This window comes from Neobacillus nitrireducens (assembly GCF_030915405.1).
GTDB lineage: Bacteria > Bacillota > Bacilli > Bacillales > Cytobacillaceae > Neobacillus.
The window spans coordinates 807,399-865,069 of the sequence record NZ_CP133262.1; the positions used below are offsets into that span (position 1 = coordinate 807,399).

Below are 57,671 nucleotides of genomic sequence, written 5' to 3' on the forward strand. Positions count from 1 at the left end.
AGTCCAACCATAGTATATCCAAGCGAAATCGATGTCTCGTTTCACAGCTGTAAAAAAGTCCGTATCCCCCATATTCACGATTTTCACCTTATTGGCATCAGCGTTTTCCTTTTTCATGAGCGAAGTGATGACAGATTTTTCGACTGGCGAGCCCCAACCACCGTATGTTTTTCCTTCAAAATCTTTCGGAGATTGAATCTGTTTACCAACAGGTGAAGCGAATCCGGATGTATTGTGCTGAATCACGGCAGCGATCGATACGAGCGGCACCCCTTGTATACGCGCCTGGGTAATCGCTTCTTGGTAGCCAACACCAAATTGCGCCTTGCCGGAAGCTACTAGTTGGTCAGCACCGGCCTCACCCGGCATGATAATATCCACATCCAAGCCCTCTTTTTTAAAGAATCCTTTTTCTTTGGCAACATATAATCCCGTATGATTGGTATTTGGCGTCCAATCCAATACAACCGAGACTTTTTTAAGCGGCTGGGTTTTTTCTTTTGCGTTTTCTGTTTCTTTTTTGCTGCTACATCCAGTGATTAGAAAAACTGATAGAACTAGTACTAGCCATTTCTTCATGTTGAATCCCCCTATGTAAAAATAAAATTTAAAGCGAAACAAATAAAATAGACTGGAACCTCAGTGTTGGTTAGAAGGCAAAAAACTTGCTTAAACAAAAATAAAGCACCCAGGTAAAGAAACCTGAGTGCATATCAGCAAACAATTAATTGTTTAAGAATATGTTCCCTCCGCCGGTATCAACCAGATCAGGTTCCAAGGGTCATCGTCTCACGGACTAAATCTCAACCGGCATCACCGGTTCCCCCACATTTCATCGTATTCCACTTAATATTATATCAGTCAAGGCGGTCAATGCCAACTTTTTTATGTATTTATGCTTGTTTTTCCGACTGTCGCCACACTTCCGCTACTGTCCTGTGCGATTTTCTCAATCGCTAGTATACATTCCGCGGCAGCTGTTAACGCATCTTTTCTCTCTTTCATTCCGATCGTACCTGCATGCCCTGCTTCACCCATGATGGTTACTTCGGCCCATTCTCCACCAGAGATCCCGGTCACGATTCCAAAAGCTAAACCTTCATTTTCCAACACTTTTCCCTGTTCAATATGTACTTCAAGATAAGCTTTCACGTCGTTTTTACCTAATTGAGCTTGTTCGATAAAGTCTGGATTAATCTGATTAAAATATTCTCCAGCTAGACTGGCTTGTTTCATGGCCTCCAGATAGGAGATACCATCTTTATCTGTTGCTGAAGCTAAATTTTCCTTTAATTTTCCCGAACCCTCTGTCTCAACTAAGGCCGTACTGCCTACAAAAGCATAGTCAAAGCGAGCCCCTTCCTCATCGGTTAAGGATACAACCTTGATCGTTCTTTCCGGTTGAATTCCCTTTTCTTTCAAGGTACGAAGCACCTCAACACCCATTAGCACTCCCATGGCGCCGTCGAAACGCCCGCCAGAATTTACTGTATCCAAGTGGGAACCAATAAGAATGGCTGGTAATTCAGGATTTTTACCGATGATTTGCCCAAAGATATTCCCCGCTGCGTCCATATAAGGGGATAAATCTGCTTGTTCTAAAAGTTTTAGAAACCATTTTCGTGCTTCGATATCCTTTTGATCGAAGGATGTTCGAGTGACCCCCGCATTGTCCTCTTCTCCTATTTTTCCAAGGTCCATTAAAAGGTTCCAAAGACGGTTTGCATCAATCGTTACATTTAAACTCTCCATGAAATTTTCTATCATTGGTTGAAATTCTCCCTTCAATTGAATGGCCAGAATAGAGAAAATCCTGCTGTTTCCTTCCGAATAAAAGCAGGATTCCTCATCTTTATGTTTTTATGGGCGGCGAAAATGTGATCATTCTGCCAAAGTTAACGGTTTATCTCTCCAATAATTTAAGCGCAGATACCACCATTAATTTAACTCCAATCTTAATGGCATCTTCATCCACCATAAATTTCGGGTGATGCCACCCATATTTAATCCCTTTTTCTTGATTCCCTGAACCAAGCCACACATAGCAGCCAGGTACTTCTTTTTGGTAAAAAGAAAAGTCCTCCCCACCCATGGTTGGTTCTGCCCGTACCGTATTTTCTTTTCCAACGATGGTCTCAGCTGCAGACTGAACAATTTCTGCTATCTTGGCATCATTATAGATAGCAGGCAGCAAATGTTCATACTGAATCTCTACTTCCCCACCAAGGGCTGCCACGGTATTTGTAACTAGTTGTGTAAATACTTCATCTATTTTCTTTCGCACTTGTTCGTTGGAAGTTCTGACCGTTCCTTTAAGAATTGCCTTATCCGGAATGACATTATTTGTCATGCCTGCTTGGAAGGAACCAATGGTGACAACTGCCGATTCTTTAGATGAAATCGTACGGCTGACCAATGTTTGCAGCTGACTCACAACGGCACTGCCAATGACGATCGGATCAATCGTTTTCTCTGGAAGCGCAGCATGTCCACCCTTCCCTTTAATGGTTAGGGTAAAGTCATCCACACTAGCCATTAAAAATCCTTCCTTCACACCAATCTGACCAACTGGAAGGTCAGGAACATTATGTAGACCGATAATGGAACTTACCCCTTCTAATAATCCTTGCTGAATCATCGATTCTGCGCCGCCTTCAAATTCTTCAGCTGGCTGGAATAAGATTCGAACATTCCCAGGGACAAGATCTTTCATTTCTTCTAAAATCATCGCTGCCCCAAGTGCAATGGTTGTATGAACATCATGACCGCACATATGACTGACCCCATCAATTTTCGAACGAAATGGAACATCTGCTTCTTCTTGAATCGGGAGAGCATCAATATCCGCTCGTATGGCAACAGTTGGTCCCTGTTTGATTCCCTTTACTTCTGCAGCGGTCCCAGTCGCTAAGCTAAGTGGTATTTGTTGAATCCCAAATTCATGTAACCATCCGTTTATTTTTTCGGTTGTTTTAAATTCTTGATTACTAATTTCAGGATACATATGAAGATTTCTTCTTATTTCCACTAATTTAGGAAACCATTTTTCTACTTTATCCTCTATCATTAAGATTATTTCTGACATTGATTCTTTCATCATAGGGGCTCCTCCTATCATCTAATATGCCCTAAAAATTCTTTCGTCCGGTTATGCTTTGGATTGACAAAAATCTCGTCTGGAATCCCTTGATCAATAATATTTCCGCCATCCATAAAGATCACCCGGTCTGCTACTTCTTTTGCAAAACCCATTTCATGGGTAACAACGACCATGGTCATCCCTTCTTTTGCCAGCTGTTTCATAACCGAAAGCACTTCCCCGACAAGTTCTGGATCCAGTGCAGAAGTAGGTTCATCGAATAGCATGACCATTGGTTCCATCGCTAATGCCCGTGCAATCGCTACACGCTGCTTTTGGCCTCCAGATAAACGGTTTGGATATTCGTCCGCTTTTGCTTCAAGCCCCACTTTTTTAAGGAGCTCGATTCCTTTTATCTTTGCTTCCGCTTTGGACATTTTTTTCAATAAAACAGGAGCTTCTATAATGTTTTCCATAACAGTCCTATGTGGAAAAAGATTAAACTGCTGAAAAACCATTCCAATTTCTTGACGAAGTTTATTCAGCGCAGGCTCTTTGTTTTCTACCATTTTCCCATTAATTGAAATACTCCCGCCATCCATAGATTCTAAATGATTCATACAACGAAGGAAGGTACTTTTCCCTGAACCGCTTGGTCCAATGATAACCACCACTTCACCTTGCGAGACCTGTAAATCGATACCTTTTAAAACTTCTAAATCACCAAAGGTTTTCATCACATTTTTGCATGTTATCATTCATAAGCACCTACCTTTTTCTCCACTTTTCCAACGATAAATGTCATGATTGTAGTTAGCACTAAATAAATTAAACCAACTAGGAAAAAGATTTCCATATAACGGTACGTACTACTTATGATTTGCTGACCCGTTCTAAGTAAATCGTATAAAGCGATCGTTGATACGAGAGAGGATTCTTTAATTAAGGCAATAAATTCATTTCCTAGCGGAGGCAGCATACGGCGAAACGCTTGTGGGATAATCACCCGTCTCATCGATTGCCCATAACTTAAACCAAGAGACCTTGCGGCTTCCATTTGTCCCTTATCCATCGACTGAATGGCGCCCCTGGCAATTTCCGCAATATAGGCAGCTGCATTAAGGGACAATGCGATGCAGGCGGAAACAAAAGGCGGCATCGTTAATACAGGAAAGACGGAAGGGATTGCGAAATGAATGGTGAATAATTGCACTAAAAGAGGTGTTCCTCGGATCACCCAAATATAAAACCTGCTAATCTGTGAAAATAGTTTAGTGTTAGAAACACGGCCGAGGCCGATTAGTAATCCTATCATACTTCCTGCTGCTATCCCAATTACAGCTATTTCAATAGTGATCAAAGCCCCCTGTAATAAGTAGGGAAGATAAGTTATTGCAAATGAAAAAAAGTCCTTCATTTCTCTCTCTCCTTTAAAAAAAACCTAATAGTAAAAAATAAGACGGATAAATCCGTGTTCCGATTTATCCGTAACCTTGTTATTCTTTAGATTTGTCTGTTCCGAACCATTTCTTACTCACTTCGGCGTAGGTTCCGTTATCCTTCACCGTTGCGATTGCTTTTTGTAATGCCGCTTCAAGCTCGTGATCACCTTTACGTATAGCAATTCCTACTGGAAGACTTTGGAATGTTCCGCCTACCACATCGAAAGCATCAGGTTTAGTCGTTTTGTAGTAACGGCCAACGGCTTCTGCGACAATAACTCCCTGTAAACGGCCAAGACCTAAGTCATTAAATACATCTGTATAACCAATGTAAGTCTTTAATTCTTTAACTCCCTTAATCTCTTTCGCTGCACTTTCACTAGTTGAACCTAATTGAACACCGACAATTTTCCCAGAAAGATCTTCTTTCGATTGAATCTTTTGAGGATTTCCTGATTTTACTGCAACCACTTGTCCTAATTTCATATACTCTACAAAATCAACTATTTTCTTTCTTTCGTCTGTAATATTCATGGATGACATAATCATGTCATATCGTTTAGCGTCTAGCCCTGGTAAAATTCCATCCCATGCCGTTGGGATAAATTCTACTTTCACTCCAAGTTCTTTTGATAGGACGTTTGCTAGATCGATGTCAAATCCTACTAACTTGTTTTGTTCATTACGGTATTCCATTGGTGGGAATGTATCATCTACGGCAATTTTAAGAACGCCTTGCTTTTTTATATTTTCAAAGGTATTACCCTCCGTTACTTTTTTACTTTGCTCACTCTTTGATTGCTCAGGTAGGTGAGGCTGAGTACCACAGGCAGTTGCCATAAGAGCTACGGCTAAAATGATAAATATTTGGATGACTTTCTTCATGATATGATTCCTCCATTTTACGCTTTATTACTCTACTATTTTATCGAGGTAAAGTGTATTATTATGTAACTCATTGTAATTTTATACACTAACAAATACAATACCTTCTAGAAATGTTCAACTAGTAAAACTTTTCAAATTATTATGAATTTAGTATGTACTTTCATTTTGAAAATGTTTATCGAATACCAATAAGTTTTCACCTTCTAAATTAATATATAAGTTTTCTATAGAATAGGTGTTCTAATTCGTTGCAAAAAAAGTCCATAGTTATTTTTCCAATACAGATCTTTGAGTGGGTTATCCTTCACTTTCGTATGATAGAATGATGGTAAAAAAGTTAGGTAGGTGAGTTAAGGTGATAAATTCCCCTTATTTAAGAAGTGTAGTTTTAAAGCGAGAGGATGTACCTGGATTTACTAAGTATCCATTTAATCTTCCTAGTATAAGGAATCTAAATCAGCTTCCCTTTCATCCCAAGGTTACCTACCTGATTGGTGAAAACGGAATGGGGAAATCTACCTTATTGGAGGCGATCGCCGTTTCATTAGGATTTAATCCAGAGGGTGGATCCTTTAATTTTAACTTTTCCACGTTTGATTCCCACTCAGAATTAACAAACTATCTCCAATTGATCAAAGGGATTGATAAGCCAAGAGACGGTTTCTTCTTACGTGCGGAAAGTTTTTATAATGTAGCTTCGAATATTGAGGAATTGGATCAGGGCGGTGGTGGGCCGAAGATTATCAACTCTTTTGGCGGACAATCCCTTCATGAACAATCGCATGGTGAGGCCTTTTTCTCCACCTTTGTTCATCGTTTTGGAGGGAATGGAATTTATATCCTTGATGAACCTGAAGCGGCTCTTTCTCCCCTACGGCAGATGTCTATGGTTACGAGAATCCATGACCTAGTGAATCAACACTCCCAACTCATTATCGCAACCCATTCACCCATCATTATGTCGTATCCAAACTCACTTATATATGAATTGAGCGACGATGGAATAGAAGAGAAGAAACTGGAAGAAACCAACCATTTTCAGATCATGAAACAGTTTTTAAATGATCCTAAAAGGATGCTTCATCATCTTCTGGAATTATAAATATGTTCTAACAGGGAAAAAACAAAAGGAAGCACGCTTCCCCTGTGCTTCCTTTTGACGACGGTTGAATTTTAACGAAAACTAAATTCATTTAAAAGCTCCAATGTTTATTTTTCTCTATAGGAAAAATGATACATTTATCCTTAATCTAAACTAATTTATGGGTGTGAACAAAGGATGAAACTTCCTAATGGAGTTACTGGTTTTTACGTGACATCGAACCGATGGTGTACTTACCTTAACTGGTGTTTAAATGCATTACTGGCGAAGAAGTAAGCGATGACCATGATGCCGACGCACCAGGCAAGCGCAATCCAGATATCATTGCCAACAGACCCTTCATATAAGAGGGCACGTATCGCATTCACGATTGAAGTCACAGGCTGGTTCTCAGCAAACGCACGGACAATTTTGGGCATGGTTTCGGTAGGGACAAAAGCAGAACTGATAAACGGCAGGAAAATCAGCGGGTACGAGTAGGCTGTCGCACCCTCCATAGACCCCGCTGTCAATCCGGGAATTACCGCAAGCCATGTCAGTGCCAGCGTAAACAGTCCAAGTATTCCCCCTACCGCGAGCCAATCCAGGATATCAGCGCTTGATCGGAAGCCCATCAAAAATGCGACAATGATAACAACCACGATAGTTAGCGCATTCGAAACAAGTCAGGTCAACACGTGAGCCCATAATAGCGATGAGCGCTTGATGGGCATGGTAATGAAACGCGCCATCAGCCCGCTCTTTACATCCGTAAACAGCCGTACGGAGGTGTAAGCGACGCCGGAGAGAACAGCCATCAGCAAGATTCCCGGTAATAGATAATTGACGTAGTTTTCAGTACCTGTTTCTATGGCGCCGCCAAATACGTAGACAAACAGTAGCAGCATCATAATTGGCGTAATCGCCACCGTGATAATCGTATCAGGGCTGCGCATGATGTTGCGCAGTAAACGCCCTAGTAATACACCTGTTTTGCTTTTCATTTATATCTCCTCCTTTTTGCCGATGATTGCGAGGAAAATTTCCTCCAATGTCGGCTGTTTCTCGATGTACTCCACTTTCGCTGGCGGAAACATCTCTTTCAGTTCGGTAAGGGTACCAGTCGTGATGATTTTTCCGCCATGCAGGATGGCGATACGGTCCGCCAGTTGTTCGGCTTCCTCCAAATATTGGGTCGTCAGCAAGATGGTCGTTCCGCCGCCGGCAAGCTCCTTGACGGTATTCCAGACTTCAAACCGTGCTTCGGGGTCAAGCCCTGTCGTCAGTTCGTCGAGAAAAATGACTGCTGGTGTCCCGATAAGGCTCATGGCGATGTCAAGCCGGCGTTTCATCCCGCCAGAAAATTGGTCCGCCCGGCGGTTTCCCGCATCGGTCAGGCTGAATCTTGCAAGCAGATTGTCGACGACTTGAGCGGGATTGGAAACTCCCCGCAACTTCGCGATCATCATCAGATTTTCCCTTCCGGTGAGCATACCGTCTAAAGCCGAGAACTGCCCTGTCAGGCTGATGCTCTGACGAACATGATCCGGTTGACGCTGGACGTCAAAGCCGCAAATACATGCTTCGCCACCATCGTACTTCATCAACGTCGAAAGGATGTTGACCGTCGTCGTCTTGCCCGCACCATTTGAACCCAGAAGTGCGAATATTTCACCACGCCGCACCTCGAAATCCAACCCCATTAAGACTTCCTTATCTTTAAAGGATTTTTTTAACCCTTTTACATAAATCGATGCATAGCTCATACTTTTTTCCTCCTTATAAATAGCGCAACAAGCGCTAGATAGCCTATACTTCACTACTCAGTCTGACTGATATTCTGTATTACTCACTACCGAGTTAAAAATATAACTGAATAGTGAAGGTGACACATTACATTTGTAACCAGCTATTCAGTAGGAATGATCTATTATATTTACTTTTTTCCCAAACGCTTCATAATACTCTGATCCAAATCTTTACGATACTTTTAGATATAGGTTTTAGCGTTTGCCACTAGTTCGTCAAGAAGGAAGCCACGTAGTCCCCATTGAAGGTTTGCGGCGTTAGTGTCGATGCTTGACGAATATCCACTAGGCTTTCACCGTTAGCCACGACCAATCGTATCGTTCAACTTCTTGCGATACTTATCCTTCCAAGTTTGCTCATCCTTCACTAGGTCATCGCAGAAAGCAGCCACGTCCTCGCCCGTAAGGTCAGTGACTTTCTTTCCTTCCGCTGCACCTTCCTCGAAGAGTTCGAGAATGCCTCCAAAGATACGACTGCTGTCCTTCCAGTGGGTGGGACCACCACCAGCAGTCCACAAATATTTTTGGATAGCTTTGTAAGCATTGCGATACTCACTTGGAAGTGCCTTCGCACGCGCCTCCATCGCCTTCCATTCCCGCTTGTCATCTAGACTTCCGATAATTTTTTCAAAAATACTCATATGACTTCTCCTTTTAATTTTATTTTAGTTTTAAGTTCGTTAATTTTACTTGAGATGAAATCCCATTTTTTCCAAAAAATCTCAAGTTGCTCTTGACCTGCTGCGTTGAGTGTGTAAAATTTTCTCGGTGGTCCCATAGTGGATGGCTTTTTCTCGATGTCCACCAGATTGTTTTTCTCAAGCCTCATGGTAATCGTATAGACTGTCCCTTCAACCACATCAGCGAAGCCAAGTTCTCGCAGCTGTTGCGTGATTTCATAGCCGTAAGTTTCGCCACGGCTAATGATTTCAAGCACACACCCCTCAAGCACCCCTTTCAGCATTTCCGTGATATTTTCCACTTTTTTACCTCCATTTATATTTTACTTATATTTATTTCAGTACTCTATAACATAGGTATTCTGTGTTACTAATATTCAGTGTTACTGACTACTAGTATATAGTATTACTTATTAGCCTCATTTGTCAATAAAACATTTCTTCACAGTACAGACACCCACTTGCAGAATGTTATAAATCCTCCATCGTGGAAAATGTTCTTCCGTTCAATTATTTTGCCTCAAAGTTCTAGAGGATTACTCACCTACCATACCGTCATGATCATTATCGCGCATATAGGGGTATAACCAATGTTCACTCGTTATTGGCATACTGAAACCTGCTGCTTTTGCTTCTTTAATCGTCACCTGTCCATTACCGTTTGTATCAACTCGAGAAATATCATCGTTTGTGTTTGAACTAGTTGAATTAGAAGGCTCACTGCCTGTTAAACCGAGTGAGGAGTTTACTTCATCAGGGTTCATATTGTCAAAAGTATCAACAATCTTGTTCCCCATTAAAGTATAGGTATACTGATAACTTGAAGGAATCTGCGTTCCCGTATTCGGATATGTGATAATTGCTTCAAAATTAGTAGCTCCACCAGCACTACGGATCACGTCTTCCATATAAGCTTGATCACCGTGTCGGTTGAGAGTACTATCTTGTGGGGTAATATTATAAGCATTCGATACCCCTCCGAGAGAATCAGCAATTATATGTCCTTCATCTAAAGCGTCACTTTCGACGCCAGGCACCTTTGCCTCATCAGAATAGTATCTGCCGGTCGACAATACAGGTTCGTTACTGTCATCTTGTAGAATGATTTCGTCAGCAATGACACGTACTAGTTGCCCGTATTCATTAGTAAATGCCCAATATTCACGGCCCCCATATCCAATGTCAACGACGACTTTAGGTTCACGATATCCAGACAAATCACCACCATCAACTTCAATAAGTTTGTATCCTGAAAACAGTTCATTATTTGGTTGGGTTGGCGGTTCCTCTACTACTGGTTCATCAACGGTTACTTCTTGTGAATCTGTTTCTACATCTGTATTGGATGGATCTTCTACGTTGGTACAACCAACCATAAAGATGAATGTTAAAAGTAAGATTAAATAGTTCATTTTCTTTTTCATTTTAGGACTCTCCTATAATAGTTTCATACTGTTCTTTCTAAAATCGATGACTTTCAACTTATTCCCTCCATAACTTATCATATCTTATTCTATAATCTTACCTTGAACTACTCACCCCTTATCGACCTAGCGGTCTGATTGAAGGGGGAGATTCCTAAGAACACCAGCGTATCCGCTAGTTATTGATTAGGCGATCCCCGTCGCACCGACGGTTAGAAGTCTTAACGCTTCATTTTTAAGATTTTGTCCCGCGTTAATATCCCTTTGGTGATGGGTATGGCATTTTGGACATTCCCATTCACGCAAGCCAAGATTTTTAACGTCTTTGTTTTGGTAGCCACAACATGAGCAAAGCTGGCTAGATGGAAAATTTTTTGCAACTGTCACAACTTGTTTTCCATACCATTTTGCCTTGTATTCCATTATGGTTTTGAACTCAGACCATGATACTTCACTAATGGCTTTGGCCAGGTTATGATTTTTTAACATATTTGATACTGACAAATCTTCCATTCCGATAACGTCGTGGTTTTTGACAATATAAGTGGAGATTTTGTGCAAGTAATCATTTCTTGCATTTGTAATTTTCTCATGAATGCAGGCAACTTTCCGTTTGGCTTTATACCAGTTAGTACCGCCAACGGTTCGTCTGCTCATGATTCGTTGTAGTTTAGCTAACTTTTCTTCTAAGGTGCGGAAAAACTTTGGATTGGAGTAAGTCGTTCCATCTGAAAGAATAGCGAAATCTTTGAGTCCGATATCAATCCCGATAGCCGATTCTGTTTTAGGCAATTCGGTAACTTCAACCTCTGTTCCTATCGAAACAAAGTATTTGCCCGAAGGATTGCGTCGAATGGTAGCATTCAATATCTTGCCATGGACTTCACGACTTTTTGCAAAACGAACTAATCCAAGCTTAGGCAGCTTAATATAGTTACCTTCAATAGCCATATTTCCGTTCGTATGCTTTGTTGTGTAGGATTGCACAGGATTCTTCTTCGATTTAAAACGCGGATACTTATTTTGTTTTTTGTAGTATCGTTCGAAAGAATCAGCCAAATTTTCAACCGATTTCTGCAAAGCAATACTATCCACTTCTTTCAAAAAGGAATATTGTTTCTTTAATTCTGGAATTGCTTTTACGGTTTCATATTTGTTCAAGCATTTTCCTTTCCAATTGTTCGCGGGGAGTTGACCGTTTTGCACCATTTCTTCAACGATATACCAATAAGTGTCCTTGTCTTTCTGCTTACTTAGAAAGAAATTGAATGTGAATCTCACACAACCAATCGTTTTATTGGTGAGTTCAATTTGTTTTTTATTTGGAAAGATACGAAACTTATAGGACTTATTAACAATCATTGTACCCACTTCCCTTAACGCGAATGTACGTTCTTATTTTATCATACGAGGAGGTGTTTTGGCTATCGCCAACCGACATTCATCTCCCCCTTATCGTTGGGCTCCGCCCTGCACACGATTGAAGAGGGAGTCTTCTGTCGGAAAATGATAAAAGACTAATATCCTACCCAAGGACATATTCAAGTGGTACGCCACTAGCTCATATTTCTACGATTTTCATTAAATCCTCGATACTTCCAGCCTGTGAGATGAGTAACTGTGTTTCTTCTTCAGCAAAAATGCAACCCACTTTCTGAAGTCTATCGATTATACAATTTTTCATTTTACTATCTAAAGAGAGAGTAAGATTTTGTCTTATTTATCATCTATATTCTAGAACTAAGAGAAATTTCCTTCTTTAACAAACCTGCCCCATTAGCACAATAAAAAAGGCCGTCATGTGAAAAACCACATGACGGCTATTGATGTTATCCATTATCTTTGTTCAAAGTTTAAAATTGTATAAAGCTCATTCAGATCATGAATTTCATAGGTAGGAAGAATACCCGTGTTATTTGATTTGGCATTCGGGTTGAACCAACAAGTATCAAGCCCAGCAATCTGTCCGCCTTTGATATCAGAACTGAGAGAATCCCCAATGATTAGAGCTTGTCCTGGTGAAAAATTAGGAATTCGATCAAAGACATGATCAAAAAATCCCTTCATCGGTTTTTGGAAACCTGTATCTTCTGAGACAAAGATCTCCTTGAATAACGGGAGAAGACCGGAATCACGCAATCTTCTATCCTGTGTTTTTGAAACACCATTTGTGACAATATATAGTTCATAATGGTTCTGTAGTGCTGAAACCAATTCAAACGCACCATTGATTAATTGGTGGCCTTCTTCTAAATAGCCCCGATAGTTCTTTTCTAATAAAACACCGTCCACCAGTTGATCCATTTCCTTAAATAAAAGGGAAAAACGTGTATTAATCACTTCGTCTCGGGATATTTTTCCTTCTTCAAACAAACTCCACAGTCTTTGATTTATTATTTTATAACTTTCTTCCATTTCCTTCGTTGGCGAGATATTCTGACTTTCAAACAACAGATTCAAGGCTAACGCTTCAGCTGCAGCAAAGTCTAATAACGTATCGTCTACATCGAAAAGTAAAGTTTGATATTTTTTCAAGATCATTTCCCCTTTGACCATTCATCCGTCTTACCTGACATTTTTTTGTCATTTTGTTAGATCGCTTTAGATAATGTATGGAGTGCATTCTGTTTGCGAGCTGCATGACCATTTCCTAAACTAATCAGAGCTATAAACGAAATACAATATAGAACGGCCAGATAGATCATTGCCATGGTAACATTGGCATGCTGTAGAATAAATCCTACTAGAATCGGAGATAATCCCCCTAGTGCCCTACCAAAATTGAAAATGGTATTAGTTGCTGTACTGCGGATTTCTACCGGGTAGAAATAACTAATTAATGCTCCATATCCAGCAAACATTCCATTTGAGAAAAATCCAACGATCGCCCCGCCAATCAATACCCCAGTTGCACCCGTTGCAAAAGAGTAAAAGAATACTGCCACCGCAGAAGCAATCAGGAACAATCCATAGGCTTTCTTCATGCCAAGTCGGTCCATCACTTGACCAAATGTTAGCATCCCGGCAATCATACCAATAGCCGTACTAATTGTCCAAAGAGCCGAACCGGAAACCGAAAGCCCTTGTGACTGCTGCAGCATCGATGGAAGCCAAATCATCAAGCCATTATAGCCTGCAATTTGTACAGTTGCCATGACGGCTAGGGCGATGGTGGTTAAAACAGTTCTTGGGGTTGCAAACAATTCTTTTACGCTCCCCCGTTTTGACGCTTGCTTTTTTTCTATTTTAGATGCCAGCCATTCAGGGGATTCGTTTAAATTTTTTCGTACCATGAAGGCGAATAGAACCGGAATAATTCCGACGAAGAACAATCCACGCCAGCCCCAAGCTGGAAGAATCATCGCACTTAGAAGTGCTGCTAGAATCACACCAAATTGAGCTCCAATACTTACATAAGAAGAGGCGCGTCCTTGTTTGTTCTTTGGCCAAGCTTCAGCCACAAGCGTTACCCCAATACCGTACTCACCGCCTGCTCCTATACCGGCAATAAAGCGAAATATGTAGACCTGTTCTATATTTGCTGCCATTCCAGTTAACGCTGTCCCGATGGCAAACAATAAAATCGAATACGTAAAAACTTTAACTCTGCCAAACTTATCGGCTAATATACCGAAAAGAATTCCCCCAAAGAGCATGCCTAAGTTCGTAATCGAGGAAATAAGCCCCCCTGTCGCCATATCGAGATGAAATTCGGCGATGATCATCGACATCGCAAAGGATAGAAACATGATGTCCATCCCTTCCAATGTCAAACCTGCTACTGATGCTACCACAGTTTTTTTCTGATAATTCATTTCTTACATTCTCCTTCCAAGCCTCACTGGACTATGATTTAAAAGATAGTCGGACAAAAATAAAATACCCTTCCATCCAAAGGACAGAAGGGTATCATATATCCAATCAAGGTATATATGTCCGTTCGTCCTTTTTGGCCTCTCTGGACCAAATTTAAAGGAATTTTCTAAATTATATTAACATAGTTATACAAGAGATGGCAATAACAAAAATCTAGTTCACTAAATGAATAGATGTTGAATCCATTTCTTGAATACATCTGAATTATCTCCGGGTGAAAAACAATACGCTCCCATTTTATATCTCTTATGAAATCGATCATCATAAAAATCTTTATCAGATGCTAAATAACATTCCGTCGGTGTCAAAATATAAACTTCCTTTACTACCTTTGAATCATTTTCTTTTGCTACAATTCCATCACGGTATTTATGCATCTCCCCTAATGCCATAGGTAGATTCGCAGGAATTCGATATTTTGGATCCATGACATACAAATGCTCTTGATATTCAATAACAATATCAGGGATCATTCTCTGGGTGTACGAATAATAAGGATATGTATTTATTTGAATCATTTTTTGGTAAATAAGTTTTGCACCGTTTTTGAGTCTAACCAAACTTTCTTTGTTCTCCGCTAATCGTAAAAAATAATATTCATCCTTTTTGGTGAATAACTCTACTGTATCTTCTAGCAATCCTATTTCACGTAAGGTTCTAATAATCTGCATGAAGCACCACATTTCATACAACAAATAAGTATCTTTTAAACTAAGTCTTTGTTGTAAATCGAATGTAATGGTTTTATATTGATAAAGTGAATAAAACCATTGATACCAAAGACGATATACGGGATGCTTACGGAATACTTGAGTAATTTTTACCGGCCCTGAATGAGATTTAATCTGTTGAAGAAATTTACTTCTTTTCCAAAGACTAATCCAATCTAGAAATTGATCAGCCTTCCTTTGGATTTCCAAATCATGTACGGTTCTGTATGTTTTCAATAAAGATTCAAGTTCATTTAGTTGATAAAGTATCACTCGATTTTCATACACATCAAAGGTTTCTTCTATTTTTCTTGTTTGGATGTGACTTGGCAGCTTTGTTGGTGTGGCTCCAAAGGCTTCCCCATAGCGCTCCATCCATGCAATGTTTCTGGGAGTGACAGACTTAACCCGTTCGCGTTTCATTAATATGTCTTCTTTTTGCAAATTTCTTAATGGATGAGGAAAACGGGGTCAGACCCTCAGTGCACTAAATCGTTAGCACGTTGGCGGTCTGACCCCATACTCCAGTTTACATAATATTATTATTTAGTCCAAAACAACGAAATCCTTTAATATGTCCAAAGACGTCTACCTTCTAAAAGAATTAATACTCTCTTTAAAACGGGTTCCGTTACCTATCGCCAAAAGTGAATTTACAGCTAAATATGTAAAGTGAAATGCAGTTAAATTTTGCACCGTAATTGCGATGCTTTTTGTTTTAATTTTTTCCAATAACAACTGTTGCATCCAATTCTTCATTTCTTACTATTTTGGTAGTTAATCCAGCATTAGCAAAGATTTCAAAGGTTTGAGCAGCCTGCATTTTACTCGTTTCTACTAATAGATGCCCTCCAGAAGCAAGCCACTTAGGAGCCTCTTCCGCTACTTTTCGCTGAAGGTCTAGTCCGTCCTTTCCACCGTCAAGTGCCACTTTTGGTTCATATAAGCGTGCTTCTTGGGGAAGTAGATGTATTGCATCCGTAGGAACATAAGGTGCATTTGCTACAATTATGTTCACACGACCTCTTAATGTATGGGGTAATGCATCATACAAGTTTCCTTGATAAACGTGACCAGCAAGGTTAGTTATATTGCGGGAAGAACATTTTACTGCGATTGGATCAATGTCAACGGAGTGTAATACAATCCTATTCAAGTCAGTTGCTATTGCAGCACCAACTGCACCAGACCCACAACATAAATCAACAACAATATCACCATTTTGGGTCAATGCTACTGCCTGCTGAACCAGAAACTCCGTACGTTTACGTGGTACAAAAACTCCCCGTTCTACCTCTATCCGCAACCCACAAAACTTTGTAAACCCAAGGACGTATTCAAGTGGTACACCACTAGCTCGTATTTCTACCATTTTCATTAAATCATCGATACTTCCAGCATGTGAGATAAGTAACTGTGTTTCTACCTCAGCAAAAATATAACCCTCGCTCCGTAGTAGGTCGATTATACTTTTTTCTATTTTTTGATCTATAGAGAAAGCAAAGTTTTGGCTTATGAATCCCACCCACTTCCTAAAAATTTAAGGTTATTTGACTTATATATTCGAAAAAAACTGGAAGATACCAATCATTTTCAAATTATGAAACAGTTCTTAAATGACCCTAGGATGCTTCATCATCTTTTGGAACCGGAAGTAGAGCCTTAATGTAGGAAAACAACAAAAGAAAGCACGCGTTTCTGTGCTTCCTTTTGTTGTTTTCCTTATTCAACTAACCTACCTGAATAGGACAAGAGCACCTAGAAATTACGCTCTAACAATCTTTAAAATACCTAGTTTGCCAACAAATGCAGAACTAAACTTAACCACATGAAGGTATTAGACAAAGGATTCCTTCTTCTGCAAAATCAATTAGAAAGCCCAATTCCCTTTACGGAAAATCGGCTCACGGGTACCATCAGGTAATTCACCATCAATGTCCATATCCGCACAACCAATCATGAAATCAACATGAGTTATACTCGAATTAAGTTCTACTTCCTCAAGTTGTTCCTTCGTCATTTTCTCTCCAGCTTCAATACAGTTAGGGAAACCGAAGCCTAATGCTAAATGGTTTGCAGCATTTTCATCAAATAATGTATTTAGGAAAAGTACGTTTGAGTTAGAAATAGGTGAGTCATGTGGAACCAGGGCTATTTCACCAAGATAATGGGAACCTTCATCTGTTTCTACTAGGTTTTTTAATACTTCTTCTCCCTTCTTCGCTGTCATTTCAACAATTCGACCATTCTCAAAAGTTAATTTGAACTCATCAATTAAATTACCTGCATAGCTAAGTGGTTTTTTACTCGAAACGAAACCATTAACACCTGAACGTAATGGCGAAGTGAAGACTTCCTCAGTTGGCATATTCGCAACAAATGGAACACCATGTCGATTTTGGGTTCCACCACTTCTCCATAGATGAAGGGGATGAAGCTCAATCGTTAAATCTGTGCCTTCAGCATTGTAATGTAACTTCCTATATTTCTTATCATTTAAATAAGTTGCCTTTTGGTGCAAGTTTCCAATATGATCTTGCCATGCCTTTACAGGTTCAACTTCGCCTATACGTACTGAACTGAAGATGGCATCCCAAAGTTTGTCCAAGCTATTCGTTTCGCTTGTAAAAACCTTATCTGCCCAGGCTTGACTTGGAGCTGCGCAGATGAGCCAACTAACATCGTCATGCTGCTCTCTCCATTTTAACATGGCTTCTCCGCTTACTTTTTGGTAATTCGCAATACGATTTGGATCAGCTTTGGACAATAAACCCGGATCGTCGGAAACGATAAATAAAAATGCCGCATCCTTATCAATCAACTTCTCACGTTGAATTCGCTCCCATTCAGGAAATTCCGTGAACACATCATCTGATGCTCTCAAATAGCGTGACAATGTGATTTCAGGATCAGAATAGTCCACGTACACATTTTTTGCACCTACATTGTAAGCCTCGTGTGCGACAGCTCTAGCAAATGGAATCGTATCCACACTAGCTCTTACATAAAGGATTTGGTTCGGTTGAACGTTTAATCCCACTTTTACAACCAATTCTGCATAGCTTTTTAATTTTGCCTCAAACGTTTTCAAAAATATCCCTCCATTCATTGGTATTTTATCATGAGTTCTTTGGAAAATTGTATTTTTAAAGCAGTTCGCCCTTCGTTTAGGTATATTGGATTACAAACCTATATTAACAATGAACTAATATATTTGGTGACATTGGCCATTGATATGTAACTTGTAACTTATCGAACCTTTTTACCAAAAATTATAAAAAACTGGTTATACTTACATTGAAGGTAGAAAAGTATGAAAAAAATATCCCTCATGAACAAAGGAGACTAAAAATGAGAAAACTCGTTCTATTTCTGCACTCTTCGCTTGACGGTTTTGTAGAAGGTCCGAACGGCGAAATGGACATTGGCTGGGTTTCATACGATGCTGACTTGGAGAAACACGCAAAAGAAATTCTGAGTACTGCCGACACTGTCATATGGGGACGTGAGACTTATCAGATGATGCACAGTTACTGGACATCTGTGCCTTCTGACCCCTCAGCTTCGCAGCATGAACTTAATCATGCCGAGTGGATCGAAAAGACACCCAAAATCGTTTTTTCTACGACGTTGGAGAAAGTCGAATGGAACAATTCCAGACTAGTGAAAGAAGAGGTTGAGGAAGAGATCAAGAACCTCAAACAGCAGCAAGGCATGGATATGGTCATCCTCGGCAGTCCTAGGTTAGCACACTACCTTATGCAGCTTGATTTAATAGATGAGTATAAAATTACGGTTTCTCCCGTCCTGATTGGCAGCGGGTTGCCGTTATTCCAAGGTCTCAAGGAGAAGATCAATCTTAAACTGATCGAAAACAAGACATTTGATTCTGGAGCCATAGGCCTCGTTTACCAGACAGTTAGATGACCTTTACTCCTAAAGCAGATTACGACGGATACGATAGTTCAATAAGCCGCTTCTTTAACGAGGCGGTTTTCTTATCCCAGTAGTTCACTAGCTATCCGTTAATTTCAGGCATATTTTCACAAACTTATAAATCTCCATGCTTCTGCTGATTAATGAAAGAGTAAAAAGTTAACATAATATTTTTATCGTTGAGTAAAACAGGGAGCATCTTTCTACTAGAATTAATTAATTCTAATTTTACCTTGGTTTATTTTACACGACTTCGGACACACCCTTGCTTTTCTGAGCTTTCCTTGTCGAAGTTGAAATGACTTCGGACGCGCACTTGCTTTTCTGGACCTTCCTTGTCCGAAGTTGACATGACTTCGGACACGCACTTGCTTTTCTGGGCCTTCCTTGTCCGAAGTTGACATGACTTCGGACACGCACTTGCTTTTCTGGGCCTTCCTTGTCCGAAGTTGACATGACTTCGGACACGCACTTGCTTTTCTGAGCCTTCCCTGTCCGAAGTTGACATGACTTCGGACACGCACTTGCTTTTCTGAGACTTCCTTGTCCGAAGTTGACATGACTTCGGACACGCACTTGCTTTTCTAAGCCTTCCTTGTCCGAAGTTGACATGACTTCGGACACGCACTTGCTTTTCTGAGCCTCCCTTGTCCGAAGTTGACATGACTTCGGACACGATTTTGCATTTTTGGCTCTTCCTTGTCTAAAGTTAATACGATTTCGGTCACGGCATTGCTTTTTATACTCATCCTGATGTTAGACAGTGACACTTTAAGCTTAGCCGCATAGGATGGCAGCAAGCGGAGGTGTCATGAATGAAGAAATGGTTAAAAGCGGTCATTTTGACATACCTTTCCCTTCTGTTTTTTGGCAGTTTCCTTGCGGTCGGTATGTTGGGTACTGGTACACTAGAAAAATATTTTCCATTCATTTCCGATATTAAAATCTTTTTATACTATTTTTTCGCTGGAGCCATTGGCGGTTCCCTGAGGCATCTATATATGTTCTGTACTCACTATATGGAAGACGAATTACGCGATTATCGAAAATGGATTATGTATATTTTCTATCCGATATTTGCTACTGGTACGGCAGTCGTAGCGGTTACTATTATTCATAGCGGTATCCTTTTAGTACAATTTACGGATTATCAAGATACTCCTTATGCACCGATTAGCATTGCGTTTTTTGTAGGATTTGGGTTTAATCGCTTTGTTAATATGCTTAACACCGTATCTAAAGATATTTTTCAAACGGAAAACAAAAAAATGGATATAACCGAAGAAGCAAGTGATGAAACCGAGGAGTCCTCTGCCGAACAAATAGAAAGCCCCAACAGTTCTACCCACAAATAATAAAAAAGGCCGTCATGTGATCAGTCACATGATGGCTATTTGATGTAATCCATTAACTTTGATTCAAATTTAATATGGTATAGGGGTCATTCAGATCATGAATTTCATAGGTAGGAAGAATACCCGTTTTGTTAGGTATGGGAAAACGAGGAAAGACCTTCAGTGCGCAAAAGCGTTAGCACGTTGATCGCCTGAACCGATCTTTCTTGTTCCTTCTATCAGTCTTGGTGCTTTGTGTCTAAATACTGTTTCCAAGCGGTAACCCCACCATCAAGTAATGTAACTTGGTATTCTTTTTTGGATAAAATTTCTGCACATTTCCTGGCGGAATTTCCGGTTGTACATGTTATGACAATCTCACTGTTTTTGGGCAAAGATTGCAGCCCTTCCTCTCCATTCTCCTCAAGGTCAAGGATAATATTCTTAGGGATATTCTGATTCTTGATATTCGGATTGACAATATGATAATCGTTGTATTTTTCTTCAGCACGTACATCGAGGAGGAAGATCGGTTCATTCTTTTGAAGTTTCTCATCAAGAGCTTTCGGCGAAATTACTTTAAGCGACATGTTAACGACTCCTTTTTTTATTAAATTAGGATCAGACTCTCGGTTTAGTAATGTGTACTTCATTGGGGGAATGACCCAATAACATTCGTCCATTGTACAAGTTTAAGATATATGATAGCATTTTTTCAAGGTTTTACTTCCTTAATGATAAAATACTCTCTTTCAGCACTGTTTGTAGGAGGTCCTCATCAAATTCTCTAGCTGGGTCCTTAATCGAGGAACTAGCAATAGTAAAATAAGCGGAGCTTTTCCGTTTAAATGCAAAATGTAGCTTGTTTCGGGATAAATAAGGGAAGGTTTTCCGCTTATGGAAAGCAAAATCTCCCCTTTTTGTATTTTTTGATTCAATAGGCGGAATCTTTCCGTCTATTGAAGCTATTTTTAATAAGAATGGCTAATTAAGCGGAATTCCTCCGTCTATTTATCAGCACGGGTGCTTACTCTGGACGAATGGTGCATTCTTTGACCAACTATTGATCTACGTCAAAAAACGCCTTCAAATTGATTATTTGAAGGCGTTTTTTGCAATTTCGGTCATATTTGCTTTTATTATAATTCTAATTACAAAGGAAGAGTTAGTTGCCACGATACTCCAAACCGATCATTTAGCCAACCAAACCTCTGACTAAAGCCATAATTACCAATTGGCATAAGTGCTTGTCCACCCTCGCTAAGTTTCAGATATAGGTTGTTAATTTCTTCTTCAGTATCACAAGTAACAAAAATTGAGAATGAAGGAGTAAAGGAAAACTGATGCTTCACGTTACTGTCAATGCACATAAATTCTTGACCTTTTACGGAAAAAGTAGCCTGCATTACAGTTCCTTCATCACCAGACTCATTCGCCCCATAACGAGCAATACTTGTAATTTCTGAATCGTCAATAATAGATATGTAATAATTCATCGCTTCTTCTGCTTTTCCATCTTGAAACATTAGGAATGGTGTAACTTTTCCCATTCAAAATCAACTCCTTTAATCGCTTAATTAAAACATTTATTAATTGTTAAAATGAGTACATTAATTTAATAATGACATTTCATAAGAAATAATTCAATCTGAATTTCAAAAACCACCATATATTAGGCTCCTCAATCTATCTTCTAAAAAAGCATGATTATCGATATGACCTAGCACATCCCCATTTATCCTAGTTCAAAATTTGGGAGAGTACCCGAGTTTGTTCATTTGCATTTTTTGCAGTTCAGATGACAATTGAGACTTGATCAGGTAAGAAAAATTTGAGGATTCGTGTGACTACACTGAAAGATTTTGAAGATATTGCGGAAAATACCTTATGTACCATTTTGTTAATGAATGAATTGGAGGCTCTACTTGATGCAGGAAAACAAGAAAGACAGCGTTAATATCCTATCCCACGACGCCGTTGTCGGCAAACCGTACCTAGACATCGACCGCGTCATCCCCGAAGGCAAATCGGGAGATACAAACCGTAAGAAATAGCTGGGTAGTGTCAGGTACCATGGTGCCTGACACCACCCAAAATTTATTTTTTAACACCATAACGCATCCTTTTTTCACAATAATATGATTGTGCCATTTACCTTATCCATCAGATTTTCCCCTTCCCTAATACATTTGAAGGAAATGACTGGTTAGACTAAAGGGGACGAAATAAACAGAAAGGGTGAAAAAGCTGTGGCACAGAAACTTACGGCCTTTTTCCTATTTATTTGTATTCTTTTCGTCGGCGGTTTTCAGACAGACGACCAACCGCCGCCGGACCCCGTCCAGATTGGAACGGAGGAAGGCTATTATGAAGGAATCCGATCGGGGCTTGAAGACCGGCATAATTTCAGAATCTCCCGTGCTTGGCAGCAGATTCCTCGCTCTCAGCTGAGCTCTAACAATAAGGATAAGATAGCTCGCCCCCTCATAAAAATAGGACTTCTCCGGCAGGTGTACCTCTCTTTTTCCTCTAGGGATAAATTCTACACCTACCTTCATGCCCATCCAGAAATGGATGCGTTACAGGTAGCCCGGCGGATACTCGGTCAGAAGTTTGTGAGGGCGTACGAAAAAAGCTTCCAGAAAGGTTATGAGAAATCCCTTACTGCTTCACCCAAAAAGGCGGCAAGCTACGCCGCATTATTGAAGGTGAAAAAATGAAAAAGGGGGAAACAAAAAAGGGTAGACTCAAAGATGCCCTTTAACCAATCAATGGTATCCACTATTTTTTACTTCACAATTTTCTCATAAAAATCTAATCTATCGTGGGCATTCTCTTTGATGATAATATCTACACCACTGTCCACGAATTTATCGACATTTTGTCCATTTGCCACTTTCATGGCGGTTTCCACGCTTAAATATCCCATATCATAAGGATTTTGAGCCATAGTACCAGGAACGGTTCCATCTGCAATGAACTTAACCATATCGGTAAGACCATCTGGCCCAATCACAGGAATAAACAATCCTTGTTTCTCTAATTCCTTGATGACCGATATCGCGATCGTGTCATGTGTGGTCACGATACCCTTAATATCAGGCTGGTCACGCATAAGCTGGATAATCAAATGTCGAATCGTTTGGGGGTCATCCGATATCCCTGATTTGATCGAGGCGATGTTGATTCCTGCATTTCTTAAAGAATTGGTAGCACCATCAATCCGCTCCTTAAAAACAGGGAAAGACAAATCTCCTCCGATAATAGCTATCTTATTCCCTGGTTGTAGCTGTGAGGCTAAAAAGGCTCCTGCTTTTTTACCTAAATCCAGATTATTGGTTCCGATATACGCTGTTTTGTTCTTAATGGGAAGATCGGTATCTACCAGTAAAATAGGAACATCCGTAAATGTTTCTAATGTTGGGCTTACTGATGAATTGATCGGAGCCGCAATGATCACATCTGGCTTTTCTTTGTACGCCTTTATTAATAATTCTGCCTGTTTTTTCGTGGTTGAATCATTAGGAACAATCACCTTTCCATCGATGCCAAAGTCTTTAAACCCTTTTTCCATTCCAGCTTTCATGATTTCCCAATATTGAGAGTCATCTTTTTTTAACACAACGACCACAGTCGGCTTTTTAACAGCAAAGGTTACGGAAATAAAACCTAGTACTACGACAGAAATAACAATACCAATAACCAAACTAATTTTCTTTTTCTTCCACACGGCATCCTTTCCCCTCTCTTCTGTGTTAAAGAATGAACCTACGCGTTGATTAGGCTGGGAATGAGCTGAAATCGAGCTGAGAAGGTCGTCCCTTTCTCACTCGTTTCAATGTCAATTTGAGCATCATGCCGTTTGGCTACACTGTAACAGATGGCTAACCCCAAACCTGTTCCTGTTTCCTTGGTGGTAAAGAAAGGGGTCCCTATTTTTGTTAATACTTCTGGGCTGATTCCCTGGCCTTCATCTTTTATTTGGAGGACCACTGCCTCCTTATCCTTATAAGTTTTAATCGTCAAATTTCCATTAGAAGTCATTGCATCCAACCCATTTAAGGCCATATTCAAGATGAGTTGGCGAATTTCTTTTTCGTCAAGGTAGATGTCAGGACATTCTCCTAATTCAAGCTCCAGCTGTTTATTTGAACGAAATGCTTCCGCTTGTATCAAAGGAGATAAAGCTTCAATAATGGCGTTCATGTTTTGCTGCTTTTTGACACTAATTTTATTTTTAGCTAGATTCAAAAATTCGGTGATAATAGAGTTGGCCCTTTTCAATTCCTCAAGCATTAAATCGATGATAGCCGGAGATAAATTATCTACATTATTCCTCGATAATTGTAAAAATCCTTGAACGGTTGTCATCGGGTTTCTGATCTCATGGGCAATACCAGCTGCCATCTCGCCGATTAAATTTAAGCGGTCCAGTCGATACATTTCATTCTCGAGGTGTACCCTGTCCGTAATATCGGTTAAAACAACCAGCATACATGGTTCAGAATGGATATCAATCAACTCAGTAGATAATAAACCTGATCGGATTTCCTTGTTTTTCGTCCCATATTTGATTTTCTTATTTCGAACCTTTTTATTTAGATCAATAAACGTCTCCGTTGCTTCCTCAATAAAATTCTTACTATTTATTTTTTGATGAATCAATTCATCACTGCTAAAACCTATATATTTTGTCCAGTTGGCATTGACTTCGATAAAAGATAAATCTTTTTGTGATAAAATCGCCATTAAGCAAGGACTGGAGTCAAAGATTTTTCGAAACCTCTCTTGAGTGTGGAACAGATGTTCAGCAATTTTTTTTCGTTCTTCCACTTCTATTTGCAGTTTCTCATTTGCCTTAATCAGCTCAAGCGTCCGCTCTTTGACGATATGTTCCAAATTATGAAATCTTTGTTTTTTTATTTCTTCCATATGCTTTCTTTCTGATACATCACGTATGGTACAAACAAAGATTTGTTCCTCTTCAATGGTGGTTGATGCAATTAACAGATCCGCATAGAAGCAGCTTTTATTCTTATGACAAGCAACTACTTCAATAATTTTTCCTACCGATTGTCTCATGGTAGAAAGGAATGAGGAGGAGCCATCCACCATTTCATCCTCCCATTTTGGGAAAAGCTTCAGTACGTGTTTTTCGATTAATTCCTTTTCCTGGTAGCCAAACATGCACTTGGCGGCCTGATTCACGGAAAGAATCGAACCTTGCGTATTAAACGTCACAATCGTATCGGTAATCGTTTCACTGATGGCTCTTGATAATGCCTCGGTCCGCCGTAAATTTAGGGTGGTTTGATCCAGCCTTTTGTTGATTTTATTCAGCTCAAGCAAACGGTCTAGATCGGTTTGAATGATATTTTCTTGATGATTTTGATGGATTTTTACAAACTGTTCAATCTTCTTTTTCAAGGTTTCCGGTTGAAAGGGCTTAAAAATATAATCTATCGCCCCTACGGAGTATCCTTGATGAACATGTTCCATTTCTTGACTAATCGCTGTAATAAAAATAATCGGGATATTTTTTGTTTTTTCTCTTGCCTTTATCAGCTTGGCCGTATCAAAGCCATTCAGTCCCGGCATTTGAACGTCTAGTAATATCACGGCAAAATCATGTTGAAGCATGCATTTTAACGCTTCTTTTCCTGAATGGGCACTAATAAGATTATAATTTGGTGAAGTGAGCACAGCTGCTAAGGCCAACAGATTTTCTGGATGATCATCCACCATTAATATATTCACCTTTTGAACTTGTGTATTATTTAACTTTTCGATAAAGCCTTTCGGGTCCATCAAATTCTCCGTAACAGTCTTCATAACGTGTAAATTTAACCCCCTCTCTTTTTCCTAAGCCAAGAAAACCTGAGCTGCTTAGGCTTTCGTATATTAATTGATGAACATCATTTTGAAGGTTCTTATTAAAATAGATAAGAACATTTCGGCATATAATCATATCAAACTCGTTAAAAGAATGGTCTGAGACCACATTATGCTGGGCAAAAACGATATTTTTCTGAAGAAATGGGTGGAAACAAACCTTATCATCCACGGCTTTATAATATTCAGAAAAGGCCTGTTTTCCTCCTGCTTCCATATAGTTTTTGGTATAGAGCTTCATCCCTTCTAAAGGAAAAGTGCCCTGTTTTGCTTTTTCAAGAATATTCTTATTAATATCGGTTGCATAGATTCTAGTTTTATCATAAATCCCTTCTTCTTGAAGGAGGATTGCCATTGAATACACTTCTTCACCTGAAGAACATCCAACATGCCAAATCTTAATCGAAGGGTTATCTTTTAGTAAAGGGATCACTTTTGTCCGGATACTCTTAAAAAAAGGTGGATCGCGGAACATCTCGGTAACATTGATGGAAAAGTCGGAAAGTAACCTTGCCATCACACCAGGGTCACGAAGGATTTTTTCCTGCAGGGCAGATATACTTGAAAGCCTCTCTATCTGAACGCGATGGTTAATCCTCCTTTGGATAAAAGGAAAGGCATAGTTTCTAAAATCATAGCCATAATATCGAAACATAGCCTCCAGTAATAAATCGATTTCAATCCTCTCGATTTCTTCATCCTGTACTAGATGACAAGACTCATACGATTTTAACGGTGCGATTTTCTATCCCTCCTTCGTAAACAACCAAACTTGCATCAACGAGAACAGCTGTTCCAAGTTAATTGGCTTGCTAATATAATCGGATGCTCCTGCCTCCAGGCATTCTTCTCTGCTGTGTTTCATCGCCTTTGCTGTTAGGGCGATGATTGGTATAGTTTCAAAGATACGTATCTTACGAATATGTTGGATCGCCTCAAACCCATCCATCTCTGGCATCATAATATCCATTAAAATCAGGTCCGTTTCAGGATGAACATTTAAAACCTCCAACGCTTCCCTGCCATTTTCTGCCACTAGGATGTCCATTTCATGATTTTCAAGCGCAATCGTTAAGGCATATACATTACGGATATCATCATCAACGATAAGTACTTTCTTATTTCTCAGGATCGATTTCCCTTGTTTGATCTTTGGCTCATCCCTTAAAACCGGAACATTCGTGTTCACTAAATAGTTCTCTTCCAAACTGACCGCTGCTTCTGTTCGAGCCATAGAAAGTGGCTCGATTTTGTTATTCATTTGACCGTATGGCAAATATAATGTAAATGTACTTCCCTTTCCGATTTCACTTGATACTTCTATAAACCCGCCTAATAAATGAGCCATTTCCCGACAAATGGATAGGCCTAATCCCGTGCCGCCATATTGCCGGCTTGTCGTACCATCTGCTTGCCTGAACGCATCAAAAATGGTCTCTTGTTTTTCATTTTCGATGCCAATACCAGTATCAATGACGGAAAAAGCAAGCATCTGTTCGGCCGGATGTTTTTCCCCCACGTTTTTCATAATCTGGCGGATTTGTAAGGTGACACTGCCACTTTCTGTGAATTTAAACGCATTGGAAAGGAGATTTTTTAAAATTTGCTGTAATCGTTGTTCATCGGTAAAGAAAGTTGTTGACAATTCACTTTCCCTTTCGATTGTAAAATGAACCTTCTGCTGATTGGCAATCGGTGCGAATTGGTGATAAATAAAATCACTTACCTCATTTAGTTTGACTTCTTCGGAAATTACATCTAGTTTTCCAGACTCTACTTTTGCCAAATCTAATATATCATTTATTAAGTTCAATAAATCATTACCCGAAGTGTAAATGGTTTTCAGGTATTCTAGTTGCTTTAGTGTCAGATTCCCTTCCCCGTTTTCAGAGAGAATCTGTGCCAGTATAAGCAAACTATTCAGTGGCGTTCTAAGTTCATGGGACATATTTGCTAGAAACTCAGATTTATATCGAGAACTAAGCTCGAGCTGCTGTGCTTTTTCTTCAAGCGCCGCACTAACCTCCTGTATTTCAAAGTTCCTTTGTTTTGACGCTTCATACTGTTCCTCTAGTTTTTCATTTGTCGACCTTAACTCCTCTTGCTGCATTTGGAGTTCCTCTGATTGGGCTTGCAATTCTTCTGTCAGGGCTTGTGATTCTTGCAATAGTTTTTCTACCTTCATGTGGTTGATAATACTATTAATCTTAATCCCTAAATTGTTATTCACTTCATCAAGCAGCTTTATTTGTAATGGGGTTAACTTCTCAAAAGAGGCCATTTCAATTACCGCAAGTACTTGGTCTTCAAATAATACGGGTAAAATCATAATCGCCTTAGGAGAAGCTTCTCCCAGACCTGAACCGATTTTTAGGTAATCGTCGGGAACTTGATTTAAATGAATGGGCCGCTTTGAAAGTGCACATTGCCCAATCAATCCCTCCCCCAAACGAAATTGCTTTCGTTCTTGCTCGAAAGCGTTAGAGGCAAAGGAAGAAATTCTTGTTAAATACTGATTGCCTTTTTCTATTTCCTTTAAATAAAAGATGCCGTGGCTCGCTCTTACCATAGGTGCAAGCTTTGTGATTAGCATACTGGCCAGCATTTCCACATTTTCCACCTCTGGATACAAGGTGGCAATTTCAGCAATTTTTGTATTCAGCCAGCTCAACTCTTCTGCTTCTTCTTTTAATTGTTTGTCGTTTCTACTATGTTTCTCAAGTGCATTAGCCATTTTATTAAAGGCCACGGCGATTTCACTCAGTTCCCCTTTTGTGGTAATCTCAATACGCGGTAATGAATCAAAATCACTGGCCGTTGCCTGTTTCATCACGTCTGTTACCTTGTTAAGATTGTTGCTGGTGCTTTTTATGATCCATATGGCAAAACCTATACCGAGGATTAAGCCGATTACAAGGTAAATATATATATTTTCAACTGCCCAATTATAGGTATCTTTTGAACGTAACAGTTCATTCTTCATGCCTTGTTCTTGTAAGCCATATAGCAGTTCTGTCATTTGAATCATTCTTTGCCTTAATAGTTCAGATTCAGTCCAAAAGGGTGCCGTAAGTTCAATGTTAGGATTGATTTTCCTTTCCGACAGCGCTTGCTGACCCATATTTCGGTATGATTCATGTAATAGTTTTAATTTACTAATAAGTTCTTGAGATTTTTCTTGGGTGTCCTTTTTCTCGAGTGAAGCCATCGCCATTTGTAAATTTGAATTTGAATTTTCCCATTCATTCAATGAGTCTGAAGGGATTGCCTCTCCACGCTCTTTCAACATGGTATGTAATTCCTTTGTTATCGTTGAAGTCTCTTCTTTTATCGTGGAAGCAATTTCGATTCTCTCATTTAAATCATTAATCACAACGTTCATTTTTACAGTCGATTGTTCCAGCATGTTCATTAATATCACAACGATAATCGTAATGAACAAAAGTAATGATCCTATGCTCGTATAAAGCTTTGTTCGAAATCTCATAAAACCTCCTACTTTGCTAATAATCATGGGTCATATTGTTAGATTCTTAAATGAGCTAAACTATTAAAAATTTTCTCATTCTTTCATCATACTTTAAATTCCTTAATATCGTCCATATGATATTTTAGTAAGTTAGAAAGTTTACTTTGGTAGAATTAACCATATGTAATTGGAGATATCCCCCTGTTCTTTCTGAGTTCATTAAAAAAGCAAGGCCTGTATGGCCCTGCGTGTTATTTGACTACTACTTTTCCAACCATTCCTTCCTGGAAATGGTAACGACATATCAGTTCATATGTACCGAGATTCTCCGGTTTCACGGTAATGGTTTTTTCTTTTCCCGGCTGGACTTCGGCATCAATTCTGAGCTTTTCAATTGTGAACGTGTGCTCTTTCTTACCTTCGTTCTTCAATATCAACGTTGTCGTTTTTCCATTCGGAATAGTGATGACGTTCGGATTAAAGTAATTATCGTTCATCTTGACCTCGATTGTTGACTCCATCGACTTTTTTACTACCCCGGATTCAGCAAATACACTGAGTGAGCCTGGTGTTGCCATAACCAAAATCATTGTAAGCAAAACGATCGATCCAGTTAACCACTTTTTCGCAGACATTGCAATCCCTCCTTTCTAAAATACTATTTTTCCCCATTCATCAAATATTATCACTATAAAATGGGTTACAACGTGCAAAAACGCAAATTCCTGTATGCCCAACTCTATTGACCTTTACAGCTGAACAGGCGCCAATAATTGTTTCAACTCTCTCCTATTTTACTTTATAATCATTACTAACAAGGGGGAGTTAGATGGAACAAGAAAATACTTTAACAAAATTAAAAAACTACGCGAGAAAACTAAAACAAAATTTATTCGTCCTTTATTTATCATACAATGATAATAGAGTTCCTTGGTACGCTAAATTGGTTGCTATTTGTGTAGTTGCTTATGCTTTTAGTCCCATCGATTTGATCCCTGACTTCATTCCTGTATTGGGCTATCTCGACGACATAATTATTGTTCCGTTAGGCATTTCACTAGCACTAAAATTAATCCCAGCTTACATTATTGAAGAAAACAGAGAAAAGGCTGAAAAAATTAGGAAAAATGGTAAACCAAAAAACTGGTTTGTTGCTGTACTATTCATTCTGATTTGGATTTTACTTACGTTTTGGGTTGGTAAATTATTATACGGTATATTTTATTGAAATTATTTAAAGCCATTTTAGTAGGACGAAATCTTTTTACAGTGGGACATAAGAATAACCGAAAGGAGTGCCAAATTCGTATACGATTTGGCACTCTTTTTAAGTTACATTTTTAAAGTTTGTGATAGGTAAAGGAACCCGTTTTTATATGCACCTATATTTTTTTAGAATCTTTCCAAATATTTTTAATGCAAAATGGAATTAGAGAGATAATATACTTATTAATGTTTATTTGGAGGAGCAAAATGAATAGCATACCTTTATCATCCTCAGAGTTAGGAAACTTATGGCAGGCATATCGAGAGAAAGCAATGATGAATTTGGTTTTGGATTATCTTATCGAAAAAGCTGATGAGAATGAAACGAAAGAAATTCTACAAAATATTTATACAATCGAAACCAAAAATAAAGAAAAAATTAAAGCTATTTTCCAGGATGCCGGTGCTGTTATACCTGTAGCATTTAATGAAGGGGACTTAAATAAAAATTCACCACAATTATTTGATGATAACTATGCGATTATGTATGTTCGAATGATGAGCAAAGTTTTAACAGGTCTTTATTCCCTGCACTCCGGGATGTCCTATAGACCCGATATCCGTGATTTGTATACGGAGTTTACGAGAGATACTCAACACATTTATTCTGTAACAACTGAACACCTATTGAATAAAGGGGTTTTGACACGTCCTCCTATCGTATCCATGCCCAAGGAAGTGGATTTCATTGATGATACCAGTTACACAAACGGATTAAATCCATTTAAAAAAAAGAGGGCGCTTAATACCGTTGAGATTGGTTTGATTTATCAATCCTTAGAGTCTAATATTACTGGGATGCAATTGATGATTGCTTTTGAACAAGTCGCTAAAGAGCCAGATGTAAAAAGATACTTTACTAAAGGGAAAGAACTTGCAAAAGAAATCATTTCCATGATGAGTAAACTTTTATTAGATAGTGACTTACCTGCACCTACTACTTGGGGTGGCGTGATTACAGCTTCGACCATATCACCCTTTTCTGACAAACTCATGATGTATAACACGAATTTATTAACGATATTCGGACTTGGAAGCAATTCAGTGGGAGCAGCATTTAGTTTTAGAAATGACATGTTATTACATTTGGGGAATATCATGGCGAGACAGTTTGATTTTGCAAAAGATGGTGGAACAATTTTAATGAAACATGGTTGGATGGAGGAACCACCTTCATCCATTGACCGCACATAATTCTCCCAAACGAGGTTATCCTTTTATACAGTTCTTTTATATGCTTTTTTGTTTTGTTTTACGGTAGTACATATTTATTCATTTTGATTGCGTACGTTTTGTAATCCTTCATACCTGAATAAAAGTTGGTGTAAAGGGTAGGATACCTTTGTAAACATTCATGAGGTGATGGAAATGTCTAAGCTGATGAAACAAGAAGAAATGGAAACATTAAGAGAGTTAATCAAAGACGTAGACACGGCCATGCTGACTACAGTAACTGAAGATGGGCTTGTTTCTCGTCCTATGAAAACACAAGAAATAGAGTTTGATGGTGACTTATGGTTTTTCACCAAGAAAGAGACAAATAAATATGAAGAAATTTCACATGGTCAAGATGTTAATGTGGCTTATGCTGGTAAATCCTATGTTTCGGTTCGTGGAAGAGCGGAGATCGTTGAGGATTTAGACAAGAAAAAGGATTTGTGGAGCAAAGCATATGAGAAAATTATGCAAACTTCTTATGATGATCCTAACGTTATCTTGATAAAGGTAAAAGCGGAAGCAGCCGAATATTGGGAAACCGGCAATTTTACGAAGAAAATTGCCTTTCTCTATAAACGCATGACAGGGCAAAGTTCTAAATCGACAAATATAAATGAAACTGTTGAATTGAATAAATAACAGCAAAAAATGGATTGTCAGGACATAGGACAATCTGAACAATAGCAAAAGGTGCATTACCAATTCCAGGTTACTTAATTAATTTATTTGGAAGTTTTGTTGAACAAGTTGTAAATTTAACATTATAAAGTAGGAGCATTTCTTTGTAATGTATGTATTAGGTTTGCCACTCTTTCACTTTATAGCGAAGAAAGTTGGCCCTCCTATTGGATTAATGGGACCCTCTAAATTTATTAATGGTCCTGCTCCTTTAGTTCAAAAACAAAAGGGATTGCCGGAGCAACCCCATCTTCAATATAAGCACCCGTTAGTTTAAGTGTAATATTTTACAATCTTTCTGTCATGAGGAATAAAAAAGGGAAGGAGAGTATCATGCTCTCCAATCTTAAAAGCAACAAGATGAAGAGGTTTTGATTTCTACTTTTATCGGCTGTGTTGTGCAACAGCTTGATTCAATTTTCATAGTCTCAACGTCATCTTTAGTATAAAAGAACTCCCACTCGTTCCCGTCTGGATCGGTTACCCAAAATTTATCTTGAGTCGCATAGCAACATGTAACGTCCATCTCTTCTCTAGCGAAGAACCCTAATTTTTCTAAACGGTCTTTATGTTGTAGAACCTCATCTTGATTTTCAACTTGAAAGCCGAAATGCCCAACTTGATTTCCAGATACCTCATCTTTTAAGTTTAAAGTGAAATTAAGGGCTGGGTCATCAAGTAAAAATTTTGCATAGTCTATTTTTACCTTTACTGGATCCGAATTAAAAACCTTTTTGTAAAATTGAATTGATTTCTCGAGATCCGTAACATTCACTCCAACATGCATTTTCATTATTAACAACTCCCTCATGAATATTTTATAAATCAAATATTTTTGATTTATAATTCGTAAATCAACTTTTTTTGATTTATGATAACAGTATATTAGCAATTTTTTCTAATTACAACTCCTTTATCAAAAAAAATTGATTTTATTTGTATCATTTTAACTTCTCTGGAATATAATAAAATATAAAATTAAATCAACTTTTTTTGATTTAATTGATTGACACATGAAAATTTTGAATATATCATGATTGTATCAAGTTTATTTGATTTATAAGGTGGATGATAAAGATGAAAGAAGAAATTCAATTACAAGATATATCCATAGATGAAGTGTTCGAAAAATATGAACTAAAATTTAAAGCTATTGCTGATAAAAAAAGACTTCAAATCATGAATATTTTAACTCAGAATGGTTCAATGTGTGTGTGCGATCTGGCTCCAATGATGGATATGGCTCAATCAAAATTATCTTATCATTTAAAGATTTTATTAGATGCCAACATTATCAAAAAAGAAACAAAGGGCACCTGGAGTTATTATGAACTGAATCAAGATGCACTTAATCATTTATTGTCCCATGAACTTTGCTGTATCTTTAAACCAACTTGTTGCTAATTTTTTTTAGTTTTAAATCAATTTTTTTGATTAATATATCAATATTATTTGATTAATAGGAGGAATCAACATGTTTAATGAGTATGAAGTATATCAATTGATCAAATTACGCCAAGAGAAGGTTGAAAGAAAAGCACAAAATGCCTGGAAATTGGAAGATTATCAAAGGGAAGCATTATTTCAAAAGCTAGTTAAGAAATTTAAACCGAAACAACAATTAACTATCGTAAATACAAATTGCGATTGCTTGAACTGTTGTTAGGCACTCGTCCTGTAGGAGGTTGTTATGGGAAGTTAGTTTTTAAGAAACCAACTTCCCTTCTTATTGTTTTTTAACAACAGTTGCTTTCATTTCCTACTAACACGAGACCATTTGCCTCTTGATTAAAATCAAGAGTTAGTCCTTCAGTATAAGGTTCAATATCAGGATCAATTGCAACTTGTATTTCATTAATGGTTACTACTTTATCATTATCATCTGGCTTGTCCAAAGCCAGTCCAACTTTTGGTGCCCCTCAAGACATTCCTCCAAAATAAACACGAATGTTTTTGGCATCGTGTTCTTGAAGCAGTTGCTTTAGTACATCACGTGCATGATCTGTGATATTCAATTTGTCCATCACCTTTCAAAAAAAATTTACTCTTACTTATCTTACTTTCTTTTTAACATTAGTAGGCACTTATAAAATTTTTTAACTGTTCATATCCTTTATTCTCTTCACTCATTAGAGGAACAATTGCACATCTTTCTGCCAATTCAGTTGTCACTTTTTTAATCCAACTTTTTTCAAATTCTGCTCTTCCCCTTAATACAGGATCTTTAGTTTCAGCGGCGTAAAGGCTCTGGTTAATGACCCACCATTTAGGAGTTATATCTGCCCGTTTTAAATCTTCCTGTAATCGACTTGCTTCTAAAACTGGCGTAGCTTCTGCTAACGTTACAATGACGACGCTTGTTTCTTTTGGATTCCTTAAACGAGGCAGCAGCGTTTTTACGCTCTCAGGTATTTCACCAGTTGAACGTGCTAGATCCTTATGATAAGACTGAGCTGCGTCTAAAAGTAGTAAGGTGTGCCCAGTTGGTGCAGTATCAATCACAACAATTTCATCCTTTGAACGAGCCACCACTTCTGCAAAAGCACGAAATACGGCAATCTCCTCCGTACAAGGTGAGTTTAAGTCTTCTTCAATGTAGGCAAGTGCCTCTTCATCAAGTTCATTGGTCACTTTTGATAAGACCTCTGCTTTGTAGGCCTCAACTTCTTCTTTTGGGTTAATTCGGCTTATGGTTAATCGATCATTAAGCTTGCTATTTTGAAAAACATACTCTAAATGGGCAGCTGGGTCTGTGGTGGTTAAATGGACTATATGTCCCTTTTCTACTAATCCAACGGCGATTGCAGATGCCAGGGTGGTCTTTCCAACCCCCCCCTTCCCCATTGTAAAAATCACTCTAGTATTATTTAAGGAGAAGTCTTCAATCACTTTATTTAATCCAGGTAGAGATCTAATCTCGCCTTCAATCTCTGGTTCTTTAGGTGGCATAGTGTATTGTTTAAATAAGAAACGTAAATTTTGAATGCCTGTTAAGGAATACGAAACAAACGGCAACGAAAAAGTGACAACTTGTTTTAAATCGTTTGGCATTTGCTTTAAGGCATTACGCTGTCGCTCATAAAACGCAGATGAAACTTTATCGTCAGGCAAATAAGATTGCAATAATCCGTTAATAATGAGAGCTTGATTTGAAATACCAATTTCTTTTAATTCCTTTGATGCACGGTTTGCCTCAAGTAATGAAGACTCATCAGGTCTTGCTACAAGAATGAGCGTTGTTTTTGTTGAGTCTGAAAGTGCGTCCATTGTAAGGGAATAGATTTGCTTCTTTTCTGACAACCCAGATAAAGGGCCTAAACAAGAGGCACCATGTGTGTTCTCTTCTAAAAAGCCACTCCAGGCAGTTGGCAACTGAAGAAGCCGTAGAGTATGACCCGTAGGTGCCGTATCAAAGATGATATGCTCGTAAGCACTAACCACATTAGGGTCAGCCAATAAATTTGTAAACTCATCGAATGCTGCAATTTCAACTGTACAAGCCCCTGATAACTGTTCCTCCATAGTAGCCACTACTGCGTCAGGAAGTTTCCCACGATAAGGCCCAATAATTCTGTCTCGATAGGCTTTTGCAGCTTCTTCAGGGTCAAGATTACAAGCAAATAAGTTTGGAACACTCTGGATTGGCATTGGAGTATTCGTTAGCCCAACTTCCAACACATCCTCTAAGTTTGAGGCAGGGTCCGTACTTACCAGCAAGACCTTTTTCCCTTCATCAGCTAGTGCTACAGCTGTTGCACACGCAGTCGATGTTTTCCCTACTCCACCTTTACCTGTCAAAAATAAAAACTTGCTGTTCACAATCATTTTCGGATTGAAAGATTGAAACATGATTTTCACTTCTTTCTTATATCGATGGTTTTAATTCAATTGTAAGACGTGGTTTTGGTTTTTCGCTAAGTTCCTCCACTTGTACTCCAAACCATTCCGCAAATTCATCGTTGGTTGGATAGGCTCCAATTTTAGCAATTTGGCCTTCAACTAAGATTACTGGGAGTGAATCAGGACCCTTTTCATGAAGAACTTTGTTTACCTCTTTGTTCTCAACAAAAATGGCTGGCTCAAATCCAAGGTTATATCGTTTGATGTTATATCCTTTTTTCTGTATTAAAAAGATAGCAGTTGCCACTCTAATTAATTCAGGATCTACGCTTGGACCACATACACCTGTAGCACAGCACAATGCTGGATCAAAAATCTCAACTTTTCTCATTTAATCTAACCTCCTAAAGGGTTTGAATATAAGTATTTACTTATATGAATATTAAAAATTAAAGCCAAGAGTCTTTATCCTTGGCTATCAAATTCTTTCTTACTCACCAGTTTCAGCAAACCGCTTAATGCGATCTCCGATTTCGTCACGGACACGTTGAAAGAATGCCCACTTCTCTTCATCGGTCCCTTGAGCCTTGGCTGGGTCATCAAATCCCCAGTGAACTCGTTTTACTTTAGGTGGTGTGATTGGACACTTATCAGCAGCATCACCACATAGCGTTACGACTAAATCAGCATTGTTTAAATATTCAGGATCGATAATATCAGAGGTATGTTTTGAAATATCAATTCCCGCTTCTTTCATTGCTTTTACAGCATTAGGGTTTAATCCGTGAGCTTCAATACCAGCACTGCGAACTTCCCAATCATCACCTAAATGTTTTAAAGCCCATCCTTCTGCCATTTGGCTTCTGCAAGAATTTCCTGTACACAAAAAGTAAAGTTTCTTCTTGTTTTCCATGTTGAATTCCACCTTTACGTAATAAAATTTAGGCTGCATGCTCTTTAAAATATTTTCTTTTAAACCATAATGCTACGTTGACTAACGCAATCATTACAGGCACTTCCACAAGTGGTCCAATAACGGCCGCAAAAGCTGCACCGGAATGGATTCCAAACACACCAACAGCAACAGCAATCGCTAATTCAAAGTTATTACTTCCAGCAGTAAAAGCAAGAGTGGTTGTTACAGGGTAGTTCGCTCCAATTTTCCTTCCCATGAAAAAAGAAACAAAGAACATAATGACAAAGTAAATTAATAAAGGAATGGCTATACGTACTACATCTAATGGCAAACTTACAATAGCGTCCCCTTTTAATGAGAACATAAGGATTATCGTAAATAGTAAAGCAATTAAGGTAATAGGACTGATTTTAGGAATAAACACTTTTTCATACCATTGTCTGCCTTTAGCCTTTACCAACGTAAAACGTGTAATCATACCAGCGATAAAAGGTATTCCAAGATAGATGAAAACTGATTTAGCTACTTCTATCATTGTTATATTTACAACTGCCCCTTGGATTCCTATCCATTCAGGGATGATGGTTACAAACACATATGCATACACGGAGAAGAATAACATTTGGAAAATAGAATTGAATGCTACTAAGCCAGCAGCGTACTCCGTATCTCCTTTTGCAAGGTCATTCCATACAATGACCATCGCAATACAACGAGCTAAACCAATCATGATTAGACCAACCATATACTCGGGTTTATCAGGAAGAAATATTATGGCTAACAAAAACATAAGAATTGGTCCAATGATCCAGTTTTGTACAAGCGATAAAGCTAAAACTTTTACATCTTTAAATACTCGCCCAATTTCCTCATAACGAACTTTCGCCAATGGGGGATACATCATTAAAATTAAACCAATAGCAAGTGGAATCGATGTAGTTCCTACCTGTAAGCTGTTCATACTGCCCACAAATCCCGGAGAGACAAATCCTAATCCAATTCCTATTGCCATCGCAAGAAAAATCCAAAGCGTTAAATATCGATCCAGGAAGGATAGACGTTTCCTTTCTGTATTACTCATTTTCTCACTCCCTATTATAGTAAAGCTAACATCCACATCGAAGAGTGGGGTTGGCTTTATCAATCATTTTGATTTTATCTGTCTGATTGGGTACATGTTCCAAGATATCTTCAATAAGTCCATAAAGCTCACTCTGTTGATTTAGTGAATAATATATCCACTGTCCTCTTCTTTCTTCCCTCACCATCCCTGCATCTTTTAATTTTCGAAGATGCTGACTGATGGATGGTTGGCTCATATTAAAAACTTCAAGAAATTCACATACACAGCATTCTCGTTGTTTCAAAATACCAACAATGGTTAGTCTTGTTTTATCACCTAATAATTTCAATACATTAGCCGATTCCTCTAAATAAACTATTGATTTCAACACAGACAAAACCTCCTCATAAATAAATATAAGCAAATAATAATTTACTTATTTAAATCTCAAAAAATAGTTAAAGGATAGAACTTATGTATTTTTAATAAAATTCTTAATTATCATCTAAATTTATATATAACTAATTGCTTATATGTTAATTCAAACAAAAAATAATTTCAAGATATTAATTGTAAAGTTAATGTAAATTATATCGGACGTTTTTTATCGCTTTCTTTAATATCTTCATTAACGATCTCCCCCGTTAGCCACCCATGAAGCGCAAAAATCAGCGCTTCACCACAGAGAATGAAAATGGTCACGAACCGTCAATACTGATTCTACGGCTGGGAGAGGAAGGTCGCTTAACTATGGTGCGTTAGAGCCCATCCGTTAGTCTGACTCCACCGACCACGGTGCACCACTGACTGTCGCTCCCTTACGGGAAGCACACATGGTAGATTAATCCTATTCTGGTTGTTGCACCAGCCTCTAAATTAATGATCGCCGTAGAAAGGATGTTTTCAATGGATGTAGTCATTGAAAGAGCATGCGGTATGGATGTCCATAAGGACAATATTACTGCCTGTATTATGACACCTGATGGAAAGGAGATTCAAACGTTTTCTACTAAAACTGTATTTCTACTACAGTTGGTTGACTGGATTAAACAACATAATTGTACCCATGTCGCCATGGAGAGCACGAGTGTTTATTGGAAGCCTATTGTGAATTTACTGGAAGCTGAGGATATTGAGTTTTTAGTGGTGAATGCCCAACATATGAAGGCAGTTCCGGGGCGCAAGACAGATGTCAAGGATGCAGAATGGATTGCCAAACTTCTTCGCCATGGACTACTTAAAGCTAGTTATATCCCTGATCGAAATCAACGTGAACTGCGTGAACTCGTTCGCTATCGTCGAAGTATTATCGAGGAGCGTGCCAGACAACATAATCGAATCCAAAAGGTGTTAGAAGGCGCGAACATTAAGTTGGGATCTGTTGTTTCAGATGTGTTAGGTGTTTCAGCACGAGATATGCTTGATGCCATTGCCGATGGTGAAGAGGATCCTGAAAAACTAGCAAACTTCGCTCGACGGACTATGAAAAAGAAAAAAGAGGAACTCAAACTCGCCTTAAAAGGCTATATCAATTCACATCAACGCCTCATGTTAAAAACGATTTTAGGTCATATAGATTTTCTGACTGAGCAAATCGAGATGCTGGATCAGGAAGTTGCGGACAGAGTAAGCTCTCATCAAGAAGATGTAGCAAGATTGGATTCCATTCCTGGTATAGCGACCAGAATGGCTGAGCAAATCCTATCCGAAATTGGGACTGATGTAAAGAACCAATTCCCCACTGCAGCTCATATGTGTTCTTGGGCAGGCCTGGTTCCTGGGCAAAACGAAAGTGCGGGGAAAAGAAAATCAGCCAAGACTAAAAAAGGAAATAAGTATTTAAGATCGGCATTAACGGAAGCAGCTCATTCAGTAAGAGGATCCAAAAACTATCTCGGAGCACTGTATAGGCGTACAGCATCACGAAAAGGCAAGAAACGTGCTGGTATTGTGGTCGCCCACGCAATGTTACGTATCTCTTATTATCTCTTAACCCGAAAAGAAATGTATGTAGACTTAGGCGAAGACTACTTTGATAAGCAGAGACAACAATCTATCGTTCGGCATTCACTGAGACGACTCGAAAGTTTAGGATACACCGTTACGTTAGAAGAACCTAAAGCATCTTAATCCAGTCAATTTCTAAACCAAAGATCCATGAATCTGTCGCTCTCCCCTTTTTTAAAAAATGAATGAGCTGCGTCCTCTTTAGGATTGCCTTTTTCTCTGAGTTACAGAAGTTTATTTTCATGGTAGTTGAAGAAGAAAAGTGTCGCTTATTCAACAATCGCGCCCTTTTCTTGAATATCGATATTAGAAAACGATTGTTTAAAATCTAAAAGGGATCTTCCATTAAAGCAACTTATACAAAAACAAACAGATCTCGTTCTGAGGTCAAGTATCTACTGAAAAAGTTGGTTCTTTTTTTGATTCTTTTACCTTTTGGGTACTAAGCAGAAAGCTAGCAATTGCTGCAATACTACAAACATATGGGAGTAATGAATATCCCCAAATAGATATGACATAACCTCCAATCATTGAACCAATAGTGATACCAATATACAGAGCCGTATTATTCCATGCCATAACAATTCCTCGTTCTTTTGGAAATTCCACTGTTAATCGCGCTTGGTATGATGTAAATCCTGCATACCCAACTAAAGCCCATATAAACAGAAAGAAATAAACCCAATCGCCAGCTGAGAAGAATATCCCTAAACAAATGAGTACTAGAGTCAAGAAAATTAGTGTAGCCTTCGAAATCTTTCTTTCTCCAAATTTATCTGTTAATTTCCCACTTGTAAGACTTCCTAAAACGGCACCGATGCCATAAAAAGTAACAGCTAATGCGATTTCTGATGAAGAAAATCGATTTTCAGAGTAAAGAGCTGCACCCAAATAGACATAGAGAGTATACATTGAAATTGCCCAAATGGTGGTAACACTTACGGAACCAAGTATTCGTAGCAGATTTCCTTCTAATAGATTTTTTGTTAAATCACTTTTGGGAATAGATTCCCATGTTTTGAAATTCACTACTGCCAATATGGATCCTATGATAGCCATTACAACAAATACTGAACGCCAACCAAGAAAATACTCTAATAACGTACCGAATGGCGCTCCTACCCAAAGAGCCGTTAAGTGTCCTGAAACAACAATCGAAAGCCATGTCCCTCTTCGATTTGATGGCGCAATATCTCCAATAATTGCGTATATCAACGGAGTAATTGAGGCCACGGACAAACCCGCTAAAATACGGCTAACAATTAGCCATGAAAATGAAGGAGCAAAAGCAGTTAGTGCGTTAGAAATAGCGAACAATAATAAACCAAACGTAATAATTATTCTCCGTTCCTTTTTATCTGAAAGCCAGCCAAAGAATGGAGCCGAAAAGGCATATGTAACCGCAAAAACAGTTACCATCCATCCAGTAGTCTCTGGACTAACCTTATATGCTTCCGAAATGAACGGTAATAACGGAGACACCACAAATAAGTCAGTACCCATTAGAAACAAAGTTATCCAACCAACACTTAAATTTGCCCTCCTTTGTATCTCCATACGTCCCCCATTTAACATTATTTTTACATGTATATTCACTAGGGGTCATAAAAAAGAAGCGATCTTTAAGGAAAGCCCCTATATTTGAATAACAATCACCTTATTATTAGCTGGTTCTGTTGAATAAACCACTCGTCCTATTTTTGATACGGTTCACCCTTAACGTATATAAATGAGTTGTACTGCTATCATCTTATTTGGATTTAATTATCAAGCGAATATGTTTATTCTTCACCGATCTCCCTCTTCACGGGAGACAGCTAGCAAGTAATTGGACTCCTATATCAATTTCCTCAATTGATAATCCGCCAAATCCTAACATGATATAGGAATTACCTTCGGGGGTTGGATTAAGCCAATATCTTAACGGGGAATAAACTTTGACTCCCTTCTGAAGACCATTTTCAATCAGCTCGAAGTTTGATACGTTGTTTAGTTTCAATAAGATATGCAAGCCAGACTTTTCTCCAACTATTTTTACTTTAGTACCCATATTTTGTTCAATACTCCTTAGCAAAGCCTGATGTTTTCTTTGATACAGCTTGCGCATTCTTCGAATATGCCTTTCGAATTCTCCGGATTGCATGAATAAGGCCATAGCCCTCTGAATAATAGGAGAGACAGATTGGTTGTAATCCGCGAACTTTTGTGAGTATTGAACCATTAGAGAAGGTGGAAGTACAATATAACTTAATCGGACTGAAGGAAGAAATGATTTAGAAAATGTACCTAAATAAATTACCTTTTCCTCTTCATCCAGGGATTTCAGTGAAGGAATTGGCTGTCCCCGGTAGCGAAACTCGCTGTCATAATCATCCTCAATAATGTATCCCCCAGTTTGATAAGCCCATTTTAATAATTGTATTCTTTTCGAAATGGACAGAACCATACCAAATGGAAATTGGTGAGAAGGTGTTAAATATACAGCCTTTGCCCTGCTCGATTGAATATGCTCTACTGACAATCCGTCCTTTTCAAGAGGCACGGGTTCTATATAGCATCCCTGATCTTCAAAGACAGTTCGTACTCCACTATAACCTGGTTCTTCCATGGCCACGGTTTTTTCCCGGAGTTCTAAAAGACGACAGATCAACGCCATGGCAGTTTGTGTTCCGGATGTTATAACAATCTGTTCTGGTATACAGCGTACACCTCTGGATTGCAGTAAATAGTTTGAAATCTCTCGTCTCAATGCAAACTTACCTTGTTTTTCACTATACTCAAATAACCAGTTGTTCTCTTGATCGACAGCATCTGACAGACATTTCTTCCACTGCTTCACGGGAAATTTGTCAAGCTCTACATTTCCATATTCAAAATCCACAAGGACTTCGCTTGAAGGCTTACATTCCGACCTAATAGGATGTATCTTCTCAATCGGATGTAGTGAAGGTTTCTCAATCTCAGCTACCCATATTCCACTTTTAGGGACACTTTCGAGGTATCCCTCTGATTGTAGCTGCTGATATGCTGCCTCAACCGTATTTCGGCTGACCTTTAAATGAGTCGTAAGCTGGCGAATTGATGGCATCTTCATTCCTGGCAAGAGCCTGCCTTCTTCAATTTCCTTCTTAATCCAATGATACAACTGGCTGTATAAAGATTCTGGCAACTCCTTATTTAAAAACGGGGTAAGTTCCACTGTTAACCCTCCATCTGTCCCTATTAAACTTTTTAATTCTGCCACTTTTATCATGTACAGAAATCTACTAAAATGATTTTATCATTTATAAAGAAAGATGGGATGAAAAATGCATAAGATCCGCCAAGAAAAAAGGCTATGTACAGATGATAAGCGTATTAATCAGTTTTTAAGCCAAGCACGGACAGGTTACCTTGGATTAACGGATGAGGAGATCCCTTATGTTGTTCCTTTAAATTTTATCTGGATGAATGAAACTTTGTATTTTCATGGAGCTGCTCAAGGGAGAAAAATAGATTTGATTCATGCTAATCCCAACTGTTGTTTCACAATATCTGAAGAATATGGAACCATGGTAAGTCCTATACCAGCCAAGACAGATACTGCTTACATGAGTGTGATGCTGTTTGGAGTACTAGAAACAGTAACTGATTTAAAAGAAGCTACCACGGCAATGCAAGCCATGCTAGATAAGTACGTACCCGGCTATTACGATAAAAGCCTTTCACAATCCCATGTTGAGAAATATCGGTCCTCTCTAGGGAGTCATACAGTTGTTTTTAGACTTACTCCCAGCGTACGAACTGCAAAAGAAAATCAATTGGATCCGCAATTGGCTTTCTACCCAGGCAAGAACGTTAAGATGGATATCTAAAGTTTTCTGTAATCTAGACATCATTTCCAACAAGAAAACCCTTTAAATATGTTAGTGGTACAATACTAATGATATAAGAATAATAAGGAGCCATTGCTGTACGACACATTGGCTCCCTTTTTTATATCAAAACATTATTGTAACTAAGTAACACTTCTTCAACAATCTGGCCCGTTTGTTGAACGAAGCTAAAACATGTTTCTTCAACTAACCTGCAACGTTAGTGCAATAAACCCCAAAAGGAATATATTCCAAATAAAAAAGTAATAAGACCCGATAATCGGTTTATCCATATTAAGGTTTGTTTTTTTAGAGATCCCTTGAAAAGCCCTACAACAAAACAGAGTATATTCCACCAAATTCCTGAACCAATAAATACACCTAAAACCAAAGTGACCACTGATCCTTCATTAGCTTGAAAGAGTCCCAATCCTGGAAAAATGCCAACAAAAGGTCCTACACGAGAAGCAATAGAAAAACCAATAACTAAACCTTTCAATAACACACAAGAATCTCCATAGGTGGGTATCCTTCCAAATAAAATATCTATAATATAATGTAGTGTAACAATATGTTACGCTAGACTGCTTTAAAGCAAAAAAAAAAGCTGCCTTTAAATTGCAGCTAGTCTTTACCATATGCACCCGTTATCAAAACAAGCAAAGGAGTTGCAAATACACTTATTAGGTATTTGTTAAAGAAGAAAACCTTGCACTTCGCGATGACTTCTATGCTGCATATAACATATCAATCATTTGAAAAATATGCCTTACGTAGGATATACAAACCTATTATCCAAATCCCTATCAACAATAAAATTAAGTATTGCAAGTGAAAGCGTATAATAAAATTAAATATAAGCCATTTCTGATGATACCCGTTATAGCTCAAAACATATTTCATAATTCCGTTGATTATAGGAGTTAATCCAAGTGAAGCTGATAACATTAATGAGAACCCAAGCATTGTTTTCCTCATATATTCCCCTCCTTACACACAAATGTGAAATTTTTTAATACACAACCAAATCTTCATTATCAGTTTTTGAAGTCTTATTAAAAATTCCACACAATAAGCTTTTTTCCCCTTCTACAGTTAACCTGCTTCTTTAGTGGAATAAGAAAAAGCCACCGAGACTGGCAAATTAAGCACCCATTAGTCTAAGTACATCTCTTCACAAATTTAATTTCAAATATAATACAACAATATCAAAAATCTCTGGGATGTTTCCCAGATTGTTGAATGAAGCCTATAAAAAAGGCATTAATCCTCTTGTATCAGCGCCTTATTGATTTAATGCTAATGCATAAGGTTATAAATAAAATCGGAACTACCAGGAGTTAATAGGAATAACGAAGTTGCGATCATTAAAATTCCAAAAACAAACAGATATAAAACTTTTTTTTCTGACCGAGAAACAACCCATTTAAAGGTACCAACCACCAGCAGAACAACACCTATGAAGAGGATAAGCAAATAATAAAAACCCATTCAAAGCATTCCTCCATTAAACTTTTTATTTGCAAATGCATTTTCCCAAAGAAATTAACCTTACAATACATAGTAATTTTGTATATATAGATTATCTATGTATAAGGATAATACATAAAAACAATAAAGTGAATAACTTTGTATATTTTTTCCTAATCCAAAGCAGTGTCTTTCTTACTAAAATTTACTGACCCTTAGTACAATAAGAAAAGGAACTGCCGCAGCAACTCCTTGTTCAACTCAAGCACCCGTTATTTGAAGAAGAATATACTTAAAATTTGTTGAGTTCAATTACCTCACAATTATTTAACTGGTGGTTTATTAATGTTTTGAATGCAGTTGCAGATACGACAATTGTCCTAGCACCTTTTTATCATTATAACTCACATCCATTGAACTATCCTGCAAGTTACTTCAATAAGAAAGAGCATTACCACTGTTCCAGTAATGCACCCGTTGAAGAAGGAAAAATCCTTATTTAAATACCTCATCAATTTTATTCCGATCATAATCTAATATCCAATTACTGTATTTGTTATAAATATCTCTTATTGCTTCAGGTGAGGTAGCTAATAAATCACAACCTCTATCATCATAAACATGAAATATCGTTTTACTGTTTTGATTTATAAAGTAAACATTATGGATAATGCTTGGTTTTATACCCAGATCCTGATTACAAATTGCTTTTAACAAATGAATGTATTTGAATTCAAATGTTTTACAACTTAAAGTAAATCTATGTGTTTTATATGTTCCATCTATATCATCTTCTAGAAAAATTTGATGTTGTAACCTATACAATAATGATCTCTCAACATAATTGGAAAAGTTCTTTAATTTATGTTTAATATTTTTACCTTTATCAAAGTCAATTACATCAATCACAATAATAATATCATCAGTTAGCGAGTGTAGGGCTTCAAATAAAGTAATAACCCTTTTATAACATCCCTGTATATAAGGATTATTTGGGTAATCATACTCCCTTTTCCACTCTACCCCTAATTCAAATCTTATGCCAATATCCCAACTATAAAACAAAGGTGGTGTAAGTTCTAAATTCGTAAAATTCTCATTCATAAAATCGTTTAAAAGCATTTCCGCACCTCTTTGAGTACTTTCGTTCCACTTTTTACTGTTCAACTTTTTTACCAAATAATTAAATAGGAACTGGTAAATCCAGCTCCTGTGTGTTTACAAACTCTTCTTTTAGTTGAACAAGTCCGTTTTTATAAAATTATAACTACGCCCCACCACTATGAAGGCAACACCAGTTAATAGTACGAAACTTTTATTTACTCTTGGTGGAAATTTACTTGATTATTTAATAATAAATCCCATTCTATAAATCCACTTATACCAATGTCTTTGTAATTAATTAGAATTGAAGAACTATTCATTTAAAATAATACATCAACTTGAATTTACTAGGCAAATCTATTTAGTAGGAGGGAATGGCGTGCCAATAAAAATCTTATTACTTATGATAATTTTCATATTCCCGTTCATTACTGTGACGAAAGCAGAAGTGCCATTGAAGGCTGCGTTTGTTCGTGAACACCAGTTATGGATGAAAGAGGGAGATCGAGAAATCCAGCTTACCAAAGATAAATATGTCTATTCACCCCAGTGGTCCTATGATAGTAGATTTATTGCATACATTGACGGTGATGAGCAGGGAGAAAAGTCAAATCTCTGGATTTACGATACTAAGAAAAAAGAGAACTTTAAACCGTATCCCATCATTGAGTCTTCTTTGGTTAGGTGGTCACCAGTTGCAAATGAATTAGCCTACTTATCTGGATGGGTTCTAAATGTGACTAAGACAAAGGATGGCAGGCCATCTGGATTTGAAAATGTGTCATTAGGGGTTAGTGGATTTGAATGGTATCCTAATGGGAAAGAGTTTATTGTGTCTGCTACGTCGAATCGCCTTCCCACTGGCTGGGAGCCTATTAAATTGTATCGGATTCCAAAGGATATGAGTCTGAATGAGAACAAACCGAAGCTATTGTATTCAATCCCAATCGATGAAAAAAAGCTATTTGCTGTTGATGTTGGTGGCTTTAAGTGGAGTCATGACGGCAAATGGGTTAGCTTTCTCGGTACTCCAACACCATCTTGGTCAATGGACAGTAATCCTTTATGTGCCTTATCATCAGACGGCAAAGTGTTCAAAGACATCGGCAGGATGTTAGGATTTGGTGACTGGTTTAAGTGGGCACCACTAGCCAACCAATTAGCTTTTATTTCAGGAGAAGGACGTTTTTTTGTTGAAAATAAGATAACTAAAATTGCTGATTTAGAGGCATCCACCAAGCAGATTGAATATACCCCCAAAGGATATGTAGACCTAGATTTGGAGTGGCTGTCACCTTCAAAAGTGATTGTCGCACGGTCACCGGAAAACAAAGCGTGGAAAGAGGGCCCAGCTCCCACCATGTTCACCTCTCTTTATGAAATAGATGTAACGACAGGCACTCAGAATCGAATCACATTTCCAAAAGAAAATGAGTTAGATGTAGACCCACAAGTCGTTAGTTCCTATCTCACATGGGTACGAAGGCATGGTGAAACGCAAAAAGGCGATGTATTGATAAAAGATAATAAGGAGAAAGAAGAGTGCATTTGGATAGAAGATGTAGATTTTTCACCTGTTTTATTTAAAAAGTAGTATATATCATCCAAATAACACTATAAAAGCAGAAAATTATCGCTTGGATTGTATTATCCAAGCGTTTCGTTTTTAAATAATCTGTTAAAACAAACAGCCCGTTTGTCGAAAAAAGAAAAAGGCGATACTTCTTATTAAAGCAAATGCTACCCATTAGCTGAATTAGACACCGTTGGATGCTATCCTTCAATCATTGCTGAATCATCAAACCTTTAAGTCCCACTTAATATTTATCAGATTTTCTCCGCCAATTCTAAAATAATTCCCTCTGGACCACGAACGTAGCATAACTTATAACTTTCTTCATATTGCTGTATCTCACTAAAGATTTCCGTGCCCTTCTTTTTCAATTTTGCAACAATAGCTTCAATATCTTCAACAGCAAAGCAAATATGTCGGATACCCATCGTATTTGCAAAAGGTTTCTGAATATCTTTTTCATCTAAGGGCGTATAAAATTTGACTAGCTCTATCCATGCTTGACCATCTGGCATCCCCAATCCTACACATGCCGTTTTAACATCATTAAGCCCAACTATTCTGTCCAACTGTTCTCCATCCAATTCCCATTCGGCTTGCACTTCAAGTCCTAAATCAAGAAAAAACGCTTTAGCCTCTGAAAGATCATTTACGTTTATACTCACATGATCTATTCTATTGATCTTCATCTCATACCTCCTATGTTCCTATTTTTTTCAACACCTGTATTCGTTTTAGGTTTGTTTGAAATTCTAATTCGCTTAAAACAGAAAATATCCTTCTTCATCATCTACATATAGAAAGTTGTTGATGCCTCATCATGGTCAATTGTATCAAAGTTCATATTCTTTCTATACTAGATCACGATTCCCTCTTCTTCAAGTAACCAGCCCGTTAGCACAAGAAGAAAGCTGTCTAAATTGACAGCTGGCTCTTCAACTCTTGCCCCCGTTACTTGAAAAGGAAATTTTTATTGCCGAGGTGCAAACAGTATCACTGAAGCACCAATTAAACATATACCAGCACCTATCATTCAGACACACTCCTAAATAACTTAACCAACACAATAAAAGGGGTAACCTACTCCTTTTTCGGTATTTGTCAGCCACCTTTTATACAAGTCGCATTTGAACTTCCAACAGCAGCATTCAATTCTTGAAGAGGCAAACTAAGCTGTTCCTCATCTACCAATGATTCTAAAGTCTGTCTTGTAAGTAGAATATTGTGTTTGATAAAAATATCTTCCGTAACTCCCCAAAATTCAACAATAGCTTTTGGCGACATATTCCCTAGTATAACCACTTCAGCATCCTACTCCTTTTTCCTTTATTTTATCATTATTTATTAAACTAACTTGTACGGTAGTTGAGGAAGAAAATTTACTACTTACTTATCTTTTAACAAATATCAGCAACCACGGCTGCAACGATTTCTCCATATTATTTTTTCTAATTTCCTCCATATTACCTGATATTTATCCCCACAACCACACACCATATAATAACGGAGGTGAATTTTATGGAGAACCAGGTCATAAACTATCAAGAAAATCTGATAATTATGTTGATGGCATTCTCTATTCAGATACAAGTAAGAACCGTTCATCACAGGCAAATTATGCTGGTAGCAGCCCTTATTTAGACACAAGTGAGGATCCTTCAACACAGTCTAATTACACACTGGCGGCAGTCCTTATTTAGATATAGATTTTCACCCAGAAGAAATGAACATTAAAGGAGGTTATGAATAAATTGAATGAATTAGATTTACATCACATCTTTGAAATTGGCCTAATTTTAGTAATGATTGCAGCTGGTGTTACGGCTATCGCTAAAAAATTCAATCGCCCTTACCCGATTGCCTTAGTAGTTGTTGGAACGATTATTGGCTTGGTTAACATTCCAGTTTTAGAGCATTTAAAGGATTTTATTACTGAGGGGGAAGTTTTTAATTTTGTTATTATTACTCTGTTTTTGCCTGCATTATTAGGAGAGGCCTCCCTAAAGCTTCCTTACTCACATTTAAAAGAGAATAAATTGCCTATTCTTGCTTTGGCTTTTGGAGGAACGCTTTTATCCTTTTTGATTATTGGTTTTTTCATGATATGGCTGTTGGATTTTTCCATTCCAAAAGCGTTTGTTTTTGCTGCTTTAATGAGTGCAACTGATCCTGTAAGTGTTATATCTATTTTCAAAAGCGTCGGGGTAAACAAAAGGCTTGCAACGGTTATTGAAGGCGAAAGTCTATTTAACGATGGATTGTCGGTTGTGCTTTTTAAAATTTCCGCCTTTTATTTACTTACCTACCTGGACCTTGGAGCAATAGGTGTAGGCTATGGTTTGTGGGAGTTTTTCAAGGTAATCTCTTTAGGACTCATAATAGGCGGAGCATTAGGCTATGTTTTTTCTCAATTAACCAAACAATTTGATGATTATCCTTTGGAGATCATTTTCAGTATTATACTATTTTATGGTTCATTTTTATTAGCAGAATCTGTCCATGGGTCAGGTGTAATTGCTGTGGTGATTGCTGGTCTCATTTTTGGAAATTATGGAGCCAAAATTGGTATGAGTCCTACAACTAAGCTAAACATCAATAACTTTTGGGAAGTTACAGCGTTGCTAGCCAACTCAGTCGTTTTTTTAATGGTTGGATTAGAAATAACCAAGATAAATTTTAATGACAAATGGGGCTTAATTTTACTTTCTATATTGATTGTGCTGATAGCAAGAAGCCTTGCGGTATACGCTAGTTTATTTTTTTCGAAGAATTTTCCTTATGCTTGGAAGCATGTGATCAATTGGGGAGGTTTAAAAGGTTCGCTTTCCATTGCCTTAGTTTTAAGTCTTCCTCGTAATTTTCAAGGACGGGAAGACCTCTTAATTATTGCTTTTAGTGCGGTTCTCATCTCTTTAATATTTCAAGGTCTTTCCATAAAACCGCTTCTCTCCTTCTTGGGGGTCAATAAAAAAGATGAGGGAATTAAAGAATATGAAGAAATGATCGCTCGTGGACACCGCTATGAAATTGCCATATTGGAAATAAAAACCATTAGTAAGAAATTATTCATTTCAGAAATGGCAGCAAAAGAACTGATAACTCAATATGAGCAAGAATTATCAAGCATGGAGAAGAAAATGGAACAGCTTTTTAAGAAGTATCCCCATTTGAAAGAAAAACAACAATTGATTTTACAAAGGCATGCGTTATACGCACAACACGAAGCCATTGAAAAATTGATAAAAGAAGATGTTATCTCTAATGAGGTAGCTGAACGTGAACATGACCAAATTACAGATAGACTAGTTAGGTTAGAAGAATGACTTCTTAACTCATAAATATTTTTAATTAGGTAACTTACAATTAAATAACTCCAACTATTCTAAGATTCGTAAATTAGTTGCACAACACCAGACGAAAACATTCTTGTATTAACCATTTTTAAATTCAACCTCTGTTTTATATCAATAAACAACGGTTTTCCTTCTCCCAAAATAACTGGGTGAACAGATAATCTAAATACATCAACAAGCCCTAAGTTGATAAAAGATGTAATAAGACTTGCCCCGCCATATAGCCATATGTCTTTACCAGGCTTATTCTTTAAATTATTTACTTCTTCGAGAATATTGTCATTTATGAATATTGCTTTATTATCAGCCCCTTTTTGCGTTCTGGAAAACACATATTTTTCTTTACTATGTACTAATTCCCAAATTTCTTTTTCAGTATCAGAATCAGTATCTTCATTTTCTGGAGTATATTGTCCCCATAAATCGTAACTTTTTCTTCCATATAAAATTGTATCAATTTGATTTAAGAAATTAATAAACCCCATTTCAGAGTCCATAATGCACCAATCAACTTCTCCATTTTTCCCTTCAATAAAACCATCTAAAGTAATTGCTAAATCTAAAATGATCTTTCTTGGTCTTACGTTATTGGACATTATACTTCCTCCAGATAATCATAATGACATTAATACTCACTGTAGTTATGGCATTTTATTTAATTGTACAATACTTATTGTCCATTTATAAAAATTAATGTCATGTGTTATATCATGTTCATTAAAAAGTCCTAAAACTCTTACTAAATGACACCTAAGAAAGAAACATGTGGTTTATAATTGTAATTATCTAAATAGCATAAAATTATGGGAGCGATGGAGATGAGTAAAAAAATTTTATTAGCTTTACTCTGCTTAGGATTAATTGTGGTACTTTATTTTTCAGCTTCCCGTCCTGATTCAAGTCCTGGTTCTAATTATATTCCTACTACATCCTTGGAAGAAGCAATCTGTACAAAAGTAGAAGCTCAGAATGAGGATTGCAAAAAAGTGATTTTAATTGATACCGATTCAAATGTGGCTTTTGTTGAATCTGAATTCGGAATCCTGCCAGTTCTTATTAGCAAAGACCATACTAAAATGGTAAAAATGCTTCCAGGATTGGATTTCCAAGAATTCAGAGAGGAAAAGGAGGAGAATGGACCCATAACCTGGAGAGTTGAAAATAATGTCCAAAAGGATTTCTCCATTTTATACGGATTTGCCAGAGACAAGGCAAAGACCATCATTATAAATAGTGAAGGCAATATACAGCCAAATAAATTTTATGTTCGGGACGACTTGGCTGGTATGAGCGGAGGTTCAGGTACAGCTGCGTTATGGGTTTGGTATATTACTTCTAAAGATGAAATGATTAAACCAGCGGATATAACAGTTTATGGAGCAGATGGTCATCTTATATACGGAGGAAGCAAAGAAGAATAAAGAAGGGATAACAGAATGAAAAAGTCGGGAACTAAAAAGACTCCTCATTTATCGGTTAATTCCTTCTTTCACTAACCTGCCCATTGGTAGAAAAGGAAAAAAAGTCGCTGCTGCGACTTTTTATTTAATATTAGCATCCGTTAGCTTAATAAGAACTTTATACATTTTTCTCTCCGAATGGTGGAAAAATGTACAAAATCTATATAGGTTCCACAGATAATGCTCTTAATTTTATATGTAGTATCTTATTTGAAAATTTAAGAAGCCTTGCGCCCTTTAGCGTTCTTTAGTTCCATTAAGCTTTCTTTGATTAACTCTCTTTGTTCCTCAGTAATAATAAAATCCGCAAGACGATCCTCAAAATGAGTTATACGTCTTTCCAACTCCTCCATGGTAAGGTTTCTAATATTCTTCATAAACCCATCAACTCCTCTTATTATAATTTATATATAATTAGGATTCTTCAAAAAACCCTCTAAAGCACTATTGGCGGCGGGATTTTCAAGTAAAGGAAGCTATCCATAATCTATTCTTCAAGTGGAAGTCCCATTCAAAATCCTTTTAATCCCAGGATCCTTTATTTAATTTTCCCATTGTTTAAGAACTTGTTCTTGTGCTATACGATAAACTTCTTCTTCTGTTTGGTTTTTGGTAGCTATAACGTTGGTTTGATAAACTTTACCGTTATGTGTTACATAGATTGTATAATTGTACATTTTGTTCGATCCCCTCTTTATAATTCTAATAATCTTAACTTTTTATTCATTCCACTTCACGAATAAATCCAATTTCATTCGGTTATTCTTACAAATATTTTTTTGACTATTATATATTTTACAAATAATATGAGTTTTATTAAAGAAAAAAAAAGGTCAAGATTTGACAAATTCTCTACTTAACATAAATTAATATAGTCACTTGCAACGGTAATGACTGGAAAAGTCATTAAAATCAACAACCTTTTTATGATTCTTATCTCTTATGTATTTTATGAAACCTCTAAGAATGCGGAATAATGTCGAAATAAAAATAATAAAGACTGGCTCCTATTACCGATCTTAAAAGTTTATACTGAATTATAGGATATCTTTCAAGACCAATCACCAAAATAAAAAAGGAGAGGTTATTCAATGAAACTCGATATCTACGTCAACTATCGTGGGGTTTGCAAACAGGCTTTTCGGTTCTATGAACAGCATCTCGGAGGCAGAATAACATCGATGATGGCATTCAAACAAATGCCAGACCCGACGAACATTCCAGAAGGTCGGGAAAACGACATTCTGCATGCTACTCTAGAGATTGGGGACATGGTACTCAGGGGAGCCGACATCCCTAACGCTGAGCCTATGCGGAGTGTTTATCTAACACTCCGGGTTTCCAGTGCAGAAGAGGCGGAGAGGCTTTATACTTTGCTTTCTGAAGAAGGAGAAATCTTTATGCCCATGGAAGAAACCTTTTTCGCTTTGCGCTTTGCTCAGTTGAGAGACAGGTTTGGAACATCATGGATGCTCCTGTGTGAGCGTTAGTCAATAGAAGCTGTTAAATAGACGGAAAAATTCTGCTTAATAAGTAACTTTTATTAAAAAGAGCTTAAAAAGACGGAGATATTCCGCCTATTTATTCGAAAAATGTGAAAATGGAAGATTTTACTTTCCATAACCGGAAAACCTCCCCTTATTTATCCCGAAACGAGCTCCATTCTGAAACTACCCGGAGTATCTCCGCTTATTTATCTTTTGCTAGTTACTAGATTAAGGACAAGACATCTTATATAAAATGGAGTGAGCAGTTAAATGGAGAGTTGTTTTACCGGACTATACCTATAATTTCGTAGTAAAATAGTTACCAAACTTAGGATTAACGATAGGATCCCAACTAATACGACGTATTTTGTACCCATTTCTAATATAAATAACCCGCCTACAGCTGCACCAATGGTTGTTCCTATGTTACAGGCTGATAAAAATAGGCCGTTGGCAAAATCAGGCGCTTCGGGAGCTGCTGTTGAAATCCAATATTGGTTGATATTACCCGCTACTCTAGCTAATATCCCCCAAATTAACGTAATGAACGCCATAGGTACGGTAACCTGTCCAAATAAGAATAATAGAATGTACACGATTCCTAATACAAAAGGAAAAATTGCCACAACTTTCTGCGCATTTTTAGTTAGCAATTTCCCTGCCAAAATATTCCCGCTAATATTGGCTCCTCCATATACGAATAATATTAAACTAATGGTGTTCGAAGGCATATTTGTAACAGTTTTCAAATAATCAGCCAGATAACTAAAAACTCCAAATATGGCTGAGTTTAATAAAATGACAGTCAAGATGGAAAGCCATATAATAGGTTTTTTTAAGACGGAAAATTGTGTACCATAGGAAAGTCTTTTTTCCACTGGCATAGATGGTACAAAAATCACCGTTGCAATAAATACGATGGCATTTACAATCGCAAAAAAGGCCATTGCCATTTCAAACGAAACGGCACTTGAGATAAAACTTGCGATGGGCACGCCGACTACCATACCGGCTGATACTCCTACAAATACTTTAGAAACAGCTTTTGGAGCTTCCTCTTTCCTTACTGATGCAGCAGCTACTGTAAATGCCAATGAACAATAAATAGGATGAAAAAAGGCTGGAATGATACGAGCAATTAATAGAATGGTAAAGTTAGATGTAAATATGGTTACAATGTTTCCCACAACGAAAACACCTAGGACAAGTAACATGACCTTCTTTCGATTGATCCCCGAAAACAATAACGGCATCGTTGGACCAGATATGGCGACAACAAGGGCAAAGGCACTTACCAGCCATCCTGCTTTTGATACACTTATATGAAAGTGATCAGCAATATCAGGTAATATTCCAATAACCCCCATTTCAGTATTTAAGATCCCGAAGACTCCTATGGTTAAGATGACAATCAACAAGTTATTTCGTTCAGTCAAATAAACAACTCCTATCTTCAATTATGTTCGGTCAATAGATTACCCTTTAAGATTAGTAATTAAAAAGGATGTCCCAAAAGCTAGACTTCGGGACATCCTTGATCGTATCTTCAGATTTATCGCTTACACCACTTATATGGTGCTTGTGTCGATCACGAATCGATACTTCACATCTGAAGCTAATACGCGCTTATAAGCTTCGTCAATTTGGTCAGCAGAAATTACTTCAATTTTCGGAACAATATTATGCTCAGCACAGAAATTTAACATTTCCTGAGTCTCACGGATGCCGCCAATCATAGAACCTGCAAATGAACGGCGATGACCGATTAGCGAGAATACGTTTAGAGACAACGGTTCCGCTGGAGCGCCGACGTTGACAAGTGTACCATCTAATGCCAACAAAGAAAGGTAAGCACTAATATCAATCTTTGCGCTTACTGTATTGATGATGAGGTCAAATGAACCCGCTAGTTTCTTAAACGTTTCTGAATCGTTTGTGGCATAATAATGGTCAGCGCCGAATTCTAAGCCATCGTCCTTTTTCTTCAATGTTTGTGATAGAACGGTCACCTCGGCACCCATGGCATGAGCAATTTTGACAGCCATATGACCCAGACCGCCCATACCAACAACCGCAACTCTCTTCCCTGGACCAGCTCCCCAATGGTTTAATGGAGAATAGGTCGTAATGCCTGCGCAAAGTAATGGTGCTGCGGCGTCAAGCGAGATGTTATCAGGAATTCTGACTACGAAGTCCTCAGTTACGACGATGTGGGTTGAATAGCCTCCTTGGGTAGGCTCACCATATTTGTCAACACCCGCGTAGGTAGGGACATTCCCTTTTAGACAGTACTGTTCTTCCCCTTTACGGCAGTTCTCACATTCACCACAGGAGTCAACCATACAACCGACTCCCACTCGGTCACCAACCTTATACTTTGTTACTTCTGCTCCTACTTCGGTGACAAATCCCGCAATCTCATGTCCAGGTACGAGTGGATAGTTCACAGGTCCCCATTCGCCATGAGCCGTATGTATGTCAGAATGGCATATGCCTGCATACTTAATTTCAATTAGAACATCATGTAGATCAAGGTCACGTCTATTAATTTCAGCAACCCGAAACGGTTTGTCTGGACCGTCGACAGCTCGTGCTTTAGCTGTTATCATTTGTAAAAACCTCCAAAATAATTTGATGTTTTAAGAGAATGAACTGGTACTGTTATAGATACATAACTTCCCTTTTTCTCTTGCAAAACTAGAATAAACCCTCTAGTTAACTCTAGGTCAAGCAAAAAGTTTAAATGCAGTAGATCATCCAAAA

The 57,671-nt window shown here is 37.9% G+C and carries 58 protein-coding genes, 2 pseudogenes and 1 riboswitch (1 of these 61 only partly in view); of the genes and pseudogenes, 18 read left to right on the forward strand and 42 right to left on the reverse strand.

The window, feature by feature from the left end; genetic code table 11:
• The 6 genes from RCG22_RS03840 to RCG22_RS03865 form a co-directional block, all read right to left on the reverse strand.
• Positions 1–579, reverse strand: the 5' portion of a protein-coding gene (locus RCG22_RS03840) for an ABC transporter substrate-binding protein (protein WP_308105802.1). The gene continues 417 nt to the left of window position 1, outside the view; 579 of the gene's 996 nt are visible here — the first part of the coding sequence; it begins with the start codon at positions 577–579; the stop codon falls past the left edge of the window.
• A 148-nt stretch (positions 580–727) separates the two neighbouring features.
• A riboswitch (TPP riboswitch) is annotated at positions 728–837 on the reverse strand.
• A gap of 48 nt (positions 838–885) precedes the next feature.
• The gene (locus RCG22_RS03845) at positions 886–1,767 is read right to left on the reverse strand and encodes a Zn-dependent hydrolase (protein ID WP_308105803.1); all 882 of its coding nucleotides are present in this window, start codon (positions 1,765–1,767) and stop codon (positions 886–888) included.
• A gap of 136 nt (positions 1,768–1,903) precedes the next feature.
• The gene (locus RCG22_RS03850) at positions 1,904–3,100 is read right to left on the reverse strand and encodes a M20 metallopeptidase family protein (RefSeq protein ID WP_308105804.1); all 1,197 of its coding nucleotides are present in this window, start codon (positions 3,098–3,100) and stop codon (positions 1,904–1,906) included.
• A gap of 14 nt (positions 3,101–3,114) precedes the next feature.
• A complete protein-coding gene (locus RCG22_RS03855) occupies positions 3,115–3,837 on the reverse strand; it encodes an amino acid ABC transporter ATP-binding protein (protein ID WP_308105805.1) in 723 nt (240 codons plus the stop codon).
• Positions 3,834–4,496, reverse strand: a complete 663-nt coding sequence (locus tag RCG22_RS03860) for an amino acid ABC transporter permease (RefSeq protein WP_308105806.1) — start codon at positions 4,494–4,496, stop codon at positions 3,834–3,836. Before RCG22_RS03860 ends, RCG22_RS03855 begins: the two co-directional genes overlap by 4 nt.
• Positions 4,497–4,575: 79 nt before the next feature.
• Positions 4,576–5,406 (reverse strand): substrate-binding periplasmic protein, encoded by an 831-nt coding sequence (locus RCG22_RS03865; RefSeq protein WP_308105807.1) that lies wholly within the window; start codon positions 5,404–5,406, stop codon positions 4,576–4,578.
• Positions 5,407–5,764: 358 nt separating this feature from the next.
• On the opposite strand from RCG22_RS03865, the gene RCG22_RS03870 reads away from it, so the two are divergent.
• Complete coding sequence (locus tag RCG22_RS03870) at positions 5,765–6,511, forward strand: AAA family ATPase (RefSeq protein WP_308105808.1); 747 nt, start codon at positions 5,765–5,767, stop codon at positions 6,509–6,511.
• 233 nt (positions 6,512–6,744) lie between these two features.
• Here RCG22_RS03870 and RCG22_RS03875 read toward each other — a convergent pair.
• From RCG22_RS03875 to RCG22_RS03925, 11 genes and pseudogenes are all read right to left on the reverse strand, one after another.
• Positions 6,745–7,494, reverse strand: a pseudogene (locus tag RCG22_RS03875) (ABC transporter permease).
• The gene (locus tag RCG22_RS03880; RefSeq protein WP_308105809.1) at positions 7,495–8,256 is read right to left on the reverse strand and encodes an ABC transporter ATP-binding protein; all 762 of its coding nucleotides are present in this window, start codon (positions 8,254–8,256) and stop codon (positions 7,495–7,497) included. It lies immediately after the preceding pseudogene.
• 341 nt (positions 8,257–8,597) lie between these two features.
• Entirely contained in the window at positions 8,598–8,939 is a 342-nt protein-coding gene (locus tag RCG22_RS03885; protein WP_308105810.1) for a DUF1048 domain-containing protein, read from the reverse strand.
• Positions 8,936–9,280, reverse strand: coding sequence for a PadR family transcriptional regulator (locus tag RCG22_RS03890; RefSeq protein WP_308105811.1), 345 nt, complete (start codon positions 9,278–9,280; stop codon positions 8,936–8,938). Before RCG22_RS03890 ends, RCG22_RS03885 begins: the two co-directional genes overlap by 4 nt.
• 234 nt (positions 9,281–9,514) lie before the next feature.
• Positions 9,515–10,402 (reverse strand): DNA/RNA non-specific endonuclease, encoded by an 888-nt coding sequence (locus tag RCG22_RS03895; RefSeq protein WP_308105812.1) that lies wholly within the window; start codon positions 10,400–10,402, stop codon positions 9,515–9,517.
• 186 nt (positions 10,403–10,588) lie between these two features.
• Complete coding sequence (tnpB, locus tag RCG22_RS03900) at positions 10,589–11,764, reverse strand: IS200/IS605 family element RNA-guided endonuclease TnpB (RefSeq protein WP_308105813.1); 1,176 nt, start codon at positions 11,762–11,764, stop codon at positions 10,589–10,591.
• Positions 11,765–12,238: 474 nt separating this feature from the next.
• Positions 12,239–12,937, reverse strand: coding sequence for a YjjG family noncanonical pyrimidine nucleotidase (locus tag RCG22_RS03905; protein ID WP_308105814.1), 699 nt, complete (start codon positions 12,935–12,937; stop codon positions 12,239–12,241).
• Positions 12,938–12,993: 56 nt separating this feature from the next.
• The gene (locus RCG22_RS03910) at positions 12,994–14,217 is read right to left on the reverse strand and encodes an MFS transporter (RefSeq protein ID WP_308105815.1); all 1,224 of its coding nucleotides are present in this window, start codon (positions 14,215–14,217) and stop codon (positions 12,994–12,996) included.
• 222 nt (positions 14,218–14,439) lie between these two features.
• Positions 14,440–15,432, reverse strand: coding sequence for a DUF2357 domain-containing protein (locus tag RCG22_RS03915; protein WP_308105816.1), 993 nt, complete (start codon positions 15,430–15,432; stop codon positions 14,440–14,442).
• A gap of 274 nt (positions 15,433–15,706) precedes the next feature.
• On the reverse strand, positions 15,707–16,480 hold the full coding sequence (locus tag RCG22_RS03920) for a putative protein N(5)-glutamine methyltransferase (RefSeq protein ID WP_308107082.1): 774 nt from the start codon (positions 16,478–16,480) through the stop codon (positions 15,707–15,709).
• A gap of 378 nt (positions 16,481–16,858) precedes the next feature.
• The gene (locus RCG22_RS03925) at positions 16,859–18,079 is read right to left on the reverse strand and encodes an aminopeptidase (protein ID WP_308105817.1); all 1,221 of its coding nucleotides are present in this window, start codon (positions 18,077–18,079) and stop codon (positions 16,859–16,861) included.
• 260 nt (positions 18,080–18,339) lie between these two features.
• Between RCG22_RS03925 and RCG22_RS03930 the strand changes: the two genes are divergently transcribed.
• Both RCG22_RS03930 and RCG22_RS03935 read left to right on the forward strand, forming a co-directional pair.
• Positions 18,340–18,915, forward strand: coding sequence for a dihydrofolate reductase family protein (locus tag RCG22_RS03930; RefSeq protein WP_308105818.1), 576 nt, complete (start codon positions 18,340–18,342; stop codon positions 18,913–18,915).
• Positions 18,916–19,739: 824 nt separating this feature from the next.
• A complete protein-coding gene (locus RCG22_RS03935) occupies positions 19,740–20,279 on the forward strand; it encodes a hypothetical protein (protein ID WP_308105819.1) in 540 nt (179 codons plus the stop codon).
• A gap of 218 nt (positions 20,280–20,497) precedes the next feature.
• On the opposite strand, the gene RCG22_RS03940 is transcribed toward RCG22_RS03935, so the two are convergent.
• Together RCG22_RS03940 and RCG22_RS03945 are read right to left on the reverse strand one after the other, a co-directional pair.
• Positions 20,498–20,848, reverse strand: a complete 351-nt coding sequence (locus RCG22_RS03940) for a rhodanese-like domain-containing protein (protein WP_308105820.1) — start codon at positions 20,846–20,848, stop codon at positions 20,498–20,500.
• 561 nt (positions 20,849–21,409) lie between these two features.
• A complete protein-coding gene (locus RCG22_RS03945) occupies positions 21,410–21,808 on the reverse strand; it encodes a VOC family protein (protein WP_308105821.1) in 399 nt (132 codons plus the stop codon).
• Positions 21,809–22,507: 699 nt separating this feature from the next.
• Here RCG22_RS03945 and RCG22_RS03950 point away from each other — a divergent pair.
• Positions 22,508–22,978: a hypothetical protein gene (locus tag RCG22_RS03950; protein ID WP_308105822.1), complete on the forward strand. Its 471-nt coding sequence runs from the start codon at positions 22,508–22,510 to the stop codon at positions 22,976–22,978.
• A gap of 68 nt (positions 22,979–23,046) precedes the next feature.
• On the opposite strand, the gene RCG22_RS03955 is transcribed toward RCG22_RS03950, so the two are convergent.
• The 5 genes from RCG22_RS03955 to RCG22_RS03975 form a co-directional block, all read right to left on the reverse strand.
• Positions 23,047–23,988 (reverse strand): sugar ABC transporter substrate-binding protein, encoded by a 942-nt coding sequence (locus RCG22_RS03955; protein ID WP_308105823.1) that lies wholly within the window; start codon positions 23,986–23,988, stop codon positions 23,047–23,049.
• 38 nt (positions 23,989–24,026) lie between these two features.
• The gene (locus tag RCG22_RS03960; protein WP_308105824.1) at positions 24,027–26,090 is read right to left on the reverse strand and encodes a PAS domain S-box protein; all 2,064 of its coding nucleotides are present in this window, start codon (positions 26,088–26,090) and stop codon (positions 24,027–24,029) included.
• The gene (locus RCG22_RS03965) at positions 26,032–26,892 is read right to left on the reverse strand and encodes a CheR family methyltransferase (protein WP_308107083.1); all 861 of its coding nucleotides are present in this window, start codon (positions 26,890–26,892) and stop codon (positions 26,032–26,034) included. Before RCG22_RS03965 ends, RCG22_RS03960 begins: the two co-directional genes overlap by 59 nt.
• A gap of 3 nt (positions 26,893–26,895) precedes the next feature.
• On the reverse strand, positions 26,896–29,637 hold the full coding sequence (locus RCG22_RS03970; RefSeq protein WP_308105825.1) for an ATP-binding protein: 2,742 nt from the start codon (positions 29,635–29,637) through the stop codon (positions 26,896–26,898).
• 233 nt (positions 29,638–29,870) lie between these two features.
• The gene (locus tag RCG22_RS03975; protein WP_308105826.1) at positions 29,871–30,254 is read right to left on the reverse strand and encodes a cupredoxin domain-containing protein; all 384 of its coding nucleotides are present in this window, start codon (positions 30,252–30,254) and stop codon (positions 29,871–29,873) included.
• Positions 30,255–30,448: 194 nt separating this feature from the next.
• Here RCG22_RS03975 and RCG22_RS03980 point away from each other — a divergent pair, with 194 nt between their 5' ends.
• The 4 genes and pseudogenes from RCG22_RS03980 to RCG22_RS03995 all read left to right on the forward strand — a co-directional run.
• Positions 30,449–30,847 carry a YkvA family protein gene (locus RCG22_RS03980; protein WP_308105827.1) on the forward strand — a complete coding sequence of 133 codons (399 nt, stop codon included), beginning with the start codon at positions 30,449–30,451 and terminating at the stop codon, positions 30,845–30,847.
• 245 nt (positions 30,848–31,092) lie between these two features.
• On the forward strand, positions 31,093–32,079 hold the full coding sequence (locus RCG22_RS03985) for a DUF3231 family protein (RefSeq protein ID WP_308105828.1): 987 nt from the start codon (positions 31,093–31,095) through the stop codon (positions 32,077–32,079).
• A gap of 174 nt (positions 32,080–32,253) precedes the next feature.
• Positions 32,254–32,742: a pyridoxamine 5'-phosphate oxidase family protein gene (locus tag RCG22_RS03990; RefSeq protein ID WP_308105829.1), complete on the forward strand. Its 489-nt coding sequence runs from the start codon at positions 32,254–32,256 to the stop codon at positions 32,740–32,742.
• Positions 32,743–32,890: 148 nt separating this feature from the next.
• Positions 32,891–32,962: pseudogene (locus tag RCG22_RS03995) on the forward strand (DUF2975 domain-containing protein); the annotation flags it as partial.
• Positions 32,963–33,127: 165 nt separating this feature from the next.
• Here the strand turns inward: RCG22_RS03995 and RCG22_RS04000 are convergent.
• Positions 33,128–33,577, reverse strand: a complete 450-nt coding sequence (locus RCG22_RS04000) for an ArsI/CadI family heavy metal resistance metalloenzyme (protein WP_308107084.1) — start codon at positions 33,575–33,577, stop codon at positions 33,128–33,130.
• A 281-nt stretch (positions 33,578–33,858) separates the two neighbouring features.
• Here RCG22_RS04000 and RCG22_RS04005 point away from each other — a divergent pair, with 281 nt between their 5' ends.
• Entirely contained in the window at positions 33,859–34,185 is a 327-nt protein-coding gene (locus RCG22_RS04005) for an ArsR/SmtB family transcription factor (RefSeq protein ID WP_308105830.1), read from the forward strand.
• Positions 34,186–34,255: 70 nt separating this feature from the next.
• Complete coding sequence (locus RCG22_RS04010; protein WP_308105831.1) at positions 34,256–34,447, forward strand: hypothetical protein; 192 nt, start codon at positions 34,256–34,258, stop codon at positions 34,445–34,447.
• A 70-nt stretch (positions 34,448–34,517) separates the two neighbouring features.
• On the opposite strand, the gene RCG22_RS04015 is transcribed toward RCG22_RS04010, so the two are convergent.
• From RCG22_RS04015 to RCG22_RS04040, 6 genes are all read right to left on the reverse strand, one after another.
• A complete protein-coding gene (locus RCG22_RS04015; RefSeq protein ID WP_141525546.1) occupies positions 34,518–34,676 on the reverse strand; it encodes an iron-sulfur cluster biosynthesis family protein in 159 nt (52 codons plus the stop codon).
• Between the two features lie 178 nt (positions 34,677–34,854).
• Entirely contained in the window at positions 34,855–36,630 is a 1,776-nt protein-coding gene (gene arsA / locus RCG22_RS04020) for an arsenical pump-driving ATPase (protein ID WP_308105832.1), read from the reverse strand.
• A gap of 16 nt (positions 36,631–36,646) precedes the next feature.
• A complete protein-coding gene (arsD, locus tag RCG22_RS04025) occupies positions 36,647–37,012 on the reverse strand; it encodes an arsenite efflux transporter metallochaperone ArsD (protein ID WP_308105833.1) in 366 nt (121 codons plus the stop codon).
• Between the two features lie 99 nt (positions 37,013–37,111).
• Entirely contained in the window at positions 37,112–37,534 is a 423-nt protein-coding gene (gene arsC / locus RCG22_RS04030; protein ID WP_308105834.1) for an arsenate reductase (thioredoxin), read from the reverse strand.
• A gap of 28 nt (positions 37,535–37,562) precedes the next feature.
• Entirely contained in the window at positions 37,563–38,618 is a 1,056-nt protein-coding gene (gene arsB, locus RCG22_RS04035) for an ACR3 family arsenite efflux transporter (protein ID WP_308105835.1), read from the reverse strand.
• Positions 38,619–38,643: 25 nt separating this feature from the next.
• The gene (locus RCG22_RS04040) at positions 38,644–38,991 is read right to left on the reverse strand and encodes an ArsR/SmtB family transcription factor (RefSeq protein WP_308105836.1); all 348 of its coding nucleotides are present in this window, start codon (positions 38,989–38,991) and stop codon (positions 38,644–38,646) included.
• Between the two features lie 515 nt (positions 38,992–39,506).
• Here RCG22_RS04040 and RCG22_RS04045 point away from each other — a divergent pair.
• Complete coding sequence (locus RCG22_RS04045) at positions 39,507–40,730, forward strand: IS110 family RNA-guided transposase (protein ID WP_308105837.1); 1,224 nt, start codon at positions 39,507–39,509, stop codon at positions 40,728–40,730.
• A gap of 264 nt (positions 40,731–40,994) precedes the next feature.
• Here the strand turns inward: RCG22_RS04045 and RCG22_RS04050 are convergent, their stop codons facing one another.
• Both RCG22_RS04050 and pdxR read right to left on the reverse strand, forming a co-directional pair.
• Entirely contained in the window at positions 40,995–42,164 is a 1,170-nt protein-coding gene (locus RCG22_RS04050; RefSeq protein ID WP_308105838.1) for an MFS transporter, read from the reverse strand.
• A gap of 247 nt (positions 42,165–42,411) precedes the next feature.
• Complete coding sequence (gene pdxR / locus RCG22_RS04055; RefSeq protein ID WP_308105839.1) at positions 42,412–43,860, reverse strand: MocR-like pyridoxine biosynthesis transcription factor PdxR; 1,449 nt, start codon at positions 43,858–43,860, stop codon at positions 42,412–42,414.
• Between the two features lie 55 nt (positions 43,861–43,915).
• Between pdxR and RCG22_RS04060 the strand changes: the two genes are divergently transcribed.
• Positions 43,916–44,461 (forward strand): pyridoxamine 5'-phosphate oxidase family protein, encoded by a 546-nt coding sequence (locus tag RCG22_RS04060; RefSeq protein WP_308105840.1) that lies wholly within the window; start codon positions 43,916–43,918, stop codon positions 44,459–44,461.
• A gap of 220 nt (positions 44,462–44,681) precedes the next feature.
• Here RCG22_RS04060 and RCG22_RS04065 read toward each other — a convergent pair whose 3' ends face one another.
• Positions 44,682–44,966 (reverse strand): hypothetical protein, encoded by a 285-nt coding sequence (locus tag RCG22_RS04065; RefSeq protein ID WP_308105841.1) that lies wholly within the window; start codon positions 44,964–44,966, stop codon positions 44,682–44,684.
• A gap of 1,267 nt (positions 44,967–46,233) precedes the next feature.
• On the opposite strand from RCG22_RS04065, the gene RCG22_RS04070 reads away from it, so the two are divergent.
• Positions 46,234–46,434 carry a hypothetical protein gene (locus RCG22_RS04070; protein WP_308105842.1) on the forward strand — a complete coding sequence of 67 codons (201 nt, stop codon included), beginning with the start codon at positions 46,234–46,236 and terminating at the stop codon, positions 46,432–46,434.
• On the opposite strand, the gene RCG22_RS04075 is transcribed toward RCG22_RS04070, so the two are convergent.
• On the reverse strand, positions 46,427–47,053 hold the full coding sequence (locus RCG22_RS04075; protein WP_308105843.1) for a DUF3885 domain-containing protein: 627 nt from the start codon (positions 47,051–47,053) through the stop codon (positions 46,427–46,429). The genes RCG22_RS04070 and RCG22_RS04075 overlap by 8 nt on opposite strands.
• Positions 47,054–47,414: 361 nt before the next feature.
• On the opposite strand from RCG22_RS04075, the gene RCG22_RS04080 reads away from it, so the two are divergent.
• Positions 47,415–48,629 carry a translocation protein TolB gene (locus tag RCG22_RS04080; protein ID WP_308105844.1) on the forward strand — a complete coding sequence of 405 codons (1,215 nt, stop codon included), beginning with the start codon at positions 47,415–47,417 and terminating at the stop codon, positions 48,627–48,629.
• A 233-nt stretch (positions 48,630–48,862) separates the two neighbouring features.
• On the opposite strand, the gene RCG22_RS04085 is transcribed toward RCG22_RS04080, so the two are convergent.
• Together RCG22_RS04085 and RCG22_RS04090 are read right to left on the reverse strand one after the other, a co-directional pair.
• A complete protein-coding gene (locus RCG22_RS04085) occupies positions 48,863–49,297 on the reverse strand; it encodes a VOC family protein (RefSeq protein ID WP_308105845.1) in 435 nt (144 codons plus the stop codon).
• Between the two features lie 412 nt (positions 49,298–49,709).
• Entirely contained in the window at positions 49,710–49,892 is a 183-nt protein-coding gene (locus RCG22_RS04090) for a hypothetical protein (protein WP_308105846.1), read from the reverse strand.
• 234 nt (positions 49,893–50,126) lie between these two features.
• On the opposite strand from RCG22_RS04090, the gene RCG22_RS04095 reads away from it, so the two are divergent.
• Together RCG22_RS04095 and RCG22_RS04100 are read left to right on the forward strand one after the other, a co-directional pair.
• On the forward strand, positions 50,127–50,249 hold the full coding sequence (locus RCG22_RS04095; RefSeq protein WP_308105847.1) for a hypothetical protein: 123 nt from the start codon (positions 50,127–50,129) through the stop codon (positions 50,247–50,249).
• A 110-nt stretch (positions 50,250–50,359) separates the two neighbouring features.
• Positions 50,360–51,931, forward strand: coding sequence for a cation:proton antiporter (locus RCG22_RS04100; protein WP_308105848.1), 1,572 nt, complete (start codon positions 50,360–50,362; stop codon positions 51,929–51,931).
• Positions 51,932–51,990: 59 nt separating this feature from the next.
• Here RCG22_RS04100 and RCG22_RS04105 read toward each other — a convergent pair whose 3' ends face one another.
• A complete protein-coding gene (locus RCG22_RS04105) occupies positions 51,991–52,557 on the reverse strand; it encodes a dihydrofolate reductase family protein (RefSeq protein ID WP_308105849.1) in 567 nt (188 codons plus the stop codon).
• 222 nt (positions 52,558–52,779) lie between these two features.
• On the opposite strand from RCG22_RS04105, the gene RCG22_RS04110 reads away from it, so the two are divergent.
• On the forward strand, positions 52,780–53,382 hold the full coding sequence (locus RCG22_RS04110; protein ID WP_308105850.1) for a hypothetical protein: 603 nt from the start codon (positions 52,780–52,782) through the stop codon (positions 53,380–53,382).
• 257 nt (positions 53,383–53,639) lie between these two features.
• Here RCG22_RS04110 and RCG22_RS04115 read toward each other — a convergent pair whose 3' ends face one another.
• Positions 53,640–53,798: a hypothetical protein gene (locus RCG22_RS04115; RefSeq protein ID WP_176525614.1), complete on the reverse strand. Its 159-nt coding sequence runs from the start codon at positions 53,796–53,798 to the stop codon at positions 53,640–53,642.
• Between the two features lie 165 nt (positions 53,799–53,963).
• A complete protein-coding gene (locus RCG22_RS04120) occupies positions 53,964–54,098 on the reverse strand; it encodes a BA3454 family stress response protein (protein ID WP_098263090.1) in 135 nt (44 codons plus the stop codon).
• A 414-nt stretch (positions 54,099–54,512) separates the two neighbouring features.
• On the opposite strand from RCG22_RS04120, the gene RCG22_RS04125 reads away from it, so the two are divergent.
• Positions 54,513–54,911, forward strand: coding sequence for a VOC family protein (locus RCG22_RS04125; protein ID WP_308105851.1), 399 nt, complete (start codon positions 54,513–54,515; stop codon positions 54,909–54,911).
• A gap of 263 nt (positions 54,912–55,174) precedes the next feature.
• Here RCG22_RS04125 and RCG22_RS04130 read toward each other — a convergent pair whose 3' ends face one another.
• Together RCG22_RS04130 and RCG22_RS04135 are read right to left on the reverse strand one after the other, a co-directional pair.
• Positions 55,175–56,344: an MFS transporter gene (locus tag RCG22_RS04130; RefSeq protein WP_308105852.1), complete on the reverse strand. Its 1,170-nt coding sequence runs from the start codon at positions 56,342–56,344 to the stop codon at positions 55,175–55,177.
• Positions 56,345–56,476: 132 nt separating this feature from the next.
• Positions 56,477–57,517 carry an NAD(P)-dependent alcohol dehydrogenase gene (locus tag RCG22_RS04135; protein ID WP_308105853.1) on the reverse strand — a complete coding sequence of 347 codons (1,041 nt, stop codon included), beginning with the start codon at positions 57,515–57,517 and terminating at the stop codon, positions 56,477–56,479.
• Positions 57,518–57,671 lie beyond the last annotated feature (154 nt).

Bases quoted from the DNA above. Each gene is read 5' to 3' on its own strand.
- RCG22_RS03910 (WP_308105815.1), bottom strand. From the start codon at position 14,217: ATGAATTATCAGAAAAAAACTGTGGTAGCATCAGTAGCAGGTTTGACA.
- RCG22_RS03975 (WP_308105826.1), bottom strand. From the start codon at position 30,254: ATGTCTGCGAAAAAGTGGTTAACTGGATCGATCGTTTTGCTTACAATG.
- RCG22_RS03895 (WP_308105812.1), bottom strand. From the start codon at position 10,402: ATGAAAAAGAAAATGAACTATTTAATCTTACTTTTAACATTCATCTTT.
- RCG22_RS03885 (WP_308105810.1), bottom strand. From the start codon at position 8,939: ATGAGTATTTTTGAAAAAATTATCGGAAGTCTAGATGACAAGCGGGAA.
- arsC (WP_308105834.1), bottom strand. From the start codon at position 37,534: ATGGAAAACAAGAAGAAACTTTACTTTTTGTGTACAGGAAATTCTTGC.
- RCG22_RS04005 (WP_308105830.1), top strand. From the start codon at position 33,859: ATGAAAGAAGAAATTCAATTACAAGATATATCCATAGATGAAGTGTTC.
- RCG22_RS03970 (WP_308105825.1), bottom strand. From the start codon at position 29,637: ATGAGATTTCGAACAAAGCTTTATACGAGCATAGGATCATTACTTTTG.
- RCG22_RS04120 (WP_098263090.1), bottom strand. From the start codon at position 54,098: ATGTACAATTATACAATCTATGTAACACATAACGGTAAAGTTTATCAA.
- RCG22_RS03845 (WP_308105803.1), bottom strand. From the start codon at position 1,767: ATGATAGAAAATTTCATGGAGAGTTTAAATGTAACGATTGATGCAAAC.
- RCG22_RS04115 (WP_176525614.1), bottom strand. From the start codon at position 53,798: ATGAAGAATATTAGAAACCTTACCATGGAGGAGTTGGAAAGACGTATA.
- RCG22_RS04135 (WP_308105853.1), bottom strand. From the start codon at position 57,517: ATGATAACAGCTAAAGCACGAGCTGTCGACGGTCCAGACAAACCGTTT.
- RCG22_RS03880 (WP_308105809.1), bottom strand. From the start codon at position 8,256: ATGAGCTATGCATCGATTTATGTAAAAGGGTTAAAAAAATCCTTTAAA.
- RCG22_RS03935 (WP_308105819.1), top strand. From the start codon at position 19,740: ATGAAGAAATGGTTAAAAGCGGTCATTTTGACATACCTTTCCCTTCTG.
- RCG22_RS04105 (WP_308105849.1), bottom strand. From the start codon at position 52,557: ATGTCCAATAACGTAAGACCAAGAAAGATCATTTTAGATTTAGCAATT.
- tnpB (WP_308105813.1), bottom strand. From the start codon at position 11,764: ATGATTGTTAATAAGTCCTATAAGTTTCGTATCTTTCCAAATAAAAAA.
- RCG22_RS03850 (WP_308105804.1), bottom strand. From the start codon at position 3,100: ATGATGAAAGAATCAATGTCAGAAATAATCTTAATGATAGAGGATAAA.
- RCG22_RS04050 (WP_308105838.1), bottom strand. From the start codon at position 42,164: ATGGAGATACAAAGGAGGGCAAATTTAAGTGTTGGTTGGATAACTTTG.
- RCG22_RS03945 (WP_308105821.1), bottom strand. From the start codon at position 21,808: ATGGGAAAAGTTACACCATTCCTAATGTTTCAAGATGGAAAAGCAGAA.
- RCG22_RS04095 (WP_308105847.1), top strand. From the start codon at position 50,127: ATGGAGAACCAGGTCATAAACTATCAAGAAAATCTGATAATTATGTTG.
- RCG22_RS03990 (WP_308105829.1), top strand. From the start codon at position 32,254: ATGTCTAAGCTGATGAAACAAGAAGAAATGGAAACATTAAGAGAGTTA.
- arsB (WP_308105835.1), bottom strand. From the start codon at position 38,618: ATGAGTAATACAGAAAGGAAACGTCTATCCTTCCTGGATCGATATTTA.
- arsD (WP_308105833.1), bottom strand. From the start codon at position 37,012: ATGAGAAAAGTTGAGATTTTTGATCCAGCATTGTGCTGTGCTACAGGT.
- RCG22_RS04045 (WP_308105837.1), top strand. From the start codon at position 39,507: ATGGATGTAGTCATTGAAAGAGCATGCGGTATGGATGTCCATAAGGAC.
- RCG22_RS04060 (WP_308105840.1), top strand. From the start codon at position 43,916: ATGCATAAGATCCGCCAAGAAAAAAGGCTATGTACAGATGATAAGCGT.
- RCG22_RS04085 (WP_308105845.1), bottom strand. From the start codon at position 49,297: ATGAAGATCAATAGAATAGATCATGTGAGTATAAACGTAAATGATCTT.
- RCG22_RS03865 (WP_308105807.1), bottom strand. From the start codon at position 5,406: ATGAAGAAAGTCATCCAAATATTTATCATTTTAGCCGTAGCTCTTATG.
- RCG22_RS04125 (WP_308105851.1), top strand. From the start codon at position 54,513: ATGAAACTCGATATCTACGTCAACTATCGTGGGGTTTGCAAACAGGCT.
- RCG22_RS03960 (WP_308105824.1), bottom strand. From the start codon at position 26,090: ATGAAGACTGTTACGGAGAATTTGATGGACCCGAAAGGCTTTATCGAA.
- RCG22_RS03940 (WP_308105820.1), bottom strand. From the start codon at position 20,848: ATGTCGCTTAAAGTAATTTCGCCGAAAGCTCTTGATGAGAAACTTCAA.
- RCG22_RS03855 (WP_308105805.1), bottom strand. From the start codon at position 3,837: ATGATAACATGCAAAAATGTGATGAAAACCTTTGGTGATTTAGAAGTT.
- RCG22_RS03980 (WP_308105827.1), top strand. From the start codon at position 30,449: ATGGAACAAGAAAATACTTTAACAAAATTAAAAAACTACGCGAGAAAA.
- RCG22_RS04110 (WP_308105850.1), top strand. From the start codon at position 52,780: ATGAGTAAAAAAATTTTATTAGCTTTACTCTGCTTAGGATTAATTGTG.
- pdxR (WP_308105839.1), bottom strand. From the start codon at position 43,860: ATGATAAAAGTGGCAGAATTAAAAAGTTTAATAGGGACAGATGGAGGG.
- RCG22_RS03985 (WP_308105828.1), top strand. From the start codon at position 31,093: ATGAATAGCATACCTTTATCATCCTCAGAGTTAGGAAACTTATGGCAG.
- RCG22_RS03930 (WP_308105818.1), top strand. From the start codon at position 18,340: ATGAGAAAACTCGTTCTATTTCTGCACTCTTCGCTTGACGGTTTTGTA.
- RCG22_RS04075 (WP_308105843.1), bottom strand. From the start codon at position 47,053: ATGCTTTTAAACGATTTTATGAATGAGAATTTTACGAATTTAGAACTT.
- RCG22_RS04090 (WP_308105846.1), bottom strand. From the start codon at position 49,892: ATGTCGCCAAAAGCTATTGTTGAATTTTGGGGAGTTACGGAAGATATT.
- arsA (WP_308105832.1), bottom strand. From the start codon at position 36,630: ATGTTTCAATCTTTCAATCCGAAAATGATTGTGAACAGCAAGTTTTTA.
- RCG22_RS04010 (WP_308105831.1), top strand. From the start codon at position 34,256: ATGTTTAATGAGTATGAAGTATATCAATTGATCAAATTACGCCAAGAG.
- RCG22_RS03860 (WP_308105806.1), bottom strand. From the start codon at position 4,496: ATGAAGGACTTTTTTTCATTTGCAATAACTTATCTTCCCTACTTATTA.